At 47.1% G+C, this 57,671-nt stretch carries 55 protein-coding genes (2 of these 55 only partly in view); 16 read left to right on the top strand and 39 right to left on the bottom strand.

Annotated features, from left to right (window positions below; all coding sequences use genetic code 11):
• On the top strand, positions 1-184 hold the end of the coding sequence (locus EML15_RS07565; protein ID WP_185967214.1) for an HNH endonuclease signature motif containing protein. It extends 806 nt beyond the left edge of the window; 184 of the gene's 990 nt are visible here — the last part of the coding sequence; its start codon lies beyond the left edge, outside the window; its stop codon occupies positions 182-184.
• A gap of 34 nt (positions 185-218) precedes the next feature.
• Here the strand turns inward: EML15_RS07565 and EML15_RS07560 are convergent, their stop codons facing one another.
• The 5 genes from EML15_RS07560 to EML15_RS07540 form a co-directional block, all read right to left on the bottom strand.
• The gene (locus EML15_RS07560) at positions 219-689 is read right to left on the bottom strand and encodes a MarR family winged helix-turn-helix transcriptional regulator (protein WP_144274558.1); all 471 of its coding nucleotides are present in this window, start codon (positions 687-689) and stop codon (positions 219-221) included.
• Positions 690-714: 25 nt separating this feature from the next.
• Positions 715-3,351 carry an AAA family ATPase gene (locus EML15_RS07555; RefSeq protein WP_144274556.1) on the bottom strand — a complete coding sequence of 879 codons (2,637 nt, stop codon included), beginning with the start codon at positions 3,349-3,351 and terminating at the stop codon, positions 715-717.
• A gap of 8 nt (positions 3,352-3,359) precedes the next feature.
• The gene (locus EML15_RS07550; RefSeq protein ID WP_144274554.1) at positions 3,360-4,598 is read right to left on the bottom strand and encodes a metallophosphoesterase; all 1,239 of its coding nucleotides are present in this window, start codon (positions 4,596-4,598) and stop codon (positions 3,360-3,362) included.
• 75 nt (positions 4,599-4,673) lie between these two features.
• Positions 4,674-5,453 carry an SWIM zinc finger family protein gene (locus EML15_RS07545; RefSeq protein ID WP_144274553.1) on the bottom strand — a complete coding sequence of 260 codons (780 nt, stop codon included), beginning with the start codon at positions 5,451-5,453 and terminating at the stop codon, positions 4,674-4,676.
• Complete coding sequence (locus EML15_RS07540) at positions 5,446-8,532, bottom strand: DEAD/DEAH box helicase (protein WP_144274551.1); 3,087 nt, start codon at positions 8,530-8,532, stop codon at positions 5,446-5,448. Before EML15_RS07540 ends, EML15_RS07545 begins: the two co-directional genes overlap by 8 nt.
• 115 nt (positions 8,533-8,647) lie before the next feature.
• On the opposite strand from EML15_RS07540, the gene putP reads away from it, so the two are divergent.
• Genes putP through EML15_RS07525 form a run of 3 tightly spaced genes read left to right on the top strand, consistent with a single transcriptional unit; the run spans position 8,648 to position 11,376 of the window.
• Positions 8,648-10,219: a sodium/proline symporter PutP gene (gene putP, locus EML15_RS07535; RefSeq protein ID WP_144274549.1), complete on the top strand. Its 1,572-nt coding sequence runs from the start codon at positions 8,648-8,650 to the stop codon at positions 10,217-10,219.
• 40 nt (positions 10,220-10,259) lie between these two features.
• Positions 10,260-10,886 carry an HNH endonuclease family protein gene (locus EML15_RS07530; RefSeq protein ID WP_144274547.1) on the top strand — a complete coding sequence of 209 codons (627 nt, stop codon included), beginning with the start codon at positions 10,260-10,262 and terminating at the stop codon, positions 10,884-10,886.
• A 28-nt stretch (positions 10,887-10,914) separates the two neighbouring features.
• A complete protein-coding gene (locus EML15_RS07525) occupies positions 10,915-11,376 on the top strand; it encodes a DUF2269 domain-containing protein (RefSeq protein WP_144274545.1) in 462 nt (153 codons plus the stop codon).
• A gap of 44 nt (positions 11,377-11,420) precedes the next feature.
• Here EML15_RS07525 and EML15_RS07520 read toward each other — a convergent pair whose 3' ends face one another.
• A complete protein-coding gene (locus tag EML15_RS07520; RefSeq protein WP_144274543.1) occupies positions 11,421-13,421 on the bottom strand; it encodes a DEAD/DEAH box helicase in 2,001 nt (666 codons plus the stop codon).
• 98 nt (positions 13,422-13,519) lie between these two features.
• A complete protein-coding gene (locus tag EML15_RS07515) occupies positions 13,520-14,431 on the bottom strand; it encodes an aldose 1-epimerase family protein (protein ID WP_144274541.1) in 912 nt (303 codons plus the stop codon).
• A 107-nt stretch (positions 14,432-14,538) separates the two neighbouring features.
• Between EML15_RS07515 and EML15_RS07510 the strand changes: the two genes are divergently transcribed.
• Positions 14,539-15,042: a hypothetical protein gene (locus EML15_RS07510; RefSeq protein ID WP_144274539.1), complete on the top strand. Its 504-nt coding sequence runs from the start codon at positions 14,539-14,541 to the stop codon at positions 15,040-15,042.
• Here EML15_RS07510 and EML15_RS07505 read toward each other — a convergent pair.
• The 7 genes from EML15_RS07505 to EML15_RS07475 form a co-directional block, all read right to left on the bottom strand.
• Entirely contained in the window at positions 15,039-16,205 is a 1,167-nt protein-coding gene (locus EML15_RS07505; protein WP_144274537.1) for an ATP-binding cassette domain-containing protein, read from the bottom strand. The two genes, EML15_RS07510 and EML15_RS07505, sit on opposite strands and share 4 nt — an antisense overlap.
• Before the next feature lie 3 nt (positions 16,206-16,208).
• Positions 16,209-16,910 carry an energy-coupling factor transporter transmembrane component T gene (locus tag EML15_RS07500; protein ID WP_185967213.1) on the bottom strand — a complete coding sequence of 234 codons (702 nt, stop codon included), beginning with the start codon at positions 16,908-16,910 and terminating at the stop codon, positions 16,209-16,211.
• Between the two features lie 20 nt (positions 16,911-16,930).
• Complete coding sequence (locus EML15_RS07495) at positions 16,931-17,701, bottom strand: ECF transporter S component (RefSeq protein WP_144274533.1); 771 nt, start codon at positions 17,699-17,701, stop codon at positions 16,931-16,933.
• 97 nt (positions 17,702-17,798) lie between these two features.
• Positions 17,799-18,794: a nucleoside hydrolase gene (locus tag EML15_RS07490; protein ID WP_255455996.1), complete on the bottom strand. Its 996-nt coding sequence runs from the start codon at positions 18,792-18,794 to the stop codon at positions 17,799-17,801.
• A gap of 6 nt (positions 18,795-18,800) precedes the next feature.
• The gene (locus EML15_RS07485; RefSeq protein ID WP_144274531.1) at positions 18,801-19,628 is read right to left on the bottom strand and encodes a hypothetical protein; all 828 of its coding nucleotides are present in this window, start codon (positions 19,626-19,628) and stop codon (positions 18,801-18,803) included.
• Between the two features lie 102 nt (positions 19,629-19,730).
• Entirely contained in the window at positions 19,731-20,531 is an 801-nt protein-coding gene (locus EML15_RS07480; RefSeq protein WP_185967212.1) for a (2Fe-2S)-binding protein, read from the bottom strand.
• Complete coding sequence (locus EML15_RS07475; protein WP_144274527.1) at positions 20,528-22,087, bottom strand: carboxylesterase/lipase family protein; 1,560 nt, start codon at positions 22,085-22,087, stop codon at positions 20,528-20,530. The genes EML15_RS07480 and EML15_RS07475 overlap by 4 nt, the downstream gene beginning before the upstream one ends.
• A gap of 207 nt (positions 22,088-22,294) precedes the next feature.
• Between EML15_RS07475 and EML15_RS07470 the strand changes: the two genes are divergently transcribed.
• Positions 22,295-23,110: a shikimate 5-dehydrogenase gene (locus EML15_RS07470; protein WP_144274525.1), complete on the top strand. Its 816-nt coding sequence runs from the start codon at positions 22,295-22,297 to the stop codon at positions 23,108-23,110.
• A gap of 7 nt (positions 23,111-23,117) precedes the next feature.
• Positions 23,118-23,921 (top strand): hypothetical protein, encoded by an 804-nt coding sequence (locus EML15_RS07465; protein ID WP_246858198.1) that lies wholly within the window; start codon positions 23,118-23,120, stop codon positions 23,919-23,921.
• Here EML15_RS07465 and EML15_RS07460 read toward each other — a convergent pair.
• Together EML15_RS07460 and EML15_RS07455 are read right to left on the bottom strand one after the other, a co-directional pair.
• The gene (locus EML15_RS07460) at positions 23,910-24,419 is read right to left on the bottom strand and encodes a MarR family transcriptional regulator (protein WP_144274523.1); all 510 of its coding nucleotides are present in this window, start codon (positions 24,417-24,419) and stop codon (positions 23,910-23,912) included. The genes EML15_RS07465 and EML15_RS07460 overlap by 12 nt on opposite strands.
• A gap of 19 nt (positions 24,420-24,438) precedes the next feature.
• On the bottom strand, positions 24,439-24,843 hold the full coding sequence (locus EML15_RS07455) for a hypothetical protein (RefSeq protein WP_246858197.1): 405 nt from the start codon (positions 24,841-24,843) through the stop codon (positions 24,439-24,441).
• Positions 24,844-25,308: 465 nt separating this feature from the next.
• Between EML15_RS07455 and EML15_RS07450 the strand changes: the two genes are divergently transcribed.
• On the top strand, positions 25,309-28,992 hold the full coding sequence (locus EML15_RS07450; RefSeq protein WP_144274521.1) for a multifunctional oxoglutarate decarboxylase/oxoglutarate dehydrogenase thiamine pyrophosphate-binding subunit/dihydrolipoyllysine-residue succinyltransferase subunit: 3,684 nt from the start codon (positions 25,309-25,311) through the stop codon (positions 28,990-28,992).
• A 166-nt stretch (positions 28,993-29,158) separates the two neighbouring features.
• Here EML15_RS07450 and EML15_RS07445 read toward each other — a convergent pair whose 3' ends face one another.
• Both EML15_RS07445 and EML15_RS07440 read right to left on the bottom strand, forming a co-directional pair.
• Complete coding sequence (locus EML15_RS07445) at positions 29,159-29,821, bottom strand: hypothetical protein (RefSeq protein ID WP_144274519.1); 663 nt, start codon at positions 29,819-29,821, stop codon at positions 29,159-29,161.
• Positions 29,822-29,871: 50 nt separating this feature from the next.
• The gene (locus EML15_RS07440; protein WP_144274517.1) at positions 29,872-30,426 is read right to left on the bottom strand and encodes a general stress protein; all 555 of its coding nucleotides are present in this window, start codon (positions 30,424-30,426) and stop codon (positions 29,872-29,874) included.
• Between the two features lie 97 nt (positions 30,427-30,523).
• Here EML15_RS07440 and EML15_RS07435 point away from each other — a divergent pair, with 97 nt between their 5' ends.
• From EML15_RS07435 to EML15_RS07425, 3 genes are read left to right on the top strand one after another with little or no spacing between them, the layout of a single operon-like run.
• Complete coding sequence (locus tag EML15_RS07435) at positions 30,524-31,822, top strand: CBS domain-containing protein (RefSeq protein WP_144274515.1); 1,299 nt, start codon at positions 30,524-30,526, stop codon at positions 31,820-31,822.
• A gap of 9 nt (positions 31,823-31,831) precedes the next feature.
• Positions 31,832-32,440, top strand: a complete 609-nt coding sequence (locus tag EML15_RS07430) for a DUF1003 domain-containing protein (RefSeq protein WP_144274513.1) — start codon at positions 31,832-31,834, stop codon at positions 32,438-32,440.
• Positions 32,441-32,457: 17 nt separating this feature from the next.
• Complete coding sequence (locus tag EML15_RS07425) at positions 32,458-33,597, top strand: Mrp/NBP35 family ATP-binding protein (RefSeq protein ID WP_144274512.1); 1,140 nt, start codon at positions 32,458-32,460, stop codon at positions 33,595-33,597.
• A 6-nt stretch (positions 33,598-33,603) separates the two neighbouring features.
• Here EML15_RS07425 and tatB read toward each other — a convergent pair whose 3' ends face one another.
• From tatB to sigE, 3 genes are all read right to left on the bottom strand, one after another.
• Entirely contained in the window at positions 33,604-34,047 is a 444-nt protein-coding gene (gene tatB / locus EML15_RS07420; RefSeq protein WP_144274510.1) for a twin-arginine translocase subunit TatB, read from the bottom strand.
• Positions 34,048-34,056: 9 nt separating this feature from the next.
• Entirely contained in the window at positions 34,057-34,620 is a 564-nt protein-coding gene (locus tag EML15_RS07415) for a zf-HC2 domain-containing protein (RefSeq protein WP_246858196.1), read from the bottom strand.
• A 143-nt stretch (positions 34,621-34,763) separates the two neighbouring features.
• Complete coding sequence (gene sigE / locus EML15_RS07410; protein ID WP_144274968.1) at positions 34,764-35,396, bottom strand: RNA polymerase sigma factor SigE; 633 nt, start codon at positions 35,394-35,396, stop codon at positions 34,764-34,766.
• A gap of 255 nt (positions 35,397-35,651) precedes the next feature.
• On the opposite strand from sigE, the gene EML15_RS07405 reads away from it, so the two are divergent.
• A complete protein-coding gene (locus EML15_RS07405; protein ID WP_144274508.1) occupies positions 35,652-36,287 on the top strand; it encodes a class I SAM-dependent methyltransferase in 636 nt (211 codons plus the stop codon).
• 58 nt (positions 36,288-36,345) lie between these two features.
• Here the strand turns inward: EML15_RS07405 and glgC are convergent, their stop codons facing one another.
• Entirely contained in the window at positions 36,346-37,575 is a 1,230-nt protein-coding gene (glgC, locus tag EML15_RS07400; RefSeq protein ID WP_144274506.1) for a glucose-1-phosphate adenylyltransferase, read from the bottom strand.
• 127 nt (positions 37,576-37,702) lie between these two features.
• Here glgC and glgA point away from each other — a divergent pair, with 127 nt between their 5' ends.
• Positions 37,703-38,875 carry a glycogen synthase gene (glgA, locus tag EML15_RS07395; RefSeq protein ID WP_144274504.1) on the top strand — a complete coding sequence of 391 codons (1,173 nt, stop codon included), beginning with the start codon at positions 37,703-37,705 and terminating at the stop codon, positions 38,873-38,875.
• Here glgA and EML15_RS07390 read toward each other — a convergent pair.
• The 7 genes from EML15_RS07390 to dapE all read right to left on the bottom strand — a co-directional run bounded on the left by EML15_RS07390 (position 38,872) and on the right by dapE (position 44,241).
• Positions 38,872-39,741 (bottom strand): methyltransferase domain-containing protein, encoded by an 870-nt coding sequence (locus EML15_RS07390; RefSeq protein WP_144274502.1) that lies wholly within the window; start codon positions 39,739-39,741, stop codon positions 38,872-38,874. The two genes, glgA and EML15_RS07390, sit on opposite strands and share 4 nt — an antisense overlap.
• A 64-nt stretch (positions 39,742-39,805) precedes the next feature.
• Positions 39,806-39,973, bottom strand: a complete 168-nt coding sequence (locus EML15_RS07385) for a DUF3117 domain-containing protein (RefSeq protein ID WP_144274500.1) — start codon at positions 39,971-39,973, stop codon at positions 39,806-39,808.
• A gap of 178 nt (positions 39,974-40,151) precedes the next feature.
• Positions 40,152-40,469, bottom strand: coding sequence for a hypothetical protein (locus EML15_RS07380; protein ID WP_144274498.1), 318 nt, complete (start codon positions 40,467-40,469; stop codon positions 40,152-40,154).
• Complete coding sequence (locus EML15_RS07375; RefSeq protein WP_144274496.1) at positions 40,470-41,261, bottom strand: glucosyl-3-phosphoglycerate synthase; 792 nt, start codon at positions 41,259-41,261, stop codon at positions 40,470-40,472.
• The gene (gene folP / locus EML15_RS07370; RefSeq protein ID WP_144274494.1) at positions 41,258-42,115 is read right to left on the bottom strand and encodes a dihydropteroate synthase; all 858 of its coding nucleotides are present in this window, start codon (positions 42,113-42,115) and stop codon (positions 41,258-41,260) included. The genes EML15_RS07375 and folP overlap by 4 nt, the downstream gene beginning before the upstream one ends.
• Before the next feature lies 1 nt (position 42,116).
• Positions 42,117-42,926, bottom strand: a complete 810-nt coding sequence (locus tag EML15_RS07365; protein WP_246858195.1) for a TIGR00730 family Rossman fold protein — start codon at positions 42,924-42,926, stop codon at positions 42,117-42,119.
• 196 nt (positions 42,927-43,122) lie between these two features.
• Positions 43,123-44,241: a succinyl-diaminopimelate desuccinylase gene (gene dapE / locus EML15_RS07360; RefSeq protein ID WP_144274492.1), complete on the bottom strand. Its 1,119-nt coding sequence runs from the start codon at positions 44,239-44,241 to the stop codon at positions 43,123-43,125.
• Between the two features lie 157 nt (positions 44,242-44,398).
• Between dapE and EML15_RS07355 the strand changes: the two genes are divergently transcribed.
• Both EML15_RS07355 and dapD read left to right on the top strand, forming a co-directional pair.
• The gene (locus EML15_RS07355) at positions 44,399-45,829 is read left to right on the top strand and encodes an amino acid permease (RefSeq protein WP_144274490.1); all 1,431 of its coding nucleotides are present in this window, start codon (positions 44,399-44,401) and stop codon (positions 45,827-45,829) included.
• Positions 45,830-45,880: 51 nt separating this feature from the next.
• Positions 45,881-46,864 (top strand): 2,3,4,5-tetrahydropyridine-2,6-dicarboxylate N-succinyltransferase, encoded by a 984-nt coding sequence (gene dapD / locus EML15_RS07350; RefSeq protein WP_144274488.1) that lies wholly within the window; start codon positions 45,881-45,883, stop codon positions 46,862-46,864.
• Between the two features lie 19 nt (positions 46,865-46,883).
• Here the strand turns inward: dapD and EML15_RS07345 are convergent, their stop codons facing one another.
• The 9 genes from EML15_RS07345 to typA form a co-directional block, all read right to left on the bottom strand.
• Positions 46,884-47,291, bottom strand: coding sequence for a low molecular weight phosphatase family protein (locus EML15_RS07345; RefSeq protein ID WP_144274486.1), 408 nt, complete (start codon positions 47,289-47,291; stop codon positions 46,884-46,886).
• 3 nt (positions 47,292-47,294) lie between these two features.
• Positions 47,295-48,374, bottom strand: coding sequence for an ACR3 family arsenite efflux transporter (gene arsB / locus EML15_RS07340; RefSeq protein WP_144274484.1), 1,080 nt, complete (start codon positions 48,372-48,374; stop codon positions 47,295-47,297).
• Between the two features lie 4 nt (positions 48,375-48,378).
• Positions 48,379-48,954 carry a GtrA family protein gene (locus EML15_RS07335; RefSeq protein WP_246858194.1) on the bottom strand — a complete coding sequence of 192 codons (576 nt, stop codon included), beginning with the start codon at positions 48,952-48,954 and terminating at the stop codon, positions 48,379-48,381.
• 99 nt (positions 48,955-49,053) lie between these two features.
• Positions 49,054-50,154: a succinyldiaminopimelate transaminase gene (dapC, locus tag EML15_RS07330; protein WP_144274480.1), complete on the bottom strand. Its 1,101-nt coding sequence runs from the start codon at positions 50,152-50,154 to the stop codon at positions 49,054-49,056.
• A 26-nt stretch (positions 50,155-50,180) separates the two neighbouring features.
• Positions 50,181-50,498 (bottom strand): ferredoxin, encoded by a 318-nt coding sequence (gene fdxA / locus EML15_RS07325; protein ID WP_144274478.1) that lies wholly within the window; start codon positions 50,496-50,498, stop codon positions 50,181-50,183.
• Positions 50,499-50,585: 87 nt separating this feature from the next.
• The gene (locus tag EML15_RS07320; protein WP_144274476.1) at positions 50,586-50,993 is read right to left on the bottom strand and encodes a hypothetical protein; all 408 of its coding nucleotides are present in this window, start codon (positions 50,991-50,993) and stop codon (positions 50,586-50,588) included.
• 1 nt (position 50,994) lies between these two features.
• Positions 50,995-51,873, bottom strand: coding sequence for an N-acetyl-1-D-myo-inositol-2-amino-2-deoxy-alpha-D-glucopyranoside deacetylase (mshB, locus tag EML15_RS07315; protein WP_144274964.1), 879 nt, complete (start codon positions 51,871-51,873; stop codon positions 50,995-50,997).
• Between the two features lie 37 nt (positions 51,874-51,910).
• A complete protein-coding gene (locus EML15_RS07310) occupies positions 51,911-53,644 on the bottom strand; it encodes an ABC transporter family substrate-binding protein (RefSeq protein ID WP_210471999.1) in 1,734 nt (577 codons plus the stop codon).
• A 102-nt stretch (positions 53,645-53,746) separates the two neighbouring features.
• On the bottom strand, positions 53,747-55,660 hold the full coding sequence (gene typA, locus EML15_RS07305) for a translational GTPase TypA (RefSeq protein WP_144274472.1): 1,914 nt from the start codon (positions 55,658-55,660) through the stop codon (positions 53,747-53,749).
• 220 nt (positions 55,661-55,880) lie between these two features.
• On the opposite strand from typA, the gene EML15_RS07300 reads away from it, so the two are divergent.
• A complete protein-coding gene (locus tag EML15_RS07300; RefSeq protein WP_144274962.1) occupies positions 55,881-56,414 on the top strand; it encodes a DUF402 domain-containing protein in 534 nt (177 codons plus the stop codon).
• 69 nt (positions 56,415-56,483) lie between these two features.
• Here the strand turns inward: EML15_RS07300 and EML15_RS07295 are convergent, their stop codons facing one another.
• Positions 56,484-57,671: the 3' portion of an ABC transporter ATP-binding protein gene (locus tag EML15_RS07295; protein WP_144274469.1), read on the bottom strand. Its footprint extends 492 nt past the window's final position; 1,188 of the gene's 1,680 nt are visible here — the last part of the coding sequence; the start codon falls outside the window, past its right edge; the stop codon is at positions 56,484-56,486.

Below are 57,671 nucleotides of genomic sequence, written 5' to 3'. Positions count from 1 at the left end.
CGTGGCATGGAAATACGGTGGCAACACCAACATAGATAACCTTGTGCCGTTATGTCCGTATCACAACGGAATCAACGACGACTATGCAGCGGCTCACAACTCAATTTCCACTAGACGCGGTTGGGTAACCAAACACAAAGGAAAACCGACCTGGAGCCCGCCCCAAACCATAACAAGAAACTGACCTCACAGACTCTGCACAAAACTGCAAGAGTCTCTCACGCATGCACAATTGCGCTGAGAAAATTGCTGATCGCCTCCTGGTCTTTGCGCTCTAAACGGTCAAATACGAGGCGTCGCACAGTTTCGACATGCTCAGGAACAGCACGGATGAGTCTTCTCTTTCCATTTTCTTCCAACACAATGCAAATTCCTCTGGCGTCTTTTTCGCATTTGTGTTTTGAGAGCAAACCTTTGCGCTCCATCCGCGTTACCTGATGAGAAGCACGACTGCGATCCCATCCCAAAATATCGCATAGTTCGCGTAGCCGTAGCGACTCCCCAGGGGCTTCAGATAGGCACACGAGCACAGCATACTCTGCAGAGCTAAGCCCTTCTGATTCCTGAAGTGACGCATCTATCGTGCGCTCGATTTTGTTGTTGGCGGCCAAAAGCAACCGCCAAAACTTTTGCTCGTCGTCGCTTAGCCAACGTGGCTCGAAAGGATAATCAGAAAGGCTCGTATTCACCCTTTTACTGTAGTCCTTGAAAGTTTTAGCACAAAATATCCTCCATCGGATATTCTTTCCGATTCGCTACGCTAGCAAAGCGATCAGGCATACAGGTCAGGATAAAGACTTGGGTGTTCTTTGCGACCTCGGAAATAACCACGCCCATGGCCTTAAGGCGTTGAGCGTCAGAAGCTCCGAGGAGGTCATCCATGAAAATTGGGGTTTCTTCCTCGGCTGCCAGCTGAGCTATGGCAAAACGCATAATAAGCGCTAGCTGTTCTTGCGCACCGCCGGATAGTTCCTTGGAATCAATGACCGTGCCGCCAAGTACGCGCCCTTGTATTTGTAGGCCTTCGTTGATCTCAAAGGACACGTCTTTGCCAAAAATTGGTTTCGCCAACTGCACAAGCTGTTTGAGCAAAGGCTCTTGATATTTCTTCTGCGCCGCTTCGCGATGCGTTTTAAGCGTAGTGTAGAGCAGCCGTATGGCTTCTGCCCGCTGCACCACCGCGTTATAGCTCATCATTGCCCGGTTCTTTTGTGCAAAAGCATCGTTAAGCTTTTCCGAAACGCCTTCAGCAAAAGCAATAATTCCTTTGAGCTCCTTGAGTTTGCTGTCCGCGTCGTTAAGCGATTTTTCTGCATTAGCAACAATGTTCTGCGCGGCCTGCAACTCAAAATTCAAGGACTCGATATCCAACTTTTCAAGCTGTTGCGCTAATTCTTGCAACCGCACAGCATGCTTCTCGACGCTCTCCTCAGCTTTTATTCGACGCTTAGCGAGCTCTTCATCACTCACCGTTTCGCGACTTCGCGCCAACTTTGCGCATTCACGTTCTAACTGCTGTGTCAAAGAATCAATGAGCACTTGCTTGCGGGCAATGTCATTGCCAAGCGCAATGACAGCGTCCTTACTCGATATCTCGCCTTGCAGTTTTTCTTCTCTGCGTAAGCATTCTTCTTCTGCAGCCCTGAGTTGCTCAAGGTCGTCAACTTCAGCCTGAGCTATTTCGTCGGCAGAAAACTGCTGCATTTGGCTTTCTTTTTCTAATTGCCACACACGCTGAGTAAGCTCGTCCACTTTGCGCTTACCAAGCACTTTGTCGCGTTGTTGTGTCAGATCAGTCTTGGTTTTCTCCCATGCAATCGTTGCTTCGCGTATCTGCTCGGCTTCTGCCCAACTATGACATTCAAGTTCCTGCACAACCCTGTGGAGTTTTTGTTGTGCCTGCTCTAGAGCGTCGAGAGCATCTGCTGCTCCAGGTTTCACACTCAACGACACATCAGCAATCGTGAAAGTTTTTTCTTCTTTCAGAGTTATGGTCGTCGGCTGTGCCCCAATTTGCTGCTGCTCATCATCCACCTGAATCAAGGTATCGTGAGCAGCACTGATACTCACCGATGTGGCTTTACTAGCAAAAACAAGCTCTGCCATCTCCACATCGCGACGTGCCTGCTGCACTCGATCAAAATCGGTGGCACTCATTGTGCGTGATGGTTGTTGCTGCTGTAATTGCTCATCCAACTTCGCTATCTGTGCTAGGTCTTGCTGCACCTCAGTCAGCTCACGACCAGCCTGTATTTTACCCACGAGTTGTATGCGTTTCCTGAGCTCATTGCGTTGAGCACGACATGACCCTAGTTCTTCTTTGAGCTGCTCTTGTTCTTGTTGCAGCTGCGCTAACTTAGGCACCAAGGGTTCGATCTCTTGTTTTTCTTTGAGAAGCTGCTGTTGCTTTTCTTCGATTTCTTGTATCTGCTCTCGACGCTTGTCCTCGCGCTCTTTGGCATTGTCAAGCGCTTCCTCTAGGTCGTGATGCTGCTCTTGCACCTGACCATATTCTGCTTGAGCTGTTTCTACCTCTTCCCATTGCTTCTGTAACTGCGTGAGCGACTGTCTTTTTTGTGGTAATTCCTTTTCTATTTCCAGAATACGCTGTTCAATTTTTGCGTACTCTTTCAGTGTATGCTCATATTCCTGGTACTTTTTCTGGGCTTCTTCATAACGAGAAACCGCTTCTTCTTTCGCATGAGTCACTCGATGGAAAGGACTGTTTTTGGACGTGGAGTATTTCCCAAGGGCATTGAAATAGTAGGAATAGTCTTGCTCCACCTGCGTTATGAGGTCACTGCCTAAATCGGTGTCTATGCTGCCGGATACTGTGTCGAGAGCTGACTCTACTGCTTTAATATCGCCAATTCCCAGCTTGGAAAAATCAGTTTTCTGCTTTGCACCAAACTCCGAACTCACAAATAATTCTGCGCCCTGCTCGATAAACAAAGTGCCATATAAGGATTTGTCAAGATTGTCATTGATGATTTCTTCTAGACGAGCGTCAGCATCACGGCCCGTAAGCTGTTCTTTCTTCGGTGCAAGAATATCGAGGTGAGAGGATTTACCTTTCAGCCAACGCTTTCTGACCTTCAACTCATAGCTACCAATGCTGCAGTACAGTTCTACTTCCGGCCCCACGTCTTTAAGCTTTGGTTGTGTTGCTTTGATGTCTTGGGTATTCGCACCATGTTTCAGGTTCAGCACATTGCGGACAGCTTCCATAATGGTTGATTTACCCATCTCATTTTCACCGCTGATGAGAATGACACCCCGCTCAGGTAAATCGTCGAGCTGCGCGTGTTCAATACCACGGTAATTTTTGATCTCAATGCTATGTATTTTCATTGTTTCTCTTAATTCCTCTTATTTTTGTCGCTCATGGCATAACGGTAGAACAGGTTTAAGGCATCGTCGATAGTTTGCGCTTGGTCTAAGTCTTGCGGATTCAACTCAGCAATCTCTTCGTCTTCTGTGCTTTCTTCTTCTACGTCATCTTTTTCTTTCCGAGGAAGTTGTTGACTGCGCTCCACTAATTCTTGAAAACTGGTGTAGACGAAACCACTAAGCCCAAGCGCATCCAAATCAGGTTTCACCACAAGATTCATCAAGCGATCATGCTTCATCAACGCTGCAAAAACCGGTTCAAGCGCGGCAAGTTCCGCCTCAAGATAAGCCTTTGTTTGCGAGTCAGCTACCCCCACCAGCGCATACTTAATCACAGTGTTCTTTTTCTCTGGATACGCCTCCAGCCTAGCGATAAACTCCTGAGCATCTCCTAGCGAGTTAATCTCTGCCCGAAGTTGCTCAAAAAACCATACCCCCACTGGGATAGTCTCCACCTCTATATGCTGCTTATCGACGCTGACCACAAGCACATTGCCGGAATTATTCTCCCCACCATCTGTATCAATTTTGTGGAAATCCGTTGTTTCTGGCGAACCTGAAAACCATACCCTACCTGCTTTATCAAGCTGTTTTGTGGAGTGAGTATCCCCCAAACCTAGATAATCAATCACGCCAGCAGCAATTTTGTTGTTGACATTATCTAAGTCAATAGCATCCAAATCATCATGCCCTTGGTAGCCCGGTGGCTGCCCATGCCCCACCGCAATCCTGACATAATCAACAGGCTCCAAAGGCGCCAAAGCCTCAGCCACTAAATCCCTCGTCGCCTCCTTGGCATATAAAGGTGCACCAATGATCTCTACTTTTTCACCACTCGCAGCTGTGGCTTCTAGTGGTTTCCCTGCTTCGAGAATATAAATGTTGGCACTGTTTTCAGCCAAGTGCGGAAAATAAGAATGCGCATCTAAAGGATCATGGTTACCCGCTAAAAGATAAATCGGGGTGTCCTTGGCTACTCGATAAAGCTCCTCAGCTGCACGGCTAAAGGTTTGTTCGCTCAAAGCATTCCCGTCGAAAATGTCGCCGGCAGCGATAATGAAATCGCAGTCATGTTCTTTTGCCACTTTGCCTAAACGACGAATGGCCTCGACACGATCACCGTCGAATCGCGCTTGGGCTTCGCCTTCTAGAAACCAACGCGTCATACCAATCTGAAAATCTGATGTGTGTAAAAACCTTATACTCATGGTTTAAGGTCTAACACACAACTACGTCCCCAGCTATGCGAGAATAGAAAATATGAGCGAAATGAGCAAAAATACTCAGTCTTCGACGTCGTGCACAAGAAAATCATACATATCTTCGATATCTGCCACGGCACGTAACTCATCGATGCTGGTGTAAGAGAGCATGCGCATTGCTTTATGTAGGAGGCTAAGGTCGGAATCATTCAGTGCAGGTGCACTTTTTGGCTGCGGCAGTTCAGGTAGTTCATGCCCAGACCAAAAGCTGTCATTCACCTCTGGGGTATCAGTTTTCTTCGGTGTGGATTGCTCCACAATAGATACCTCACGGAATTCCAGAAACCGTTTAAGGTCTGTTTCCCATGTTTGGGTAATGGTGTGCAGCACAGCGATAATGTGTTTACAGCAATAACTCTTATCGGGGCAATCGCAACTCAGAGCCATGTTTTCGTCATCACGACACAGCATGAGTTCTAATATCTCGCGAGGCAGACGACTCGTTTTTCGTGGTCTTTCCTGCATAATTTCGCTTATGCGTGCTCTATCTTGCGCATGACGTTGGGGGAAGCGAATGTGCACTGTAAAAGGAATGTTTTGCGATCCTATCACCTGAGCACTAATCGCACCACGCTGTGCTTGCATACTCAGCACACTGCCCTGGCGAGCATATGTGCGTCCACGCGCCACCCTTCGCGAATCTGTCAGTTGTGTGATAAGAGAATTGACAAAACTACCAATGGTTTGTGCGTCTTCCTGGTGCACGCGTGTTGGTTGAGCTGACTCGGGGGTGTCTTTGGGAGCACCAAAGTTCGCATAGATGACATTGCCCACGCTTACTCGCTTGGTTTTCTTAGCCATCGTTCTCCTCTGCTTGTGCACTATCGCGATAACTTATGAGCATTTCTAGTTCCTGAGTAGACAGCTCAGTGAGCCAGCCTTCCCCTTCACCCACGACAGCACCAGCAAGCTGCATTTTGCCTTCAATAATGTCTTGGATTGATTCTTCTAAAGTCCCTACCGTCACCATCTTATAAACCGTGACATTTTTGCGTTGTCCGATCCGAAAGGCACGGTCAGTAGCCTGATTTTCCACCGCTGGATTCCACCAGCGATCCATATGAATTACCATGGACGCAGCGGTTAAGTTTAGCCCCGTGCCACCAGCTTTGAGCGATAGCACCATCACTGGCGGTCCGTCGTCCCGCTGGAAGTTTTCCAACAGCCGATCACGACCTATTTTGCTCACCCCACCGTGTAGAAAAGGAATCGGTTGATCGAAATAATCACTGAGGTAGGAGGCGAGGATGTCGCCAAAAGCACGGTATTGGGTAAAAATCAACACTCGCTGCTGTGTTTCTTGCGCCATCGACACCAAGCGCATAAGCTCAGCAGTCTTTCCAGAACGATGCTGGGCGCGCAGCATAAAACTTGAATTGTCACCCAAAAAATGTGCCGGATGGTTACAAATTTGTTTGATTCTGGTCAAAGCTGACAACACTACCCCGCGACGCGCAATCCCTTCAGACTCCTGTAATAGTTTCTTGATTTGCTCAACATACGAGGTATAGAGTGCAGTTTGCTCAGCGGTCATTTTCACGCTCAGCACAATCTCTGATTTCTCCGGAAGGTCACTAATAATGGCGGTATCTGTTTTTAATCTGCGCAAAATAAACGGTGCCGTCAAGGCTTTTAAGCGTTGCGTCATAACTTCGTCGTGATGGCGTTCAATCGCACGCGCAAAGTGATTGATGAAAAACGACGCTGACCCCAAAATTCCTGGGTTACAGAAATCTAAAATGGATCGTAATTCAGTGAGTTTGTTTTCAATCGGTGTACCCGTTAAAGCTATACGATGTCGTGCTGGTATGGCGCGCACAGCACGTGCTACTTTCGTACTCGAGTTTTTAATCTGCTGCGCCTCATCAACGACCACCCGCTCCCACTCAATCTGCGCAAATTGCGCATAATCTCGAGTAACTGTGCCATAGCTGCTAATCACCAAATCAGCGTTCGACGCCTGATCGATAAACTCCTCATCTCGTTTACGCGAGGCACCATGCTGTACTACCACGCGAAACTCAGGAACGAACTTGTGCACTTCACGCTGCCAATTACCCACTACCGATGTCGGGGCAATAATAAGCGTCGGGCGACGCTCCTGCCTCGCTTTTGCACAACGCTCCACCGCCTCAAGTGCCAATAGCTGCAGTGTTTTTCCCAGCCCCATATCATCAGCCAGAATCGCACCAAGATTATTCGCGCTCATCCAATGCAACCAGTCAACCCCTCGACGCTGATAATCACGCAAATCTGCCTGCACAATGTCAGGGATCGGTACTCTCACCGGCGCGGGGGTATCAAAAGCTGCTACGCCACCAGCAAGTTGCACTGCCCATTGGTCACCACTAAAGGCAATGGGCTGCTCGCTACGCAAAGACACCTCACGCAAATCCGCAATTGTTACTGCCCCAGCGCGCTCATTGGACTGCGCTAATTGTTGTTCGAGTTGAGCAACGACACCAGCCCAATGCTGCTGCTCAGCGCTACCGGGAGCCGCTAGCTCAGCGTGCATCTTTGCTTCTGCTAGATCGGCAAGCAATTTTTTCTTAGAGCTTTGTGCCAATTGCTGCATATATTGGTTGATCTTTTTGACAGTGACAGTATCTGCTACCACCCATTTTCCTTGTAGCTCAATCAAACCCGATTTAGAGTTGATTAATTGGCGCATCTGCATTTCATCGAGGTTGATATCGTCGATGGATATTTTCCAGTCATACTCGATGATCTTGTCCAGCCCAATCTGGGATTGGGCAACATTATCTGCAGTTTTTACTGAAATTGCTGCTTTCGTCTGCCCCATAGACCATGCCTTAGGCAGCAGGACACTAAAACCACGTTTTCGTAGCTGGGCGACGTCGTGAGCAAGGAATTGCCCCATCTGTTCCATGCTGAGGTAGCAATCCCATTGCCCGGCACCGTCCAGGGAGGCTAATTCGTCGCGCATATGTTGAGCAGGTTCAGACAGTGTTGCATCGCTGGCGAGAGTGGGTGCAGCAATGAATAATTCTTGTTTGAGAGCATGAAGCCGCTCCCGAGTGAATCGATCCACAGCGCTTAGATCAATAGGAATGGGTGTATCAGTGCCGGAGCGCACGCGTAGTCGAATAGCCCACACCATATCTTGTGGGTCGCAGTGTTGGAACTGCTCGCTATCTTTGGGCGGTTCTTCGGCTATAACGACTAATTGGGCATCAGAGGCAGTAATGGAATCCCGCCATGCGTTTAAGGCTGATACCACTGACACGGTGCTCAATGATATTGGCTTGGACTCTAACAGGGCTTTGGTAAAATTATGCAGCGGCGTCGCACGTGTTTTTTGTGCAAAAGGCGTCAAAAATGAGTTCACGATCCAATGACTTAGTTCCTGAGCCATCTCGTGAGCTAAATCTGTGCTTGAGTTGCGTAATAGTACACCTGGGGCTGCCGTATTCATTTGGACTAGCCAAGCGTTTTCTTTGAGTCCCGTAGTAAGCTGCCACATGGGAAACCAGCGAGTGTCATGAAACGATAGTCGTAAACTTAGTCGACCTGCACGCACGAATTGACGCGTACCGCGGTAAAGATGAATCATCCACCGCAAATCCGACGCGATACTCGCCCACTGTGGCTCTAATTGGGACAAAATTTCCACAGCTTGCTGCGGCGCATAAGCAATAGTAGGAACGTGTAATTTCACCATTCGCCCTTTGGGGGTCATCAGTTCCATAGGAACCCGATGGTTAAACTTACGCCCCGATAGTGCAGCTGCGAGGACTGGTGATAATACTCCGTCTGGTACATCAGCAGGTGCCACAATGCGATGTCCTTCCACCTGTTCTATCCATAAATGCATACCGCTATCTCTGCGCCATAGCCCATGAATAAGGTGAGAAGTCATTCTTATCACTTTAGCTCAGCGCATACTACGCCGCTACAGCGACAAACTTCACAAGGTCGCACGGTTTTGTTAGGCTCCAAAGAACACTGTTGTTCATTTTTAAGAAGGAGGGCACATGAGCGAACACACCTGGTTCATCGTGGCCATCATCATTTATATGGCGACGATGCTCGCCATAGGTTACTGGAGCTACCGCCAAACTAGTGAATATGATGATTATGTCTTAGCTGGTCGTGGGCTTAACCCATTTGTTGCTGCACTATCAGCAGGTGCTTCTGATATGTCAGGATGGCTCCTCATGGGGCTACCTGGTGCGCTTTTTGTGACCGGTATGTCAGAACTCTGGATTGCTATTGGGTTGCTTATTGGTTGTTGGGCTAACTGGAAGTGGGTTGCGCCACGGTTGCGTGCCTATTCCGAGGTTGCTGACGACTCCATCACTATCCCTAGTTTCTTCGAGAACAGGCTTAAGGACAATTCGCATATTCTGCGTATTGCCAGTTCAGTTATCATTATTGTGTTCTTTACGTTCTATGTTTCCTCTGGCATGGTGTCGGGCGGAAAATATTTTGAGTCCACATTTGGTGCCAATTACATCGACGGTATGCTCATTGTGGCGGTCATTACCGTTGCATATACGTTTATTGGTGGTTTCCTTGCCGTGAGCTATACCGACGCTGTCCAGGGCAGCCTCATGTTCATTTCTTTGGTTATTGTGCCAGTGTTTGCTTTATTCTATCTCGACGACCCCAGCAGCATTTGGACGTGGGCAACGGAACATGACTATGGTCCTTATACCGAAGGCATCGGCAACCCTCAGTATTTTTCCATGATTTCTGGTGTCTCTGCAGCCACAATCATTGGTAATCTTGCTTGGGGTCTGGGCTATTTTGGGCAACCGCATATTATCGTCCGCTTTATGGCTTTGCGCACGCCTGCCGACGCTAAGCAAGGTCGTCTCATCGGCGTGGGTTGGATGCTGCTGTCTATTGTTGGTGCGATTTTCGTCGCAATTGTCGGTACGGCGTTCTTTGGACAAAATGAGCAATTCAGTATCTCTGACCAGACAGCTTTCGAGACAATCTTCCTCGACATGGGCAAAATTTTGTTCCACCCACTTATCGCGGGCTTGATTCTTACTGCGGTGTTGGCAGCAATTATGTCTACTATTTCTTCGCAACTGCTCGTTACTTCAAGCTCATTGATTGAAGATATTTTTAAGTTGTTTAAGAAAGAAAAACTTAAAGAAAATGTCCTGATTAACCTTTCGCGTACTGCGGTTGTTGCGGTCGCTGTGGTAGCGGGTGTTCTTGCCCTCCACCCGTCTGATTCCATCCTGGGTCTTGTGAGTTTCGCCTGGGCAGGTTTTGGTTCTGCTTTTGGACCACTGGTGCTGTTTATGCTCTATTGGCGCCGCCTCAATACCCCAGGTGCTGTAGCAGGTATGCTTACTGGCGCAGTCGTATCGTATGCGTGGGGATCTTCTGCTCTTGCTGATGACCTTTATGCGATGGTTCCTGGTTTCCTTTCCGCTACTGTTGTTACCGTTGCTGTTTCGTTGCTTACGGCTCCTCCACGAAGCGAAGTCACTGATACTTTTGATACTGCAGTACGGGTCAGTACGGTTGCAGCTCAAAACCCACATACGGATATCGCTGATATCACTGAAACAGCACTAAAGTCCTAATCTTGGGAACCGTGTGGCGTCGTGTGGAGTCTAAGAATCCATGCGACGTCTTTTTGTATTTCTTAGCGCGCTTAGCATAGCGCTACTGTGTTATTCATTGCCCAAAGAGCGACCTCACCCAGCATTGTATGAACTAAGCGCTGGAGCTGCTCGCGTAAAAGTTCCAGGTTATAGTCGGGAAGAATTTGGTGGTGGTTGGGCTACTGCAGCTCATAGTTCGTGTTCAATGCGCGTGGTTGTCATCCAGGCAGCACAAAACAAGCGAGATCAGAACTGCAAACTGGCTGATGCTACATTTAGCGATCCTTATTCTGGCCGTCTCATCGGCCCTCGTGGTCATGGTGAACCAATCGAGATTGATCATGTAATCCCGCTGTCGGCTGCTTGGGATTTGGGGGCATATCGGTGGACGGCTGCCCAGCGCAAAGAGTTCGCCAATGATCCGCTTAATCTCATTGCGGTATCGAAGCAGCAGAATCAAGAGAAATCAGATCAATTACCGTCGCAGTGGTTACCGTCGAAAGCGAAAAATCGCTGTTGGTACGTGGGTCGGGTGGCTCAAGTTGCCGTGCGTTACCAGTTGGCGCTGCCCAGGAAAGATATTGCGGTGATGCGTAGACAATGCGCTGGGAAAATTATCATGTGGTGGGATAGGCTTAGAGGTTGAATTATATTTTCTAAGTTGAAAGGTTATTGTGGGTTCTCTCCTCGTTTTGCTCCATGTCATAGCGGCCATTCTTTTCCTCGGCCCAGTCACTTTTGCCGTATCGACGTTCCATGTGCGTGCTTTTGCCGCTCACAATGGTGATGAACTTGCTCGTGGTTCTGCAGCGGTGCTGTATAAAATCACTCGTACGTATGGAATTTTGTCGGTGCTGGTCCCCCTCATCGGGTTCGCCATCATGTTTACGGGTGACTATTGGTCCGAGGGTAAGTTCCATATCTCTATCATGTTGTCAGTTTTTGCCTGGGGTATTCTCTATTTCCTTATCCTGCCCATTCAGCAGCGCATGGCTGATGCGCTCAGCATTAGCGAAGGGGCTGCAGAGTTCGATTCCGCTTCTTTTTCTTGGGAGAAGGCCAAGAATCACTTGTCAATGTTCGGTGGTATTTTCTCTCTGCTCTGGGTTATCATTGCAGTTTTGATGATTCTTTAGCTAAAAAAATGGCATACCCGATGGGGTATGCCATTTGTCATTTCTTAGTCACGCCAACGACGCTCGCGATCACGACGACGCTCCCGACCATAACCACCTCGACGAGGACCAGTATCTTTTTCGATATGAATTAACTGACCAGAGATACGAGTGTCACGTAGTCTCTCAAAAACGGAGTGCGGCAAGTTTTTCGGCAAATCCACCAAGGTGTGATCTGCCCCAATGGTAATGCGACCAAAGTCTCTGTGGCTCAAGCCACCTTCATTGGCTAGGGCACCCACAATAGAACCAGGACGCACGTGTTGGCGCTTACCTACTGCTAGGCGGTATGTTTCCATGTCTTTGTCATTGCGCTCAAAACGAGAGCCACGGTCACGATCACGACGACGCTCTCGACCATAGCCACGATCCTCGCGGTCAAAGCGCTCACGTCGATCGCGTTCGCGTCGATCGCGTCTTTTATCTGCCGGAGGTTCTTTCATGAAGAACTCACCTGCACGCGCTTGGGTGGCAAGTGCCGCAGCAACGTCTTCTAATGGGACGTCGTGTTGTTCTGCATAGGCTTTGACTAAAGAACGGAATACGTCGATTTGCTTGTCTTCTAGCGATTCCGTAATGGAGTCTGCGAACTTTTCTTTGCGAGATTCATTGACCTCATCGACCGTAGGCAAGTCCATTTCTTCGAGACGAGCATTTGTTGCTCGCTCAATAGAGCGCAGCATACGACGTTCGCGAGGAGTGACGAACAAGATCGCTTCACCGCTTCGACCAGCACGACCCGTTCGACCAATGCGGTGCACATAGCTTTCAGTGTCGTTAGGGATGTCGTAGTTGAATACGTGAGTGATGCGATCTACGTCCAAACCACGGGCTGCAACGTCGGTGGCCACCAAAATATCCAAGCGACCATCTTTGAGCTGATCGACGGTGCGTTCACGCTGTGCCTGAGCAATATCACCATTGATCGCTGCAGCGGAAAATCCACGTGCACGCAGCTTCTCAGCAAGCTCTTCAGTTTCATGCTTCGTGCGCACAAACATGATCATTGCCTCAAACTCAGTAACCTCAAGAATACGAGTTAGTGCGTCAAGTTTATTGCGGTGAGCAACGCTCAGGTAGCGTTGGGTGATGTTAGTGTTGGTACGCGTTTGACTCTTTACTTGAATCTCACGCGGATCATTCATGTATTGCTTGGAGATACGTCGAATGCCATTAGGCATGGTCGCAGAGAAGAGCGCAACTTGCTTGTCTTCAGGTGTGTCTTCCAAAATGCGCTCAACATCTTCTTGGAAGCCCATGTTGAGCATTTCATCTGCCTCATCAAGCACCAAGAAACGCAAAGCAGAAATATCCAAAGAGCCTTTTTCCAGGTGGTCAATAACACGACCAGGCGTACCCACAATAATCTGGGCTCCCCGACGCAAACCGGAAAGCTGAATACCATAAGCCTGCCCACCATAGATAGGCAGAATATGGATATCGCCTAAGTGATCCGCAAAAGACTGGAAAGAGTCAGCAACTTGCAGTGCTAGTTCACGAGTCGGTGCCAAGATAAGTGCCTGCGGATGACGCACTTTCTTATCAATGCGCGACAAAATCGGCAGTGCAAAAGCTGCAGTCTTACCTGTTCCTGTTTGTGCTAAGCCAAGAACGTCATGCCCTTCCATGAGTACGGGTATGGTCTGCGCCTGGATAGGCGAAGGAACCTCAAACCCGACTCTCTGCACAGCTTGCAGAACTGCAGGCGCTAACCCAAGATCCTCGAACCCTGTCTGCGCAGTCTTGTTGTCTTTCTGCTCAGATTCAGGATCATGGTGTGTATCATCACTGTCTGAGTCGCGCTTTTGTTGTACTTGTTCATTAGTGTCCGCTTCTTGCGCGGAGCCGGCGTCCTCAGAAGTGTTCGCAACCCTGGCATTTTCTTCTTCTCCCACTATATCTTCCAAAGAATAGGGAGCATCTACCTGCGAATTATCCTGAGATTCCGACAATAAATTCACGTCCAGCTCGTTCTCGCCGCTGGTGGCGTTATCGGTAATACTCATCTCTCTTACAAACCTACGCTATGGGCGCTTGTTTTACCTACTCAAACATTCATTTAGTGACACTTACACACGAGAAAAATATATGTGTAACTTATCACTCAGCTATTTTCTAGTGCCCTGATGAGTATTTTATGCTCCACAGAGTTCTCAGCCATCAGTACCACAAGATCTGTTCCAGTCACGAAAGCATTGGGAGGAGCACTCATTGGCTCGATCGCCACTGCCCGCCCAGTAGGAGACGTTGGAAAATCATGAGGCGTAAAAATCTGCTGCCACCGCAAATTCGGACTGCACAACATCTCCACCCCACAACCATTGTGTTCTAATTGGGCACGAACCCCACCAGAACCAGACCAGTAGAAGCAGTCATCAAAAAATTGACCGCGCAATGCTATCCCTGCTGCCAAGTCGGCTGCTCGTCGTGTAGCTTTTACGATCCCTTGTGGTAGTTTTCTTTGATCACTCAACGCAAGTTGCTTATCGACGCTCACCTGCAGCACACATTGTGCCGGATCTATATCCTGAGCACAAAGGTATGTATGCAAGCCAAAAGCATAAGGTGCTGCTCGATATGGTGTTCGCGCAATAAAATCAGCATGAAGACCATGCCCGTCTAGTACATATCGTGCCCGAATATCTATTTGCCAAGGAAAACCAAGCTCCGGCCCACACGAAATCCCTAATTCCACAGAGTGCGGATGTGCTTGAATAACCTGCCATATTCGATCCAAAACTAAACCATGAATGGCATTAGCACGCTCAGGCTCCGTTATCGGCAACTGGTAACTTTTTCCTTGAAACTGGTAGCGACCATCTTCAATCCGATTGGGCCACGGGGCGAGTACCACACCCGATGCCATAGGCGGAGTCATGGAGTCAGGATATGGTTCAACTAAGTTTTTCCCCTTGTAGGTCAGGGCTTTAATACCGCCACCATAAGTGGAAATTTCCGCCTCGTATTCTTGGTAGCCCAGCTTGATTACTGTATATGCGTTTCCAGAAGGAGTCATAAGGAAAATTTTTCCAGAAAGCAGCGGTTTACACCATAGACAAAATCGAAAATATGTTCTATCCTTTTTTGAGATTATGTCGCCGATGAAAATTAAGGTCTATCACCATGAAAAAAGTAATCAACTTCCCCTCTGCGCAACGTCATCTTCGTCATCGTTCATTATCTGCACATACTATTTCTGCAACCCATCCGGAAACCATTGCGCAGATTCATACCATGCTCAAACATCCACGTTCACTTGCGCGCCCAATGCCACACTGGCGCCCGCTGCGGAAAAAACTTCCTGCCACACCACGGGGCGAGAAACTTGTAGTCGCACTGAGTCGTCACCGAGTTGGTATGCGGATTCAAGCAAGAATGACAGGTTATGGAGCAACAGCTACTCCGGCATATGTCGTGAGCATGAGGATAAGTGATCCGCACAGTGGTTATGTTGCGCAAGATACTGCGTATGCTTGGGTTACTGCAATAGCTGGCGCTGAATATAGCCACTGTATTCATGAGTTTGTGCATGAAAGTACCCCTACTTTTGCCTGGCTCGTGGACAAAGATTTCACACCGATTCCTTCCCCCGCTTCTCTTTTTGAGAACACGAGTCAAGCAGCTTAAGCAACAGGAGAAGGCAAAAAGACCTCATTGACTGTACAGTACTGACGCATTTCTGATATCACGCGTGCATCATGGCAAGTAAGAACCATTGCTTGACCTTGCCGAAGTGCTGCTGCTAGAAGGTGATGAAAATACTGCCGCGAATGTCTATCAAGTCCAACATCAGGCTCATCAAGCAGCACTACTTGGGTTTTTCTCCCCAATACTGCTGCTACTTGCCCAAGACGCAGATGTGCCTGAGGCACATCATAAGGATGCATCTCAGGGTCAATCCCCCACTGTGCCAATAACTCATCATTACCAACAAATTGCGACATAGTCGTGCTAAAAACTTGATCCGTTGCCTGCTGGGTTTGCATCGTAACGGATACATCGAGCCCCTCTGCACCATCAAAACCTACCATGGCACGCATTAAGGAAGTTTTTCCTGCACCGTTAGCTCCGCGCAACCATGTTATTTCGCCTTGGAACAAGGGTAAAGAAATTTCTTCACTCCTAAAAACGCGCTGCTGCGGGGCACGGAATTGCCAAAACTTTCGTTTCTTTACCCCACGCACCGCCTGCACAGTTCCGATGGGAATTTCTCGTCGAATACCATCCGAAGATACTACGCGTTCAGGAATCTCAAATGGTTTTTCCTCAGGTTTTTGGGTGGTTAAAGAATCATCGTATAGGTAGAAGCGATGAAAAGAATCATCTAACAATTCATGATCTTCAGTAAGTAACAAAATCACTGCCCCTGGATAACCCGCAATGAAATCAATAACCGCCTGGATGGACTGTTGATCCAGACCAGCAAAAGGGCTATCAAGAAATAAAACTTTATGCTCGAGAATTGCTACTTCAGCAATAGAAAGTCGTTTTGTTTGTCCACCAGATAATTGCGCCGGGTTTGCTTCACTCAACTGCCATAGCCCCAGCTGGGTCAGAATGTGCCGTGCGCGACGATGCATATCGTCGGAAGCGATACCACGCTGCTCTAAGCCGAATACCACTTCTTCAATAACAGTATCGCGCAAGAAAGTAATGTTGTTGTCAGCTTTCTGACTAGCAATCGCCACATTTTCCGGATCTGCCTCATACGCTTCCTGCGCAAAGCGGCTCAGCCCAGAACCAGAATCACCAATAATAACGCTACGTGTCCCCGCCGAATAATCAATCATCTTCTATCCCCTAAGCAACACTTTAACCGCTACAACAATAACCACAGCAATAATCGGGATCAGCAATCGGGCAATCTGCTGCCCTTTCGTATCTGGAACTGGTCGCAATATAGTACGCGGACCAGGCCTATCCACACCGGCAAGATCAAGTGCTAATGTTCGCTGAGCACCTTGACTGAGCACATAAACAATCACAGGGATTAACATTCCGATGTAAATACTGATTTTCGATTTATAACCAGCAAGAATACGCGCTTCTTTCATAGCTTTAACAGCTTGAGTTGCCTGCGGCAAAAATTGCAATGTTGCCCCGAGAATATAAGACAATTTGTGATTGATATTCGTTGCCTGGATCGCCTTGACTAAAAGCGGCACGCTGCTGAACGTCATTGCAGACAATACTGCTGCCATAAGTGCACAAAAACGCAGACTCAACTGAGCACTGACCAGTAAACCATCACTGGTCACAAACGGGAGGATATGATGCTCGCCATAAGGAGCATGGATGATGAGCACGGAAAAAGCAAAGGGCAGCGATAACATCAAAGAGCTAAACACCACCGAAAAATTACGCGTCGCTGCCACGCCAATGATCCATGCACTCGCTATAACAACAAGTGAGAGCGCAAAATGATTGATACCAAGAATAAGAATCCAAGAAGAAAAACCACATACTAAAGCCGTTAATGGGTTAATAGCTTTCATGGTACCTCCTCGTCGCTCAATCATTCTTTACGTTTCTTAGGAGCTAGAGCAGCCAAAGTACGTTTCGGCAACGATTTAACCGTCACCCATACAATGAGCATGACGATAGCTTTATCAAGCGGATCGGAAATAAACGATTGCAGCGTTACCGAAGCCAGCAAGGAATTGCCCATTTCTCGTAGCGCAGATACTACAGCACCAGTTCCTACTCCAGCAGTACCACCATAAACAAACGCAGCAACCGGTGAAGATAGTGAACCACATACAATCCCCAAGATCGCCCCAGAGATAATCACAGTGAAGATATTTCTGAAGGCTCCTTTTTTAATGAGCCAACCAGAAAACGCACCGATAGATGCGCTTACCGCAGCAAAAGGCAATGCTGCTGGTGTAAGCAATCCCCACACCACAGAGCTTAAGGTTCCCGTCGCTAAGCCAGCAACAGGACCAGCCAAGGCAGCAACAAGCACCGTCCCCACTGAGTCAAGGTATAGCGGCACACCAATAGAACCGATGATTTGCCCAACCACGATGTTGAGCACCAAAGCAACAGGAACTATCGCAATTGTACGTGCAGGCAGTGTCGGCAAGGTACCAGCAAGCAATAGCAACGCCCCAACCACATAACCGAATAATGTGATAAGAGCTGCCGACGACCCACCAACTGATTCCCAGTCAGATGGACGAGTAATAACCAAATAAAGCCATGTGGCAACGATAAGCAGCGTACCGGCAAGTACCAGCCCACGCTGGGTTGGCGTAAAATTAGATTGAGTCTGTGACTGTGACATTATGTCTCTTTCTCTCCAGATAAAATTTGAGCGCAGCAAAAAGAACACTGCTTTTCTATGTCACCTCGAAAAACAGCTTTTCACGTTGGATACTAGCCTATTTGCTTGCTAAGTGTGAAGCCAAAAACTGCATTGCGTTAAAAAAATCGGCATAAGCCTGCTCAAAATCCACGTCAATTACCAGTGCCACCGAGTCACGATGTGAAGCAGCACTATCCCAGTGATTCTTATAATCGGCAACTGTGGTACCACGCATAAGCGTTGACTCTGTTTCTACATCAACAGTCACACGACGTACGTGTGTTTTAACGCGCCCAAGGGCAATCATGCACGTTAATAGATCATGGATCTGTGCTTGATAGCCTTCGCCTTGTTGCTCATGAAACTCGAAATAAAACCGCAAGGCATCGTCGATAAGCTCGGCAAGGATATGATCAGAAAATATCGCACGAAGTCTTGTCACATCTTCTGGAGTGATAAGCATTTTCTCGGTGACAGATAACGAACACAATCTAAGAGGATGCGCAGAATGCGCAGCTTGAAAAACCTTTTGTGCAGCGTGAGGATCCACCCAACAATTCCATTCCGCTGTCGGCGTGGTGTTGCCAGGGTAAAGGAAACTACCCCCCATAATGCTCACATTATGGGGCAGCCCATGAGTCTCCATCCATCGAGCTAGATTAGTGGTCGGCCCGGTAACAATAAGATGAGCCTGTGGTGTAGTGCTAAACACCTGCGTCCATAGCTCCTGCCAATTATTGTGCGGGGTGCTTGTGAGCATTGTTTCCGTCACCTGGACATAGCCCAGACCACTTTCGCCATGTGTCTCAGGAGTAGTCACGAGAGGCACCACCAAAGGATTCATGGATCCCTGAGACACTGGAATAGTTGCCAGCTCGCATAGATCTAGAATATAGCGAGAGTTCCAGGCGCATTGCTGAGCACTAACATTTCCAGCGCTTGTACTCACGCCGGTGAGAATGATGTCGCCTTTGTGGTGCAAAGCAGCAAGATATATCAATGCAATAGCATCATCGATACCAGTATCACAATCTAGTAATACTGGTAATGGTTGCAAGTTGTTCGATATCACGCTGAGTTATTCGTCCGTATCCTCAAAATCTTCAAGGTCATCTGCGTATTCATCCATCTCAGCTATTTCATCTATGTCGTCTATCTCTATCTCGTCGTAATCCGATATATCAAAAACCTCATACTCTGAGTAATCGTCATCATATTCATCAAAAGGCACTAATTGCGATTCCCAATCAGCTCCTTGATCTGCGGCAAGAGATAAGACGTCGAAAAGCTTGTCCCAATCGTCGAAGGTGCCTAGCTCTAACACCTCATTGTCCTCAGGATGCGATGCAATATCGTAGAGGAGTTTTTGCTGCTGTCGCTTGGTTGCACCGTCGATATTATGCAAAGATGCCAGGACTTCATCACGCTCATTGGCATAAGAAGCTAGTTCTTCCCCCAAAGCAATAAATACTACAGACGCTGTCGGGGTTGTTTCTTCGCTTTCCACGCACACACGTATCACAGAGGTATGTGTTACCCCTGCATATACCACACGAGCGTCAAAAGGATCATGGAAAAACTCTAAGTCAGCAATGCGCTCATCAGTACCATCAAGAAGATCTTGAAGTACCGTGACTACTTGGTCGGTTGCGATATGCCCTAATACTGTTTTTACTGCGTCGTCAACAGAAAACACCACAGAAACCAGTGCGGAATCAAATAGTTCTTCTTCATCATCGGCAACAGCATTGGCGATATAAACATTTGCCGCTGGCAAATCTGCATCTATTTCAATGAATTGGATTTCAATGCCAGAAGTAATTGGCACAAACATCACATCATCATTGACCCGCGATTCAATACCAGCGTTATCAAGGCTAGTTGCGATGTCCTCAAAAAAACTCATTGTTGTGGCTCCTCGCCCTCGGCATGAGATGAAACTAGACCATTTTTATGATCCAGGCACCAGCCTAATACTTCTGTGGCTTTCGTGCTGGATATTTTCGTACTAATACTCATAAGCCGCAATAATCCGAGCATATCGCTGCTGTTTTTCTTGATGCGGGCACGAGACGCATTTCGCAATCTCTGGCGAATGATAAATCATGCAGCAGCTAGAGCGATGTGCCACGAGCACATCTGGCGCTGCCGCCACATCATGAGTCTCTGCAAGTTCCACTATGGTGTCGTCGATAAGCTCGGCGAATCGCGGTGTAGGCAATGGCCAGGCACTGTGTCGTTGTATTCCTGCCAAAATTTGCGGGATAGCGCGCAGAGCTTTTGCGGTTTCTAGTTCTTCATTGGCGCTAGCAATCGACGACTGCACCACGGCATCAGCGACGAGTGCCCATAAAGGTGCTGGTCGCATTCCACTGTGCTCGCATATCTTAGCGATAATCGGAGCAAAACTGCGAGCAATCCCCATACCCATATCTTCATAGTCACGAGCTTGAGCCTGTGGCCGTAGCCCAAACCAAAACCCTTGCGCATCTCGACGAAAAAGCAATGCTGCTGAGTGTGCGTCATCGGAAAAGTCTATTGCTGGGATTGTCTCAGAGCGAATCATCACATATAGTGCTGGGCTTAGCACATCATTGAGAAAAGTATAAAGCCACAGATGTAGCTGATGTTTCAACTGCTCAAGGTGGAAAATATCGGCGCATGCTGTGGCGATATCAGCTAAGGCTTCACTGCTGAGCAATTGCTGAGCACTAATTATCTGAGAGGACTCTGATACAACAAGGCAGGGACTAAACCGCGGATAATCCAATACCAGACGATCAAGCTCTTGGGCTAGGTTTTGTGTCATACTTCTGGTCGCCCTATTCCCCATTCGGTCATGTCATAATTTTGCCATGCTTGACGACGATTACGCTGTGGATCATAAATCACATGACTATGACGATCAAAAATTTTCGTTGCTCTACCTGGAAAAATATCATTAGGCGCTACATAGCGAGGCCAGTGATGCCCCGGATTACCATGATGAATAAAGTGAGCCCAGTGGTACTGCATTTGTTCTTTGAGCTCAAGTAAATTATTTTTCCCAGCCAACTTATGCAGTGCAGACACTTTAGAGCCGGTTAAATCACCAAACACTGGGGTCAATTCCATAGCATGCATAGCACCTAAACCAAGTTTTTTAAGTAGAGCAGGAGAAAAATCAAAACGATACATCCACGTATCTGCATGAGTGCAATGAGAATGCGCAGCCTGCATCGCTGGTGCCCAAAAAAGAGCGTCGGCAAGCAAAAAGGCAAAATCTCTGCGCAGTTGCGCTCCACCATAGGTCGCTAATACAGCAGGTGCGCCTTGAGGATCGAAATCTTCAAGCATCCGGGTAGCTGCTTTGATTCTTGACTTTTGCCGAATATAGAAACCTTGAGCTAAAGCTACTTCATCAGAGTTCGTTCCGATCAGCAGAGGAACTTTATGCTGTTTTCCCTGCGAAAAAACATGAAGAGGGTGCGAAGGCAGAGTGGTTTTATCTACAGTTGGCGCATAGCAGGAGTTGAGATAAAACAATTCTCGACTGCGCCACAACATAGATTGCCCAGCACGGATGAGATCTTTTGTAGGTATCTTACGCAGATATGCCAATAGCGAAGACTCAGAATTGGCAGTACGCAACGCATGGTGACCGTAATTTTTCGCTAATCGACGCACCAACTGTTTTGTCCAAAAACGCGACTGTGCAGCAGAATGCACAACAGAAATTGGTGGTGATTGGGCAATAGCTCGGTGAAATAATCCTTGGGTAGCTGGCACGCACATCAGCGTTAATACTGCAGCACCACCCGCAGACTCGCCCATCAAGGTCACATTATGTGGATCGCCACCAAAAGCAGCGATATTTTCTCGGATCCACTGTAATGCCAAAACTTGGTCGAGAACTGCAGGATTAGCAACGCAATCATCACCAAGAGAACGCATATCCAGGTAACCGAGCACCCCTAAGCGAAAATTGATTGATACGTACACCACGTTAAGATCTCGAGCAAAACCGTGTCCACGCAATAACTGTTGGTGCGAGGAACCATAGATAAATGAGCCACCATGAAAATAAACAACCACGGGCAATACGTCGTCAGTATCTGGTCGTACAATATCTAGGTTAAGACAATCCTGTGACCCAATAACAGCGTCGTTAAGACCATATGTTGGTTGGGGTGCAACTTTGCCATAGTCATAAGCAGTCTTAATACCTTGCCAGGGTTGCACTGGAACAGGCGCAAGAAAGCGACGTTTCTTTGCTGTAGTTTGTCCATAGGCAACACCACGCCAGGTACGCACGCGATCAATAATCACTCCCTCAATTTTTCCTTGCCGTAACTGAGCAACGGGACCACGAGAAATAATCTTCATAGATACAAGATCCAGACAAAACCTAGACAAAACTAAAGCAAAAACAACGCTAACGCACCATAGGCACGACGTTTTCATCTTACAAAGTTTTATCTCGCATTGCCGTGTTTATTTTTGGCTTAGCTATCGCCTGATATGTGTTTGCACAATCACAAGACTCACCATGATCTGCACTAGCAATGCTTGCTTACGCTACAGTGGTAAAGCATGATCAATATCATCGACCGCGATACAATTTTGTGCATTTCGCTGGCAGCGAAGCCCTCTCATCACGGAGTACGGTTCCATAATTGGCTCTATGATCGCCTGGGGCTTAATTATGTGTATAAGGCTGTTGCGCCACACGACATTCACGCTGCCGTCGCGGGAATCCGTGGCTTAGGTATCCGTGGTGCCGGGGTATCAATGCCTTATAAACAAGATGTTATTGCTCTGCTTGATGAGTTAGATCCATCAGCGCGTAGAATCCATGCGGTTAACACCATCGTTAATACTGACGGGGTGCTTAAAGGATATAACACCGACTATCTTGCAGTACGGGAACTAGCGCAAGAAAAGAAGTTGGATCCGCAGGCGTCAATTGCTGTACTTGGCTCCGGTGGTATGGCCTACGCGGTTGTCGCAGCACTGAGCGATTATGGTTTTACTGGCGGTACAGTGGTAGCGCGCAATGAACGCACCGGCAGTGAACTCGCTCAGCGTTATCAATGGAATTATTCCAGGGAGGTTCCGCCGCAAACTCAGATTCTAGTTAATGTCACTCCGCTGGGTATGTATGGTGATTATGAGGATGTTCAAGCCTTTAGTGATACTGCCATTAGTAGCGCTGAGGTGGTGTTCGATGTGGTGGCATATCCGGTTGATACACCTTTGATTCAAGCTGCACAGGCACAATCAAAAATAGTTATCACCGGTGGTGAAGTCGTAGCGTTACAAGCTGCACGGCAATTTACTCTCTACACTGGAGTAGAGCTCACATCAGAAGATATTGCCGCAGCAGAACATTATGCACAACAAGTTTAAGGAAATTATGGGTATTTTTAGAAAGAAATCACGCGATGAAGACATTATCGACTTTGAGTCTTCTGATCCACAAAAGCTTCTCGACGAATCGGGTGCCGCAGGTAAAGCATTAGTTTATGTGATAGAAAAGGCTGCAGGTGCGCAAAAAGGAATCGTCGTTAAGTATATCGACTGGTTGCGCAAACAAAATCCTCATGCCACTCCTGCCGAGTTGCAGAAAAAACTTGATAAGCACTTTATCAATATCTCTACAAGCACAGGTGCCGGAGCAGGAGCCACAGCAGCTATTCCTGGTGTCGGGTTTTTTCTCGGTGCTCTAGCAGTTGGGGCAGAATCTTTGGCGTTCCTGGATGCGGCAACAATGTATGTTCTTGCATCCGCATACTTACGGGGCGCTGATATTACTAAGCCGGAACGTCGACAAGCATTAGTTCTTATTGCTGTCACTGGCTCAGCAGGGACAGCCCTTATCGACGCTTCTATTGGGGCGGGTTCTCCAGTTGCTATGCTTTCTCGGCTTTCTGTACGCAATATGGGTGACGTGAATAATCGCCTGATTAAACTTGCGCTTAAACGCATTAATCGAAGTGTCAAAGCAGCGTGGCTCGGAAAAATTATGCCTTTGGGCATTGGTGCAGTTATTGGGCTATTTGCCAATCGCAAAATTGCCACAAAGGTCACTGAGCGTGTACGCAGCTCTCTTGGACCACTACCGGCAACTTTTGCGCAGGCAGAACAAGCTGCAGCAAAGAATGAAGCGATAGCTCAAGCAACTGAATCTGCTGAAACCGAGCAGCAATCAAGTAAATAGGTGCGGGAACCGACGAGATACCGCGCCTTTGAGTTCAGGCTCTGTCAGAAGGCTCACCAATTGTTTTAGGGTATCCCCAGGGTGAGCCTTTGCAGCTGTGGCTAATGCGTCAGCGAGATTGTTCTCAAAGGTAGTACGCTGCTGCAGGATTTTCTTCAGCACCCGACGCCCTTCAGGCGATAAGGCGTGCAGTGTTGCTCTTTTATCCTGTGCAGGCTGTGAGGTTACGGTTAACCCCTTATGCGCCAGAGTGCTCAGAAGTCTACTAGGGCTGCCAGTTTCACAAATGAGATTCTGCCCTACTTCTTTAGTGGTTAGTGGACCGAGTGCACCCACCACCTCAATCGCTTCTGCCTGGGAGTTTGTAAGTTTTAGTTCAGAAAAGACCTTATTCAACTGGCGATTTCCTTGGCGTTGGAGGGCAAGGATCACATAACGAAACTCTTGTGGGTATTCAGCGAGGGATTGAGCTGTTTGGGATGGTAATTCTGAAGACAATCTGCTTTCACTTTCTGCCTTATGTTGCTTGGGTTAGGAATAGTTCAAGTCTATTCAGCCGCTTTGCTGGTACCAGACTAGCCTCACGCTGACCGATAATAGAAGCAAGGCGTCCTTTCTGCTGGACACTATGCTTTACCAAAGTTCCCGCTGAAGTGGCAGACAAGAAAAAATTACTGTACTCAATCAAACCGGGGATGGATATTTCAAGGGTAATAGGATTATCTATTTCTATATAGCGCAGTTTCCCGGATAAGAAATGATGCACCGCGAGAGAATAGACACCTGGCTGCTGCGTTGTCCCCACCCTGCTGAATGCGGGATTCCATTGTGGGAGAGTTTGGGCATCGAGTAGTACCTTTTTAATAGATGACGGCGTGTATTGAAGAAATCGTTGGGCAGAAAAGGAAGATATATATGACACGTAATGCAATATATCAGTTTTTTCGCCTAACATCTATAAATATCACTCTATAAATGGGAAAATACAAGAATAAAACATATACATGATATGCCTTTTATATGGGAAATCATGCTCCAATTCACGTATCACATCACACACATTGAGAAAAATATTTAATAAACTTTCTCAATAATCACAAAGGAATCACACAGTAACAGCCGGAACGCACTACTTACTTTTGGGGGTGCCCACATTGAACAGCAATAAGAAAAACAAAGCAACTCTTTTATAAAAAAGAGCTCTGACTAGGAATTTCTTAATATATTTCCCTTTTCTCACGACGCAACATTCAATGCGACATTCAATACTGAGTTTTTCCATAATAAGACTATGACGCGTTAGCCTATTTAAGGCTATTGTGTATAGAAGAAAAATATACTATTGCGTATCACAAATATCTCACAAAGAAATGAGGCGATCCCTGTAGTGAGTGGCGCTAATACATTCGGACAAAACCAGTGGTTAGTGGACGAGATGTTCCAACAATTCCAAAAGGATCCACAATCTGTTGATCCCGAATGGCGTGAATTGTTTGCTAAGCAGCAACCACAAACCACCACAGCCCCTACCCCTGCTGCTAAAAAACCACAAACCAGCGCTACGGCAGCACCCCAAAAATCTGTTTCAGCCAGTGCAACACCAACTGAAACAAAGAAACCAGCAGCGCAAGAAAAGCAGCCTACCCCTGCACCTGCACCTGCTAAAGCTCTCCCTGAAGCTGGCTCCAAACAGCTAAAAGGTATCTTTAAGGCAATCGCAAAGAATATGGATGAGTCTCTTGAGATTCCTACCGCTACTTCTGTGCGCGATATGCCAGTCAAGCTAATGTTTGAGAATCGTGCGATTATCAATGAACATTTGCAGCGCACCCACGGCGGCAAGGTATCGTTCACGCACATCATTGGTTATGCCTTAGTCAAAGGTGTGATGGCTCATCCTGACATGAACAATAACTATGCAGTTATTGACGGAAAGCCTACTGTTATCACTCCGGAACACATTAACTTGGGTCTTGCTATCGATCTGCCCCAAAAAGATGGTTCGCGTGCTTTGGTTGTTGCCGCAATTAAAGAATGTGAAACACTCGACTTCGCGCAGTTCGTTGAAAAGTATGAAGATATTGTGGCACGTGGTCGCCAAGGCAAGCTCACTATGGACGACTATTCCGGTGTGACCATTTCGCTGACCAACCCAGGTGGCATTGGTACTCGTCACTCTGTCCCTCGTCTTACCAAGGGACAAGGCACAATCATTGGTGTTGGTTCTATGGATTATCCGGCGGAATTTGCTGGTGCTTCCGTCGATCGTCTTGCAGAGCTAGGCGTAGGAAAGCTAGTCACCATCACCTCAACTTATGATCACCGCATTATCCAGGGCGCAGAATCAGGCGAGTTCTTACGTACCATGAGCCGTCTGTTTGTCGATGACGCTTTCTGGGATGATATTTTCACCTCAATGCAGATCCCTTACTCCCCTATGCGCTGGGCACAGGATCTACCTAATACCGGTCTTGATAAGAACACACGTGTTATGCAACTTATCGAGGCATACCGTTCTCGTGGTCATCTTATTGCAGATACTAACCCCCTCAAGTGGGTACAACCAGGTATGCCTATTCCGGATCACCGCGATCTAGACATTGAGACACATGGTTTAACCCTGTGGGATCTAGACCGTAGCTTCCACGTCGGCGGCTTTGCTGGTAAAGAATCCATGACTCTTCGTGAACTTCTTTCCCGTCTTCGCAGTGCTTATACCTTGAAAGTTGGCTCTGAGTACACGCACATCCTTGACCATGATGAGCGCACATGGCTACAGGATCGCCTAGAAGCTGGTATGCCAAAACCAACTCAGGCAGAGCAAAAGTACATCTTGCAAAAGCTCAATGCAGCAGAAGCCTTCGAGAACTTCCTACAGACCAAATATGTTGGACAAAAGCGTTTCTCCTTGGAAGGTAGCGAATCACTCATCCCACTGATGGATTCCGCAATTGATACTGCTGCTGGTCAAGGGCTCGATGAGGTTGTCATTGGTATGCCACACCGTGGTCGCTTGAACGTACTGTTCAATATCGTGGGTAAGCCGCTGGCTACTATCTTTAACGAGTTCGAGGGCAATATCGAGTCAAAAGCAGCAGGTGGTTCTGGTGACGTTAAGTACCACCTCGGTGCTGAAGGCAATCACCTACAAATGTTCGGCGATGGCGAAATCAAAGTGTCGCTCACCGCTAACCCTTCCCACCTTGAGGCAGTAAACCCCGTGATGGAAGGTATTGTTCGCGCAAAACAAGATCTACTAGACAAAGGCGAAGATGGCTATACTGTTATGCCAATTCTTTTGCACGGCGATGCAGCTTTTGCTGGTCTTGGTATTGTACCCGAAACCATTAACTTAGCACAGCTACGTGGGTACACTGTTGGCGGCACTGTGCACATTGTGGTTAACAACCAGATTGGCTTTACTACCACTCCAGATTCAGGTCGCTCTAGCCACTATTCCACCGACCTCGCTAAGGCGTACGGCTGCCCGGTGTTCCACGTCAATGGTGATGATCCAGAAGCTGTTGTGTGGGTAGGTCAGCTTGCTACAGAATACCGTCGTCAGTTCGGTAAAGATGTATTTATTGACCTCATTTCTTATCGCCGCCGTGGGCACAACGAAGCTGATGATCCTTCAATGACTCAGCCAAAGATGTACGAACTTATCGACGGTCGTCCAACGGTTCGTGCGCAATACGCAGAGGATCTACTTGGTCGTGGTGAACTATCACCAGAAGACGCAGAGAAAGTAGCACGTGATTTCCACGATCAGATGGAATCTGTGTTCAACGAGGTCAAAGAGACTGAGAAGAAAGCCTTTAGCCCACAAGAAGGCATCACCAGTTCTCAAGAACTCCCTCATGGTTTGCACACCAATATCACCGCTGAAGAATTGGCAGAAATTGGTCAGGCATACGCTAATAAACCTGAAGGTTTCGAGTTCCACCAGCGTGTTGCACCTGTTGCACAAAAGCGTCTGGAATCGGTACGCGAAGGTGGCATTGACTGGGGTTGGGCTGAGCTCATTGCTTTCTCCTCACTTGCTAATTCCGGTAAGTTGGTTCGTCTTGCGGGTGAAGATTCTCGCCGCGGTACATTCACTCAGCGCCATGCGGTTGTGTATGATCCTCGCACAGGTGCAGAGTTCAATGGTCTTAACCAGCTTGCTGAACAAAAAGGCAATGGCGGTAAGTTCCTCGTCTATAACTCTGCGTTGACCGAATACGCCGGTATGGGATTCGAGTACGGTTATTCTGTCGGAAACCAAGACGCGGTAGTAGCTTGGGAGGCACAGTTCGGTGACTTCGCTAATGGTGCTCAAACCATCATTGACGAATATGTTTCTTCTGGCGAGGCAAAATGGGGTCAAACATCCTCTGTCATCTTGCTTCTGCCACATGGTTATGAAGGTCAAGGTCCTGACCACTCCTCAGCACGTATCGAGCGTTATTTGCAGCTATGTGCTGAAGGAACCATGACTGTTGCTCAGCCTACTACCCCGGCTAACTACTTCCACCTATTGCGTCGCCATGCTCTTGGTAATCTTAAGCGTCCACTCGTTGTGTTCACGCCAAAGTCAATGCTCCGTATGAAAGCTGCGACCTCTGCGGTAGAAGAGTTCACCCAAACTCAGAAGTTCAAGTCGGTTATCAACGATCCACGCTTTGTCGACGGTCAGGGCAATGTCATTGGTGATGTCAATAAGGTAACGACAATCATGCTCGTTTCTGGCAAGCTCTACTATGAACTAGCAAAGCGTGCCCAAAAAGATAAACGTGATGATGTCGCTATTGTCCGGATCGAAATGCTACATCCTATTCCGTTCAACCGTCTCAAAGAGGCATTTGCGCTCTATCCAAATGCAACGGAAATCCGTTACTGCCAGGATGAGCCAGCAAACCAAGGTGCATGGTCATTCCTCAATGAGCACTTACCACAGCTCATTCCAGGTCTGCTGCCAATGAAACGCATTTCACGACGTGCTCAGGCTTCTACTGCAACTGGTCTTTCTAAAGTCCATGCAATTGAACAGCAAGCACTCGTTGATGCCGCTTTTGCTGCTGATGCTTAAATGCCAAGAGCTGGTGTTGGGTGTTTGCCCTCTTAATGGCAAAGAAACACCATAGAACACCAGACAAATAAAGTTCCTTTTCTCGTGCTCGTCTAGTAGCACAGGGAAAAGGAACTTTTTGTTGGGTACCGCTTGCACGCAGTTTAGTGAGTGTGAGTTAGCTTAGCTACAGCGATTTAGAGTCTAAAAATTCAGCAGCAACTACCTCTGCTGGTTCTCCTTTTCGTGCTTTTTCCACAAGCTCAGCTAATTCTTCAGAAGATATCGAGCCACTTACTTCATTGAGCGCTAATCGCCCAGCACGCGCTAACACAGGAGTGCGATAAATAGGAACCAGATTTTCTGGCAGCGCTATTCCCTCACGAGATGCGCATTTAGCATTAGACGGATCAGAAGCCGCAAGCCCCTCGTCCAGGGATCCAACCACACCATAATAGGTATCCTCACGTTGTTCTGCCTGCTCGGTAGGACTCAACTGTTGTTTCTGCCCATATTTTTCTTCTAGTTCTCTCGCTTTCATCGCGTCATAATGACTGAGCAAGGAACCAGCACAACCGATATACACATCACTGTTGTGAGCTAACAGCTCTGCATACGGATCTACTTCTTCTGTGACAACCCTAATATGTGCTTCTCGACCATTGCGGTCAAGTATTTGACGATATAGCTCGCCTAAAATTATTTGCTCAAAAGAATCACCGTTAACCAGAACACGAACTACCTGGGTAGACTCGGGAACAGGATCTGCGTGAGGCTCCATAATTGTGCAGCCTGCCAACCCCAATGCAGCAATAAGTATTGCCGTGCCTACTTGTTTTTTCTTCCCCATAGGCTTTGCCTTTCCGGATTACTTTTGTACCTAGCACCTAACACAGTGTATTAGTTCTGCTCTTGTGGTGACTGTTGCCGTGCAGGAGCAAATCCACGTGCAGTTTCTTGAGTGAACGTCGCAATACGATCACGTGCTTCACGCGCCTTTTGTGGATTACACAATACGTCATAACGACCGGCTACGATCTGTGTTTCAGAGGAAAAATCACGACGCCCACCTTGCATGGCATACGGTACCGTGACCATAACCACACCACAAATAATGCCCAGTCCAATACCTATTGCTAGTGCATTGCCCCAGTTTGCTCCAGTAGCGCCTAACAGAATTGCAAAAAATACCCCCAGCCATGCTCCAGAAAGTACACCACGAATAATCACTTTTGCCCAGGTAAGCCGTCCGGTTACTTTTTCCACTTCCATCAAATCGACACCGACGATGGTAAGTTCTTCCACTGGAAAATTATTATCCGATAGCATATCTACCGCAGCTTGTGCCTGAGCATAAGAATCAAAACTACCTACTGGCCAGCCTTCTGGTCTTTTGCGCTCCATCGAAGAGGATAAACGCTCAGACGTATAATTTGCATTGTGTGGGTTGTCCATAGCTATATCTAATCTTTCCTCAACTCTTTCTATATTTCTCTTATATTTAACGGCTGTGTTTTATGCACTGTTCCCAAGTACCGTAAACTGTCTTTTTATGAGCGAAGTGACACGAGTATATGCTGGTCGCCTATCAGGTATGGTAGTGCGCGGACCAGATACAGACATTATTGGCAGAGTTCGTGATGTCATTGTCAATGTGCGCCCTGCTGGTCATTCTTCGCGTGTGCTTGGACTTGTAGTCGAGATGACGAATAAACGCCGCATCTTTCTACCAATGCTGCGCATTGCAACAATTGAACCCCTAGAAATTACCCTTGTTTCTGGTTCGGTTTCTTTACGTGGTTTTAAGGCACGCAGTGGTGAAGTCGCAGTTCTGGGTGAGCTCATTGGCGCAAAAGTACACGTTGATGATCCAGAATTAGATCATCTTCATTCGCACGCCGTAGAAATTGCTGATATTGAATTAGAGCGTACCCGTACTCGTGACTGGGAAATCAGCAAAGTTGCAGTTATTGGTCAGCGTCCAAAATTTGGTCGGCGCCCTATATTACACACTGTCCGGTGGAATCACGTTCATGGTCTTTATGCCTCGGGCACGGGGATTCCTGACGCTGCCGCAGAGCTTATTGCAGGTTTTGAGGATATGCGCCCTGCAGACGTTGCTTCCGTGCTCCATGATTTGCCAGTAAAACAACGCATTAACGTCGCCAGTGAGCTCGACGACGAACGCCTGGCAGATGTATTGCAGGAAATGCCTGAGGAACGTCAGGCCGAGCTGCTGGAGACATTGGATATTGAGCGTGCTGCCGACGTTCTAGAAGAAATGGATCCTGATGATGCCGCAGACTTGCTGGGTGAATTAGATGATGCCAAAGCAGATGTACTCCTAGAGCTCATGGATCCGGAAGAATCAGCACCAGTGCGGCGTCTGATGAGTTTTAGCCCTGATACTGTTGGTGCCCTCATGACTCCCGAACCGCTTATTCTTGCTCCTCAGACCACTGTTGCCGAAGCACTCGCGTTGGCGCGTAATCCTGATTTACCCACTTCGCTTGCATCATTAGTGTTTGTGGTGCGTCCGCCAACGGCAACGCCTACCGGTAAATATCTGGGCTGCGTGCATTTGCAAAAACTCCTACGAGAACCGCCCTCAGCATTAGTATCAGGCATTCTTGATCCAGATTTGCCACCACTGTATGCCGATGATTTGCAAGAAACAGCAGCACGTTATTTTGCGACCTATAACCTTGTATGTGGTCCAGTTATTGATGATGACGGGCACTTGCTCGGGGCAGTTGCCATCGACGACTTGCTTGACCATTTGTTGCCTGACAACTGGCGTGATACCGGCATTCGTCCTGAAACTCGTACCTCTCGTTCTTCACAGCAATAAGGAGTTTTTATGGCTGACTATAATCGTTCTGAGCTTGACACTCCTTATCTGAAGAAGCGTCGGAAGTTTTTTAAGATTGATGATGATACTGTCGGCGCTTATGCAGAAAAAGTAGCGCGTTTTTTTGGCACAGGTAGTTACCTGATGTGGCAAACAGTCTTTGTGACTGTCTGGATTCTGCTCAACGTCGGCGGCTGGTGGTTTAGTTGGGATGAATATCCATTCATCTTGCTCAACCTTGCTTTTTCCACGCAGGCAGCTTATGCTGCTCCGCTGATTCTGTTAGCGCAAAACCGTCAAGAAGACCGCGACCGTATCTCACTGAACGAAGATCGTCGACGTGCACTAGAAACTAAAGCAGACACCGAGTTTATTACCCGAGAACTTGCTGGTTTGCGCCTCGCTGTGGGAGAGATGGTGTCGCGTGATTACTTACGTCATGAGCTTGAAGACCTGCAAAATATGCTTGAGCGCATTGAAGCAAAGCTTGACGACGAAGCCGCAGCCCGTATCGCCCTCCAACATGAATTGCATGATCGCGGTATCCAAGAGCTCTCTGATCCTATTCAAGGAGATGTTGTGGGCAACGACAGCCCTGATACAAAGAAAAAGAAATGAGCGTATTCTAAACAATAATGAGTAAAGCAGTAATCACAGAATCACGTGTACGCGAAGCCCTCTCTCGCGTTGATGACCCAGAAATCGGCAAGCCGATTACTGAGCTAGGTATGGTCAAAAGCATTGATATAGACGAGCACAATAATGTTGCTGTTGAAATCTATCTCACCATTGCTGGCTGTCCGATGAAATCAACCCTAACCAATAATTCTCGTGCAGTATTAGAGGAGCTTGAGGGGGTTGGTACTGTAACGGTAAGTACCGATGTAATGAACGATCAGCAGCGGCAACAACTGCGCACCCAACTTCGGGGTTCTGCGAGTGAACCAGTCATCCCTTTTGCACAACCACAATCCACAACCCGGGTCTTTGCCATTGCCTCCGGTAAAGGTGGTGTAGGAAAATCCTCTATGACGGTCAACCTTGCCACTACCCTTGCTGCCCGTGGCCTAAAAGTAGGTGTACTTGATGCCGATATTTACGGTCATTCCATTCCTGGCATGCTCGGATCTACTGAAAAGCCCCATGCTGTTGATGACATGATCATGCCGCCTCAGGCGCATGGAGTAAAGCACATTTCCATCGGGCATTTTGTGGAAGACAACGCACCTGTGGTGTGGCGTGGTCCTATGTTGCACCGAGCAGTACAACAATTTCTTGCCGACGTATTCTGGGGAGATCTTGATATTCTCTTGCTAGATTTACCACCAGGAACAGGTGATATTGCTATTTCTGTGGCGCAGCTTGTCCCTAATGCGCAGTTGTTGATTGTGACTACTCCGCAGACTGCCGCTGCTGAGGTGGCAGAACGTGCAGGCTCTATTGCTATGCAAACACGCCAAAAAATTGCTGGTGTGATTGAAAATATGTCTGCACTCACGCTTCCCGACGGCACCACAATGGATGTCTTCGGTTCTGGTGGCGGTCAAGCTGTTGCCTCACGACTGAGCGCCATCACAGGCTCGCCTGTTTCGTTACTCGGTAGCGTTCCTCTTGACCCTGCGCTTAGACAAGGCGGCGATACTGCTCATCCGATTAGCATTGCCCAACCACAGTCGCCTACTGCACGTGCAATCGCAGAAATTGCAGATCAATTAGTAGTGCGTAAAGAATCACTTGCGGGCAAGCCTCTTGGCTTAGGTGTAAAGAAACAATAACCGGGCTTAAAGCACATCATCATTGTTGGTGTGTTTTTTATAAATATCTGCATAACTGAAGCTAGCGGCAGGGTTCTTTGGCGAGGCTGAATCGCTAGCGTGTGCTGGCATATCTGTCCGCGCAGGTTGTGCAGAACTTTCATCTTCCATGAGTTTGCGTGGATTAAAGCTATCCAAAAACTCTTCATCGTCGTCGAAAAGCGCTTTGCTAATCACACCGCGTGGTCCCATGCGCCGCACTGAAGCCAGTTGGCTAATGGGACGTTTAAGCTCCTCAAGCTCCTCAAACTCACCGTTTAATTCTGCTTTTGCATTTCTAATTGCTTTCCGAGCAGCAAAAACTGCTGCGCGCACGTCTTCTACTACCCGAGGCATACGCTCTGGACCGACGATAATAATGCCGATGATGACAATGGCGAAAATTTCCGGCCAACCGATTGAAGAAAACACAGTTTTACTTTAGCCTTTCGACGCCCCATTGTCTTTTTCTTGTGATCGCTTTTCATAATGCGAACGATGGGCATTATGAATGTTGATAATCGTTTTTGATACCTGATCAATTTTTGCAATGAAATTTTGAGAGTATGACGACTTAGTTTCCTCGGAAGGCTCATGCGGTATTTGTTGAGCAATCTGGCATAACCGAGTAATCAGCTCAGAAGGAGCACACATATTCTCGTTATTAGCCAAGCGCAAACGCTCAGATGCTTTTTGCTGCCGTTTGATTTCTTCACGACATTCATCGCAATGCACAAGATGTATCCGGGCGCGATGTGCAGCACTAGGTGTGAGTTCACCATCAACGAAAGCAGCGACAGCCTCGGGATTGAGGTGGTCAACTGAGGCAAAAACGCGAGTGTTGCGTTGATAGCTTTGGCTCATACGACGTACTTGCGCTATTCCTGTTTTAATGGCTTGGCGATCAAAACGAATCCAGTGGGTAACGGTAGCTTCTTCTGATGATTTAGTATGTTCATCTTTTGAGGGCTGGTTTTGGTCTTGAGGGTTATGCTCGGTATCCATCTGACCGCCCTTCTCTTATTGTCTGCTTGGGATAGAAGTTACCTGTCCAATAGAGAAAACGCTTAAGTACAAAATTGAGTTCCCACAAAAAGAAAGCGCCAGGTCATATGGAAATATATGAACCTAGCGTTGGGAATATGTACCTAGTGTTGTATTGGGATGAGCATTTTTGCTTCTGCGTCAGATTCTGCTGCCGCTTCTAGGCTTGCGCGAAGTTGCGAGCGCCCTCGGTGAATGCGAGAACGTACCGTACCCATTTTCACGCCTAAGGTGTCAGCTATCTCGTCATAGCTCATTCCAACAACATCGCATAAAACGACTGCAACGCGAAAATCTGGGCTTAGTGCGTCGAGAGCTTTTTGGAGTGCCGGATCAAGGTGTGCTACCGAATATGCTTGTTCGGGAGTCATATCAGTTCCAGGTACTCGCTCATAATCTTCAGGTAGTGCTTCCATCCGAATTTTGCTGCGATGACGCACCATATCCAAGAATAGGTTGGTGGTGATACGGTGTAGCCACCCCTCAAATGTTCCTGGTTGGTAATTTTTTAGGGAACGGAAAACACGCATAAATGTTTCTTGGGTGAGGTCTTCTGCGTCATGCTGATTACCAGACAATCTATAGGCAAGGCGATAGACGCTATCGGCGTGTTCAGATACAAGTTCACCCCAAGAGGGCATTGCCCCAATACCAGCATCGAAAGCAGCAGTTCCTTGTAGATCATTGCTTTGTTGATCAGGAGTAGTTGCTGCATTCTTAGCTACTGAAGATGTCATGGCACTATTGTGCCTGACTTTGTTCAAGAAAACCAGCCAAGAACCTGGGAAAAGCCTGGCAATAGAAAAAGTTGTCATTTTGTTATAGAAAATGCAGTTCTCCCCTTATTCCCAATTGTCACTTTAGTATCTTTCAGTATTTTCTCAATCATTAGATAACAACTTAAACATGAAGTTCAGTACAGTTTTCCAATATATTTTCACCACAGGCGCGTTAGAAAACACTCGGTACACAAGCGGCATAGAATAATACACGTGAGCAATACTTCAGCATCTCTCAATGACTATATCGAGCACGTTACTGTCTTATCTGAGGCATTGAGTGCTGCACAAGAAGCAGCACATGAATTTGGGCTTATCACTCCTGACGCCGCAACTGGAAAATTACTCAGCACCCTTGCAACTGCAAGCAATGCACAAGCAGCCATTGCGGTAAGTCCTGCAGCAAGTGTCGTGGGATTGTATCTCCTTGAAGGACTCAACGACCATGCGGTACTTAGCTGCATTGATCCTGAACCAGAACACCAAAAACAAGCAAAGACGGCTTTTACTCAGGCTGGATACCCAGCTAGCCGAATACGATTTTTGCCTTCTCGCCCACTCGATGTCATGTCTCGTCTTGCCACCGCATCCTACGACATCATCTATGCAGATATTTCTGCGCTAGAATTCACTGCTTTTATCAAGGCAGGCCTTCCCCTCCTTGCACCAGGCGGCACCCTTATTTTGGCAGATTGCCTCCTCGACGGCACTATCAGCGATGTGTCGCGCAAGGATCGTGAAACTATCAGTGCACGTGAGGCAGAAGAATATATTGCGTCTTTAGACAATGTTCTCGTTACACGCCTACCTCTTGGTTCCGGTATGACTCTTATTAGCAAAAAACGCTAAGCATTGCTTTTATAGATTTTACGAATAGCGTGGGGTTATCTCCACAGTTCTTTGTTGGTTACACAACAGTGTTTTTCCCAACCACAACAACCCCACCAGCGCTAATAGAGAATTTCTGACTATCACGTTCCCGGTCGACGCCAATGAGAGTGCCATCGGTAACAACTACGTTTTTGTCAAGAATAGCGTGGCGTACAACAGCGCCCTTGCCAATGCGTACCCCTGGCATCAGCACTGAACCTTCTACAGTAGCTCCCTCTTCTATCATGACGTCGGTGGATAAGACGGAATTACGCACTGTTGCCGCAGAAATAATAGATCCTTGAGCCACCATGGACGATTGCGCAATACCCCCCTGAACAAACTTTGCTGGCGGTAACTCACCTAAATCAGTGGAGCGAATAGGCCATTTTTGGTTATATAAGTTGAAAATCGGGTGCACAGAAATAAGATCCATATGCGCTTCATAAAAAGCGTCGATTGTTCCTACATCACGCCAATAAGCACGATCACGGTCAGTAGAACCTGGAACGACATTATTATTGAAATCATAAACATGAGCTTTCCCGCGTGCGACGAAATATGGGATAATATCGCCTCCCATATCATGCGCAGAATCTGGATTTTCTTCGTCTTCTTTCAGAGCACGAATAAGCTCTTGTGTACTGAACACATAATTTCCCATCGACGCATAGGACATATTCGGATCATCTGGTGTCCCTGGAGGCTCCGCCGGTTTTTCTAGGAACTCTGTAATAAGCCCATTCTCATCAGCTTGTATGCAGCCAAACGCACTAGCTTCTGCCCGAGGAACCCTAATACCAGCCACCGATACTGCTGCACCTGAATCAATATGTTCTGCAACCATTTGTGCAGGATCCATGCGATATACGTGATCGGCACCAAACACAATGACATAATCTGGGTTTTCATCGTAAATGAGATTCAACGACTGCAAAATCGCATCCGCTGAACCTTGATACCAACGCTTTCCTAAACGCTGCTGTGCTGGCACAGAAGCAATGTATTGATTACGCGTAGGACCGCTCACATTCCATGATTGCGAAATATGACGATCAAGAGAATGAGATTTGTACTGGGTCAGCACGCATATTTTCATATACCCAGCATTAACCAAATTTGATAATACAAAGTCAATTAGACGGTATGTGCCACCAAAAGGCACAGCAGGTTTTGCCCGGTCTTCGGTCAGTGGGAACAGCCGCTTTCCTTCACCGCCAGCGAGTACAATGGCCAGAACATTATGTTGGGTTCTCACAAAACCCAATGGTATATGCTGCCAGCAACTTTTTCTCGGCTTTTATTGTAATTGTTATCGTAATTGACAGATACTTCACTAAAACTAATTCAAGAAGATAATACATAACTCACTCAAAAGCACTACCCTGTGGAGTATGAGAGTAGCAATGCTAACCAAAGAGTATCCACCTGAGATCTACGGTGGCGCAGGTGTTCATGTTACCGAGCTAACCCGTTTCATGCGCAACATAGTGCCAGTCGATGTGCACTGCATGGGACAAGAACGCTCAGAACATGATGTCTATGTGCACAGCGTCGATCCTGCATTAGAAAATGCCAATCCCGCATTGCGCACTCTTTCGACCGGGTTACGTATGGCTCATGCAACACACAATGCAGATATTGTTCATTCGCATACCTGGTACTCCGGACTAGGCGGGCATTTAAGTGCACAACTGCACTCTATTCCGCATGTGGTTACTGCACATTCTCTTGAGCCAGACCGTCCGTGGAAAAAAGAACAATTAGGCGGTGGTTATAATATATCCTCCTGGTCAGAGCGCAATGCAATGGAATATGCTGATGCTATTATCGCCGTCTCTGCCAAGATGAAACAGACAATTTTACATGCCTATCCACGTATTGATGCTGATAAAGTCCATGTCATTCTCAATGGTATCGACACTCAGCTATGGCAACCGCGGCCGACTTTTGATCAAGCACAGCACTCAATTCTTCATTCACTAGGTGTTGATCCACAACGCCCTATTATTGCTTTTGTCGGACGCATTACCAGGCAAAAAGGCGTTGAGTATCTTATCAAAGCAGCGCACCTTTTCTCTCCTGATGCGCAATTGATCCTGTGTGCAGGTGCTCCGGATACTCCAGAAATCGCCAAGCACACAGCGCAATTGGTACACCAACTGCAAGCACAACGTACTGGGGTTATCTGGGTAGAAACAATGTTACCGCAAGCAGATATTCAAGAGATCCTCAGTGCCGCCGATGTCTTTGTCTGTCCATCAATTTATGAGCCACTAGGTATTGTCAATCTGGAAGCGATGGCCTGTGCAACAGCAGTTGTCGCTTCCGACGTTGGTGGTATTCCTGAGGTGGTAGCCGATGGAGTTACTGGCACACTTGTGCATTATGATCCAGCTGATACGAATAGTTTTGTCCAAGATCTAGCTCATGCGGTAAACGCACTCATCAGTGATGCTACGCGAGTAAAAAACTATGGTATCGCTGGTCGGCAACGAGCAATGAATGATTTTTCTTGGGAAGCAATCGCTGCACAAACTGTGGATCTATACCACAAACTTGTTTAAGCAATTTTCCTAAATCGCGTAATTTTTGCCCGTGCAGTGACTGACATAGTATCGGGCAATGTCGCAATGCGCTGTGCCAGAATGTCAGGATGGATATGCCGTGCCGAGGGACTCATGCCAATCTGTGCAGCAATCGAATCCTGATCAAGTTGCATCCGGAACTCCACTGATTCTGACTGTCCATGTGGTACCAGATGCCCAGCAGCTTGAGCAGTCATACGTTCAACTTTACCCTGTTCCACACCAATGATGCCTAGTGGTTCGCGTAATTCATCTAGATGACCGCTATCTGCTGTCAGCACGACCACCTCGCCTTGAGGTTTAAGCACTCGCGCAAACTCGCTAGCATTTCGTGGGGCAAAAACAACCGCAATAACGTCGATAGACTCATCTCGGATGGGAAGTCTTGCCCACGCATCAGCTACAACAGCACCAACACGCGGATGACATTTTGCCAATAATTTTGCAGAAGGAACTGATACGTCCAAACCAATACCGCGCGAGCCATCAATGGAATCTAAAAGATGCGAAAGATAGTAGCCCGTACCTGCACCAACTTCTAATAATGCAGGTTCTGCATCATCAGGGATATGTGCATCGTTGATTGCTTCTATTGCTTTATGCGACACTGCTTCTACAAAAGGCGCATAATGACCACGAGAGAGAAAAGTCTCTCGATCTTGGATCATCTCAGTATTATCACCGGCATAGCGTAGTCCAGCACCACCTGCAAGAGTGACATAACCTTGACGTGCAATATCATAGCTATGACCAGAATCAGAAATGAGTCGAGAAGAATCATCTGCCAGTTCTAGAGGAGTCAAATCTATAGGATCAGCAAGTAGATCTATCACATGGGAAAGCACGACGACACATTCTCCTTGGCTAATAAGAGGCTAATACGGCTAGGGAATAACAACGCGAAGTCTATCACTGCGCAACATCGCTCAATAAGGTACTCAACTGGGTAGCTTCTTCCTTATTGAGCTCAATAACCAACCGCCCACCGCCATCAGTAGGAATACGCATAACGATTTTACGAGACTCAATCACTACTTCCATTGGGCCGTTACCTGTACGAGGCTTCATAGCTGCCACTTGTTTTACCGCTTCCTCAGTTGAAAATTACATTGATAATAAGACATAAGCATCATTATGAAAAATAAAAGATAATGGCTTGTGGCGCAGATACCAACTCTTCTTATCATACATTGCTAGAAAAAATACTGCGATCTATTAGAGAAAGCAAGAATACCTGTTAGTACCACCTAACTCGCTACTCAGTATGCGCGCTTACTTCCCTAGTCTTTCCAGCACCTTGCACTTGTTGTTCCAGATAATCAATACGAGCAAAAAGCGCCTCAACGAGATCATCAACTTGATCTTGTCGATAACCGCGCAACGCTAACTCAAGATGTACGGCATCGACGTCATGGGTAGCAACAGCATTGCGGTTGCCCTGCATAAGCTCAGCCCGAGGATGGAGCTCTCGAGCACTCTGCCGCTCGCCTGAACCAGAGAGTGTTCCCATAATCAGTGCAATGATAAGCGCAAAAAACGCGACGACAACAGTAAGCAACAACCACGATAACACTTATTTTCCCTCTCCTAGATTGGCTTGGCTGCTTATAGCATCAATTGGCATACGTTGGTTGATACCAAGCTCATTTACGATGCCCACACGATCCAAAATAGTTGCAATAACAATATCAGACATTGCACTCAATTCCGTTAAAGTGCGGTTACGATGATACTTATCAACCAGCTGTGCTTGGGCAATAGCAGTGATGCCATAGCGACGATATATATCGATAAGCAATCCTATTTCTACACCATAGCCCTCGACGAAAGCCAAAGAAAGCGCAGTGGAACGTCGAATAGCATATTCCCCTGCAAGAGGCTGGTTAATGGATGCAAGTTCGGGAAAAAACGCACGCAATAACGGCTTAGCAGATAACTGGGTAACTCTGCCACCTCCAGTTGGTTGTCCTTGGAAAGCACGTCGATAGTCTGCTTTAACTAAATGGATCTGTGGATTGCTAAAAGGGGCGGTTAACTTGGAGACAATCATCGGGTCGACAGTCTCTAGATCCGCATCAATAAACATAACTATCTCACCACGAGCAGCATATACGCCTCGCCATAACGATTCCCCTTTGCCAGTTCGCGGTGGAATATGAGGTATGATCTCACGCCAATTGAGCACACAAGCGCCAGTTGCTGCTGCTTCATGATACGTGTTGTCAGTTGAATCAGCGTCGATAACTAATAGTTCAACATCCGATTGTGCAAAAGAACTCGCAGCAATACTCTCTTGAACACAAACTATTACTTGAGCAATAGTTTTTTCTTCATTGAGCGCTGGAATAACAATACTCAACTTCATGCCAACCCCCGAGTAGTAGCACGCGGCGCAATTTTTCCCTGAATTGCTGCGGTCATAGCAATAGTATCAATTGTTTCTTGCACCTGATGAGCTCGAAAACACGCAACACCATGATGCGCTGCCCATGCAGTAGCAGCCAAAGTACCGGCAACACGCTCTTGAACTGGACGATTAAGGGTTTCTCCAACAAAGTCTTTATTAGACAATGCCATTAACACGGGAAAACCAGTAGCAACAATCTGATCAATATGACGCAATAAAGTCAAACCATGAAAAGTATTCTTACCAAAGTCATGCGTTGGATCAATGAGGATTTTTTCCTCAGGCACACCTCGGTTAATAGCGCATTCTGCTTGACGTGTTGTTTCTTCTATAACGCTGGCGACAATATCATCAAAATGCACCCGATACGGGCGTGTGCGCGGTATGACCCCACCAGTATGCGAGCACACATAACCTACTCTGTAATGCCCCGCCACCGCAGAAAGCTCTGGATCATGCCCTGCCCACGTGTCATTGACCAATGTTGCCCCAGCATTAATCGCACACTCAGCGACAGACGAGCGCCATGTATCGACAGAAATGGTTATCTGAGGAAAGCGTTGATGAATTGCACTGATAAGCGGAACCACACGGTCAATCTCTTCTGCCACACTCACTTCTTGCCCTGGTCCTGCTTTTACGCCACCAATATCAACAATACGAGCTCCGGCAGTGATCACAGCGTGCGCACGTTCGAGAGCGGCGTCGAAAGTCTGTGTTGCGCCTTTGTCATAGAAAGAATCTGGTGTGCGATTAATAATCGCCATCACTGAGGCAAGACCATCAGGATCAAGAAAAGCAGAAGAAACCATATTATGCCTGGTCTTCGTGCTCATCAAGCATGGTGCGATGTATGTTTACGATATGTGCTACAGCTTCCTCAGGACTATCAGTACAAAGAAAGAGATCCAAATCAGACTCGTTGATCATACCTTCTGCAACTAAGCGATCACGCAGCCAATCGAGCATTCCAGACCAAAACTCAGTACCAAGGAGCACAATGGGGTAATTAGTAACTTTTTTAGTCTGCACCATGCACAAGACTTCACAAAGCTCATCTAAGGTACCAAAACCACCTGGTAAGCACATAAAAGCCTGGGAATACTTGAGGAACATAGTTTTGCGTGCAAAGAAATAACGGAAATTGAGTCCTACATCAACATATTGGTTAAGTCCTTGCTCATGCGGTATTTCAATACCTAACCCAACAGAAAGCCCCCCTGCCTCATGCGCACCACGGTTACAGGCTTCCATAAGTCCTGGACCACCACCAGTAATCACAGCATAGTCCGCTTCGACGAGTTTCTTACCCAGCTCTTGTCCGAGCTGATAGTATTTGGTGCCTTCCGCCACGCGGGCAGAACCAAACACTGTTACTGCCGTCGGCAACTGCGCAAGGGAATCAAATCCAGTAACAAACTCGCTTTGGATTCTCAGCACACGCCACGGATCTGCATGTAACCAATCATGATCCGCACCTAATTCGAGAAGTCGCTGGTCATAAGTAGATTCATGTGGCTGTGATGATTGTCGAACAAGTAATGGTCCACGAAGCATACGCTTTTGTTCTTGGGGAATCTCTGTCATATCAGTCTTCTTTGTTCTATCGATTCTATCGCTCATAACTTCTTTATTTAATAGCGCACAGATACACGGCTATGCATCACAATGCGCAGTGCACAATCAATTTCTTTCTACTAGGTCAAAGTAAACAGAATATGAAGGCGCATTATTGCTCATACCTACATACCGCATATGCCCATGCACCTTATGCATCTCGTACGATACAGTTCCTAGCGACCACATAACTCAGGAGCTGCTAGGAAGTAAGATATGCGCTCAGTACAGTGGCCACCTCATCAATCATTGCCACCGGGCACTGCTCATCTTTCTTATGGCAAAAAGCTGGATCACCTGGCCCAAAATTGACTGCAGGAATTTTTAGTGCAGAAAAACGTGCCACATCAGTCCAACCGTATTTCGCACGGAAAACACCACCAGTTTGGTTAATGAGCTCTGCCACTACCGGCTGGTCAAGCCCAGGACGCGCACCAGGAACTGCATCATCAATCAGATATTCGACCCCTTGTGGCAGATCTAGCACACTGAGCATATGCTCTAGAGCTTCATCAACACTGCGGTGAGGCGCAAAACGAAAATTAACAAACATCCATGCATGGTCTGGAATAGTATTCGTAGCCACTCCTGATTCCATGTGCACAATGTTAAGCCCCTCATGATAGAGACAACCATCTACTTCTATTTCTTGATCACGTGTCTGCTGATAGTGAGCGATATTACTAATCACTGGTGCCAACACGTGCATTGCATTTGTGCCCAGCCACGAACGTGCAGAATGGGCGCGCTCACCATGAGCAATCACTTTCAGCCGGATCGATCCCTGACAACCAGCCTCAATAACAGAACCGGTCGGTTCTCCCAAGAGTGCAACATCTGCCTCCAACCATTGCGGATGAGCAGCTTCGATGTGCCCTAACCCATTGAACTCACTGGATACTTCCTCACCTTCATAACATACTAAGGTGAGGTCTTTTGTCAGAGTATCGCTATGGGCAAGCTTGGCAAAAGTGTGCAGATACACTGCTAATCCAGACTTCATATCCACACTGCCGCAACCAAAAATAACTTCGCGCCCTTGCTTATCGACGCCAAGAGTAGAAGGTACATTATCCGCAATGGGCACAGTATCAATATGTCCGGCTAAGAGAACACGCTTACTCAAGCCGCGTTGTGTTCTTGCCACAATCGTATTGTCATGCCGATCAACCCGTATGTCATTGATTGACCGCAATGCAGCTTCAATAAGATCAGCAATGTTTTTCTCATGATGCGATGGGCTTTCCACATCCACAAGTTGACGAGTCAAATCAATAGGTGATGAATAAAGATCAAGTGCAGCATTAGAAGAAGTAGACACGTCTATCTAGTGTAGCGGTTTTGAGCACCACTTTAGGCACTACCAGGAATGTTAATGCAGAGTTGCTCGCTTTTACTCACAGTATTTTATAAACATAATGCAGATAAACTACGTAAAAATAGTTTTTTTACCGTATATCGGTTTATTCTCAATAGGTATGAGTAAAAATAACGAAGTGCATGCTGGTAACGCACAGCCAATAAGCACCACACTGACTAATGCCAAAGATAGTTCTGAACTTGGCGCAGGTCTTAAGACTCGTCACCTCACCATGATGGGACTTGGTTCTGCAATCGGTTCTGGATTATTCCTAGGTGCAGGTGTAGGAATTAAAGCAGCAGGTCCGGCAATTCTCATTGCTTATATCCTCGCTGGCATTATCGTGGTATTCGTCATGCAAATGCTTGGTGAACTCACCGCAGCACGTCCTGTATCTGGCTCGTTTTCCGTCTATGCTGAACAGGCCTTTGGACGTTGGGCTGGTTTCTCTGTTGGTTGGCTGTACTGGTTCATGCTCATCATGGTTATCGGTGCAGAAATGACTGGCGCTTCGGCAATTATGTCCACATGGTTCGGATGCGACCCGTGGATACCTGCGCTGGTGTGCGTCGTCTTTTTCACCATAATCAACTTGGCGCGCGTCGGAGGCTTTGGTGAATTTGAGTTCTGGTTTGCTTTTATTAAGGTAGCTGTTCTTATTTTCTTCCTTGTTATTGGTACGCTACTGATTTTTGGGTTACTACCAGGACATGAATTCATTGGTACAAAAAATTTCCTCAGCGCTGGTTTTATGCCGCATGGCATAGCAGGTATTGCTACCGGACTTTTAGCTGTAGCCTTTGCTTTTGGCGGCATTGAGATTATTGCTATTGCTGCTGCAGAATCAGAAAAGCCTAAGGAATCCATTGCCGTTGCTGTACGTTCTATTATCTGGCGCATTTCCTTGTTCTATATGGGTTCCGTGCTCATTATCACTTTCTTGATGCCGTATTCCAGCATCCAAAGCTCCGGTTCGGCAGCGCAATCTCCTTTTGCAGATATTTTGCGTCTTGCCAAAATTCCCGGTGCCGCAGGTGTGATGGAAGTAGTCATTGTTCTTGCTCTGCTATCTGCATTTAATGCCCAGATTTATGCAACCTCACGGTTTGTATTCTCTCTCGCTCAACGCAATAATGCACCAGCATTTTTTGCCAAAACCAATAAAGAGAATGTGCCGACAAATGCGGTGCTCTTGTCGATTTTATTCGCCTTTTTGTCCGTCGGGCTGCAATACTGGAACCCAGAAGGACTATTAACTTTCCTCCTTAATGCAGTAGGCGGTTGTTTGCTTGTTTTATGGTTTTTCATTAGCGCAAGTTACTTAAAACTTCATCCTGAGCTGGAGCGCAATAATGAAATAACTACAGTTCGTATGTGGCTCTACCCTTGGTTATCGATATTCACGTTGGTGGCATTAAGTGCTTTGACATTACTGATGCTTAGCGACGAAGGCGCTCGCCAACAAGTTGTCGCAGTAGCTATTGTATTTGGGACTATTGTGCTGCTTTCACTCCTCAGCAGGAAAAATACATCTGCTAAAGAAGCCTAAAGAATATGTCTATCACGCCGCTTTGGCGTGGTTTTGGCTAAAGTGGTCACTATGACTTCTGCTTATGCACTTGGTATTGCAACTGTTACTCATGACGGCACTGTTTTGGATGCGTGGTATCCACAGCCAGAACTTAACGCATCCGAAGCTACTGCTCACGCAAACACCGAAACGCTCGAAGGCTCAGCCATTCCAGAGCATTTTCGCGAGCTTGTCGGGAAAGATTCCGATCGGTTAGTTACTCGCGTCGCCATTGCTACAACTATTGCCGATCTTGACGCGGCACCTACTGATGCGTACGACGCATACCTACGCCTCCATTTACTATCCCACCGTCTCGTTCGTCCACATGGACAAAACCTTGACGGTATTTTCGGACTACTCGCTAATGTAGTATGGACTAATTTTGGTCCATGCTCTCCGGTAGACTTTGAGCTTACCCGAGCGCGATTATCACGACGCGGCACAGTTACTGTTTATTCAGTAGATAAATTCCCTCGCATGGTTGATTATGTTGTTCCTTCAGGCGTGCGTATTGGTGATGCTGACCGCGTACGTCTTGGCGCTTATCTTGCAGAAGGCACCACTGTTATGCATGAAGGATTCGTCAACTTCAATGCTGGTACTTTGGGTAATTCTATGGTAGAGGGCAGAATTTCTGCTGGGGTCGTCGTCGGCGATGGCTCAGATGTTGGTGGTGGCGCCTCCATTATGGGCACACTTTCTGGTGGCGGAAAACAAGTTATTTCTCTTGGTCAACGCTGTTTATTGGGAGCAAACTCTGGATGTGGTATCCCGCTTGGTGATGACTGTGTCATAGAAGCTGGTACTTATGTTACTGCAGGTGCAAAAGTGGCTGTACGTGGTGCGGTAGCTCACGCTCTAGGCAGCGAAGATGGCGCATATGTCAAGGCGCTTGACTTGGCAGGTTCCAATAATGTGCTATTCCGCCGTAACTCTACTACTGGTGTGGTTGAAGCACTACCTTGGAAATCTCAAGCTGTTGAGCTTAATGCAGCTCTTCACGCAAATTAGTTTTGTATTTTCCTGATTATCAATGCCCTACCTCCGATAGGGCATTGATAAGTTGTTGCACCCTGTGCTCAATATCGTCAAGAATCATATTCATTCTGCGAATCCCCTCAATACCGTCTAAAGATGGTTCCACTGTGTTCCAGCGCTGAACCGGTATATGTGAGGGAACATCATAATGTGCTTCATTGCCTAAAAAGACCACCATATCTGCGTGGTCGAGGAGTTCTGCCCTGAGCGATTTTGGGTGTTCGCCTTCTGTTTCATATCCTCGTTGCCTAAGCACCTGCATTGAGAGTTCATTCAACGCTACGCCAGGTTTAACCCCTGCAGAAACCACCTCTATTTCAGGCGATAAAGTGCGCATAACGGCTGCTGCCATTTGAGATTTTCCAGCATTGCGCTGGCATACAAAGACAATTTTTGACATATTTTATTCCACCTCACTGCCCTGTGCTGCAGTAAACCGAGGTTGCAACCATAAGGCTACATACACTAACGCGACTAACACTGGCACTTCAATAAGCGGTCCCACCACTCCTGCCAATGCTTGACCACTGGCCACACCATATGTACCGATTGCTACGGCAATGGCTAGCTCAAAGTTATTGCCAGCTGCGGTGAAAGCAAGCGTCGTGGTTTTGGCATAACCAAGTTTGAGCAGCCACCCAATAAACATTCCTGCGCAAAAAGTGACAATAAAATAAATCAATAGTGGAATGGCAATGCGGGCAACGTCGAAAGGCCTATCTGTGATGCTACGGCCTTGTAGTGCAAACAAGATGACGATTGTGAACAGCAATCCGTAGAGAGCCCAGGGGCTAAGTCGAGGTAGAAAAATATGCTCGTACCAGTCTTTTCCTTTAGTTTTCTCCCCCATCACTCGTGTAATAAATCCTGCGATGAGCGGCACCCCAAGGAAGAATAATACGGAACTGGTCACTGACCAGAAAGAAAATTGCGCGCTTGTGGTTGGAAGTCCCAGCCATGATGGAAGAATCTGAAGATAAAACCACCCAAGTATTCCAAAAGCAATAACCTGAAAAAGAGAATTAATAAAAACAAGCACCGCTGCAGATTCACGATCACCACAGGCTAGATCATTCCAAATCATCACCATTGCAATGCATCGTGCTAACCCAACGATAATTAACCCGGTGCGATATTCGGGTAAATCGGCAAGGAAAATCCACCCGAGCGCAAACATAAAAGCTGGCGAAACGAACCAATTAAGAATAATGCTGGTGAGCATGAGTTTTTTATCAGCCAATACCTGATGAGCTTTGCCATAGCGAACTTTTGCCAGCACAGGGTACATCATCACTAAAAGTCCCACTGCAATGGGCAAAGAAACTTCGCCAATTTTTATTATCTCAAGCGCATGCGGTAGCCCAGGAATATAATGCCCTAAGAGCAGACCTGCGAGCATGGCTAGGCCAATCCAGAGGGGCAAAAAGCGATCTAATGTGGAAAGTTGCGCTGCTATTGGTTGTGTTTGTGATCGCAAAGACATATTTTTAGATTACCTGAGGGCTTTCTTCTATAGTTTTCTCTACTGCCACCTGGTTTTGTGGTTTTCTAAAAGTCCACAATTTGTTGATGATAAAGTTGACTGGCATGGCAATCATCGTGCCTATGGCATTAGCCCAATATACTTTTGTTCTAAAACCGGTGGAATCATCAAAAATATGATCCGGTAAAGATATTGGCGATTGTGCATTCATCAGTAGCGTCGCCACAGCAGTGCTGACGATAAAAGCGGTAAATCCGGTCAAAAGGAATGGAAAGAAACCACGCCACCAACTACGCAGCGTTCTATCATTGAACGTCCACATTCTGTTGAGTTGATAATTCCATGTATTTGCGATCAAAAAGGCACATGCCATAAAAACGTGATACCAACGGACGTTGAAAGGTGTACCAAAGATATTAAAGAAGGAGTCATATTCAGAAATACCCCAGCCCCATTGCAGTAGTTTTCTGACTACAATCACTACAGCAACATTGACGAATACGCCTGAACCGCCCACAATCCCGAATTGGATGAGCTGTCGAAAATTACGCACAAATCGTGACAGATCCAGATCGGTCAAATGTATCATCCTTCCACACGAATAAAGTAACCCAGGAAACTTTACTCGCTCAAGGCACATTCAAGCCAATCACACGCAATATACACAGGAATTATATGATTAGGAACCTAATCGCTGCACTACCTGAGCAATATCCTCATCAGAACCAGTCAGCGCAATACGAACAAAGTTCTCTGCCTGCTCACCATAAAAAGAACCTGGCGCTACGACGATACCATGCTGTGCAAACCACCGTACGGTATCCCAGCAGTTCTCGTCACGAGTTGCCCACAAATATAGCCCCGCTTCAGAATGCTCAATCCGAAAACCTGCTTGAGTCAACGCCTCAAGCAGGGCTTCACGACGCTTCTGATAACGCATTTTCTGCAGTTGTTCCTGCAAGTCATCGTCGAGAGCTGCTGCCATTGCTGCTTGGTTAGGACCAGGCATCATCAACCCAGCATGCTTGCGTACTTCTGTTAGCTCAGCGATAAGTTGCTCGTCGCCAGCGAAGAAACCAGCACGATAAGCAGCAAGATTAGATGTTTTAGAAAGGGAATGAATTGCAAGAATGTTATCGTGATTACCTGCGCATACTCGCTCATCTAAAACAGAGAATGCTTCTCCTTCCCAGACAAGACCAAGATAGCATTCATCAGAGGCAATGATGGCGTTATGCTCACGTGCCCAAGCAATAAGCTGTTGCAATTTGTTAAGCGCAATTATCTCACCCGTAGGATTGGCCGGTGAGTTAATGAAAATCAAATCTACATCGCGTGCAATATCTTCCGGCAACTCGCTAGGATCATCGCAACGGACTGGGGTTGCCCCAGCCATGAGCACTGCGACCTCATAGGTAGGATATGCAATGCGGGGAATGAGAACGTGCCCACGTATTCCCAGCAAAGTAGGTAATAACGCGATTGCTTCTTTGGTACCAATGACCGGCAGAACCCCTTTTACTTGTGGGCAATGAAATCGTCGTTCCAATGCTTTAATAATGGACTGGCGTAATTGAGGGGTGCCAATCGTTTGCGGATAGCCTGGTGCTGCAGCAGCTTGACTCAAGGCAAGTTGAATACCTGGCGCAACCTCATCTATGGGAGAACCAACTGAAAGGTTAATAAGCCCATCTGGATGTGCTTGTGCTTGCGCCTTTATTGGTTCTAAGGAGTTCCAGGGGAAATCTGGAAGAAGAGAACCAAGTTGTGTGCGTGCCATGCTGCCTTGCCTTTTCTTTAGGTGTTTTACGCTTGCGGCGGTAACTGCGCTACCAATGGTGGGTCAAAATCTTGTGGACCTAGTTTTGCCGCACCACCCGGTGATCCTAGATCGTCGAAAAACGCTGCATTCGCATCATTGTAATCAAGCCATTCATCTGGAACATCATCTTCATAGAAAATGGCTTCTGTAGGACACGCTGGCTCACACGCCCCGCAGTCGACACATTCATCTGGGTGAATATAGAGGGAACGTTTTCCTTCATAAATGCAATCGACAGGGCATTCTTCTACGCAGGCCTTATCCATAACATCAACACAGGGCTGTGCGATTGTGTACGTCATTGGCTATTAAATCTCCAGTTCACACTGCTAAGGGATAATTATCATCACTAATATAGCAAATCTAGTTTTTACGCTACATCCATTATGTCATCTCTTGTACGTCAGCGGCGAACTACCACCAAGAACACCACATAAAAGCAGCACGACGCTACGTAAGCTAGAAGCAACAAGTTGATCACCGCTGACTTCTCCGCAGATACTCAACACACAAAATGCCGCTACCCACACATATAGTGGTAATAGAGCTAGCGCTTTAGTTTTCGTCCATAACAACGCTGTCCGAGTCAATACTGCATTAAAAAAATAAGCAACAAGAATCATAAATGGTGCTGGAATCCCAGCGATATGCACACCGAGATACACTATTTCTAATAATGCAGAAAGCAATGAACCAAGGCATAGCCACAATAGGCCCATCACCTGTTCCCCGCGGCTAAAACCACTATAGGTATGCTTTTCAGTTACTTTTATGCTTTCCGACGCTTGCTCAGCCATTCTACAATCCTGCCATAACATCAGTGCATGGATAATCATTTATTTGCGCCCCAATTTGGTATTCCTCTGTACGCATAATTGGCCGCGCCAGACGATTTGTGAGCGCAAAAACTTCAGCTACAAGTGCGCGATCATGAATTCTTGCTTGATAAGCAGCATCATGAACATCATTGCTCTTACCATCTGCGATGGCTAATTGTGTGGCGTGAGAACGCATTGCAGCGATTTTCTTTGCCACATCGCTATGCGTCAGTGCAACAGAAATATCATACTGCGATACACTTGCTAATTCTTCTATATCAGGTTTATGCCAACCATCAGGAGCGTCGAAAGCTCTCAAAGCTAAGTCCAGTTCAGTTCTACCAGTTACTGCCCACAAGATACGAGGAATGGTTACTACTTGAGCCGCCTCATGCGTAATGTGGTGAGCACGAATATGATCGGGGTGTCCATAGCCGCCATCAGGACCATATGTGACAACCAAATCTGGCTGTTCATACTGGAAAATCTCACACAATTGTTGCACAGCATCCGCCCCAGAATTGATAAAAGCACGTGGATGGTCATTAGCTGGATCACCCTGCATACCCGAATCACGCCACTGCCCCGGGGCACCTAAAAATTGACCACGTACCCCCAGGATTTCCAGAGAACGATGGAGCTCATGAATGCGAAAACCGCCTAATTGGTCAGCATACTCTGCTACTAACTGACCATATTTTTCCCCAAAAACTTCCCCTTGTTCGCCAAGAGTACAAGTAACCACCAAGACATCAGCACCACGCCGCACTAATTGCGCTAATAAGCCGCCTGTCCAGATCGCCTCATCATCAGGGTGCGCATGTACTGCTACTACTTTCTTTCCGTCAAGATCCCCCATCATCACTCCTGTTCTTTTTGCACCATTATTTATAGATCTAATGCACATTCGCTAAAATTGTGTCCAGAGTTTGACTATTGCGCTGCCACAACTCGGTATCGGGTGCTGCATCTGTATGCGCAGCCACAAACTCTTGTTCACGAGCACTTACCCGTGTATCGCGCATAATACTTATCGACAATGCTTGTTCTTGTTCTACTTGATGCGTCCATTGCGTTATTTCTTCTGCACTACGCTCACCGGCTATCGCGTTCGTAATGAACTCTTGAGCACTAGAATCGCAAAAATTACTAAAATTTGTCCCCAAAATTGCATCAGTTTGCGCTGAGTCTTCAACTACTGATTCTTTTTGTTCCTCTTCCTTAGAGTTGTACTCAGGAAAAAGTTGTGATGGCTGCGCCTGAAAAGCACACTGATACCTGCTCAACATATCAAAGTTCCGCCAACCGACAACGAGATCTACTTTATGCTGTGGGATATAGTCTTCTAGGAGTGTTGCTGTATCTGTGGTTATCACCGTGGCAGTATATCCTCGAGCAAGATACATATTCTTGAGAGTATTAGCGCTACGCTCCGCTACAGGATCTTCTGGATCGACCCCAATGCGAATACCAGAGGCCAATTCAGCTAATTCTGGAGCCAGTTGTGTTTGTTGTACCTCGTCGGCATAATCATTGCTGCTTATGTCCAGATAATCGGTTCTACCTGCGGCAATTTTTGCTAATAGCTCAACGTCGATAAGCGAAAAAAGTTCTCTGCGCGTTTGAGCTGTCAAAGCAGCATTTGCGCTAATGCTAAGCTCTAAGTCAGTAGTGTATGTATTAAGCTGTGCCCCAGGAACTAACGCCAAGGAATCCGCCAAAGTTTGCGTAGGTGTTACATTGAGATAAGCGATTTGCTTTGACTGCACAAGTTCAGTGGCCTGATTCTCTAAGCGAATCTCACGGAAAATTAGTTTTTCTACCTGCGCTGGGTTTTCTCCCCAAAAGCGATCATTACGGTTGAGAATAATCACGCCACGCTGCCTATCGACGTCACGGATCAGGTACCGACCTGCCGAAACAGGAATCGTACTCGCAAGTGCTTCACTAAAAGTCTTGCCTCGTAAAATATGCGAAGGCAATAGTTGAGCAAAAAGACGCTGCCAATTCTCGACCCGATGATGAAAACTCACAATGACCGTCTTACCCCCATCAGCAGAACGAATATCTGCGATTTCTCGATATAACGCCGAATCAAGGGCGGACGGTGCATTGGTGATACGACGTGCCAGATATTGAAAATCAGAAACTGTAATGGGAGTACCATCACTCCACTGTGCCTCTGGTTGTATCCGGTACTGCACTGTCATGGCAAAAGGATTACCTTGATCGTCTTGTTGAGGCGCAATGACATCAGCTGAGCGCACAACATCGCGATTCATTACTCCATCTTGAAAAACACTAGGTAATACTAAAGAACCCAAAAGGCGAGTGAAATAACTATCATCGGCAGCCAAATGCGGATTGAATCCATGAAAAACTGGATCAATTCCGATAGTAAGTTCCGTGCTCTGTTCTTTATCTGGTTTGCTGCGCGCAGCCTGAGCAGTGCTCGTCGCATTGCTGGTGCTTGGCAGCTGACTTGTTGCAGTATCATCACCACCAGGTCCATTAGGTTCAATGGGTGCCGCACCAGGATTAGCTGCACAAGATACCAGCAGCATAGCACTAAGACATAATGCCACAATCGACGATAGCGAAGAAGATACAGCCTGAGCACCAGCAGTCATACTGACCATAGTAACCCATCACAGAAAAAACTAGCTTGCTGCCAATACTATTTGTATTGCATCAAGCTAGTTTTGTTTCAGTTTTGTGCTTACTGCTTACTGTTACTTATTGCGAGCTTTTTCACGTGAGCGAGCACGAGCACGATCTGTAGCATTGAGAATAACTTTACGCACGCGCAATGCATCTGGCGTAACCTCAACGCACTCATCTTGACCACAGAATTCCATTGCCTCATCCAAAGACAAAACGTGCGCCTTGGCCAAGGTCACAGTGGCATCTGCAGTAGCAGAACGCATATTAGTGAGCTTCTTTTCTTTCGTAATGTTAATATCCATGTCTTCATCACGGTTATTAGCACCCACGACCATACCTTCATAGGCTTCCATACCTGGTTCAACGAAGAAGTTACCTCGATCAGCCAATTGCTGTAGCGCATACGCCGTGATTTGACCAGAACGATCCGCCACCAATGAACCAGATGCACGGTCTTTGATCTCGCCAGCCCATGGACGAGCCTCAATGGAATAGGAGTTTGCAATACCAGCACCACGAGTTTCAGTTAGGAATGTTGTTCTAAACCCAATCAAACCACGAGCAGGAACATCAAATTCCATGCGTACCCAGTCACCAGAAAGATTAGCCATCGCGGTCATTTGACCTTTACGCGCAGCAAGTAACTGAGTAACTGCTCCCTGGAACTCACTCGGAGTATCAATCACCAAGTGCTCATAAGGCTCATGTACTTTACCATCTACTTCATGTGTCACTACCTGTGGCTTACCTACAGTAAGCTCAAAGCCTTCACGACGCATTGTCTCTACCAAAACAGACAATGCCATTTCACCACGACCTTGGACCTCCCAAGCATCTGGGCGTTCAGTAGGCAATACTCGAATCGACACATTACCAATGAGCTCTTGATCCAATCGCGCTTTCACCATACGTGCGGTAAGTTTATCCCCACCGCCACGTCCGGCTAAAGGTGAAGTATTCACACCAATAGTCATCGAAATTGCTGGTTCATCAACACTAATACGTGGCAATGCAACAGGATGCTCAATATCAGCAAGAGTATCGCCAATCATAATGTCTTCGATACCAGAAATAGCCGCAATATCACCTGCGATCATGGCATCATTAGTTGACTCGCGTTCAACGCCCACAGTGCGCAGCAACTCAGCGATTTTTACATTCTTAACCTGTTGGTTACCTTCTTCATCATAGTGAATCCATGCAACTTGCTGGCCTTTTTTCAACTGCCCCGCGTGGATACGCACAAGCGCAATACGACCAAGGAAAGAGGAGGAATCCAAGTTCGTTACATGCGCCTGCAGTGGAGCATCTACCGTTGCAGATGGCTCAGGAAGAACATCATAAATCACCTCAAATAGCGGCTGCAGGTCTGGGGAATCTGGCACATTTCCATTACCCGGATTAGTTGTTGACGCTTTACCCTCACGACCAGATGCATAAAGAACTGGCAGGTCAAGGAGCTGCTCTGCAGCTTCTGCCGCTTCTGGATCTTCAAGCGAGGAAGCAAGTTCTAACAAGAGATCTTGAGCTTCTTCAACAACCTCATCAATGCGTGCATCAGGACGATCAGTCTTATTAACCACAATAATCACTGGCATCTTCGCAGCAAGTGCTTTACCGAGTACGAAACGGGTTTGTGGTAGTGGACCTTCAGAAGCGTCGATAAGCAATACCACGCCATCAACCATGGATAGACCACGTTCTACCTCACCACCGAAATCAGCGTGACCTGGGGTATCAATGACGTTAATAATGAGGTCATTACCGTCTTTACCAGCGCCTTTTCTTCTGATGGCAGTATTTTTCGCAAGAATGGTAATTCCTTTTTCCTTTTCCAAGTCTCCGGAATCCATCACACGATCTGTGATTTCACCGTGCTCACCAAAGGCACCAGATTGTTCAAGCATTGCATTAACTAATGTGGTTTTTCCGTGATCTACGTGTGCAACGATTGCCACATTACGAAACTCTGGAAGAGTCAAAGGTATCTCCTGATTCTCAGCGCGGTACAAACCGCAATTTTTTGATAATAGATAAAGCTCTACAGCGTTTTAACGATACTCTACGCAATAGGGTTTGTGCACATTGAAAAGCAATAAAGCCCAGAGTGCACCCCCTTGACACGCTCATATATACCCCTATTGTTAAACGAGAACTCTTATGTATCCAGAAGAAAACTCAGAAGAAAAAGATGTGGCACCAATGACTGACCTGCACCCTATTAAAAAAGAAATTTTTGACACTACTACACTCATCAATATCGACCCTAAAGGCATCGAACGCCAAGTTGATATTTTCCGCAACACAAACGACGGACTCTATATGGCACGCGGGGCAAATCATCCGCAATTCGGCTACTTAGAGAGTTGGTTATTGCCACGCGTTGGCTTACGAGCCAATATCTTTCACTATCGACCAAACATTATCCGACGTGAAGACCTATATTTTGACTTAGTGAGCATAACTGAGCATGAGGGAATCTGGCAGACCCGCGATCTTTACCTCGATCTGTTATGGACTCGTGGTAATCCTGTGCGCATTGACGATGTTGATGAACTCATGGCAGCAATAGCAGCCGGGTTCATCGATGCCGTTGAAGCAGAGAAGGCAATCAATAATGCCTTGAGTGCCGTCGACGGCATAGCCAGAAATGATGATGATCCTTTGCGCTGGCTGAGTGCCATAGGTTTTAATGTGAGCTGGGCACAAGATGTCACACTCATGCCTGCTCAATAAAAGTATGACCGTCACGAGAACGCGACGATCATAATCTCCATATATGCGCAATGATTTACGGCTCTAGGGTCAAGAGTTCTCAACCATACCGGTACCTAATTCAATGCCTAAACCGGGGACTGAATTAATCAAATCACGCGTGTAGTCTTGTCGCGGCGCGCTAAAGAGCTCATCCGCACTCGCCTGCTCTACGACAGCACCTTTTTGCATGACGACCACATGGTCAGCAGTCTGACGCACAACCGCCAGATCATGCGTAATAAAGAGGTAGCTCAATCCTAGTTCGCTTTGTAAATCAGCAAGTAACTGCAGAATCTGGTTCTGCACCAATACGTCCAATGCTGATACTGCCTCATCAAGCACAACTACTTCTGGTTTTAGGGCCAAAGCACGCGCAATAGCGATACGCTGGCGTTGTCCGCCGGAAAGCTCATTCGGGAATCGGCGCATCGTCGAACGTGGCATGGCAACCATATCTAAAAGTTCAGCAACCCGCTTTTCTCGTTCCTTGCGCGAGCCAACTTTGTGTACCACAAGTGGTTCCTCGATACAGCGATAAATCGAATACATCGGATCAAGGGAACCATAAGGATTTTGGAATACCACTTGTAACTTACGACGCATATCAAAGAGTTCTTTTTTGCCTAAGGTAGACAAATCAGTTCCATGATAAAAAACTTTACCCGAGGTGGGATCGATAAGGTTGAGCACCATATTCGCTACTGTTGATTTACCAGAGCCCGACTCACCAACCAATGCCAAAGTGCTAGATTTATGCAATGAAAAACTGACGTTGTCGACAGCTTTGAGTTCTGCCTTATCACCGCGTTGACCACGCACGTGGAAAGTTTTGCTGAGGTTTTCCACGCGGATAACTTCCTCGGTTTCTTCTGTGCTATCGCTACGCAAAAGCTCTGTGGTTTGCACACCTTGCGTCTGTGCTGCTTGGATACGAGCAGAAGCCAAGGAAGGGGCAGCTTGTACCAAACGCTGAGTATATGGATGTTGTGGATTGCGCAGAATTTCTAGACTTGGCCCCGACTCCACTATTCGTCCGCGGTGCATTACCACAAGATGTTCTGCACGTTCTGCTGCCAAACCAAGATCATGAGTAATAAACAGCACTGCTGTACCCATTTCTTTGGTCAAAGTATCCAAGTGGTCGAGGATACGACGCTGCACTGTCACATCAAGTGCTGATGTCGGTTCGTCGGCAATGAGCAGCTTGGGATGAGCTGCAAGTCCCATGGCTATGAG

It is taken from the genome of Corynebacterium sp. sy017, assembly GCF_017918135.1.
Classification (GTDB): domain Bacteria; phylum Actinomycetota; class Actinomycetes; order Mycobacteriales; family Mycobacteriaceae; genus Corynebacterium.
Note: the sequence above shows the minus strand (reverse complement) of the source record. Positions and strands in the feature narration are given on the sequence as shown.

Excerpts from the sequence above, each read along its gene's own strand:
- EML15_RS07555 (WP_144274556.1), bottom strand. The coding sequence starts at position 3,351 with ATGAAAATACATAGCATTGAGATCAAAAATTACCGTGGTATTGAACAC.
- EML15_RS07550 (WP_144274554.1), bottom strand. The coding sequence starts at position 4,598 with ATGAGTATAAGGTTTTTACACACATCAGATTTTCAGATTGGTATGACG.
- EML15_RS07545 (WP_144274553.1), bottom strand. The coding sequence starts at position 5,453 with ATGGCTAAGAAAACCAAGCGAGTAAGCGTGGGCAATGTCATCTATGCG.
- EML15_RS07540 (WP_144274551.1), bottom strand. The coding sequence starts at position 8,532 with ATGACTTCTCACCTTATTCATGGGCTATGGCGCAGAGATAGCGGTATG.
- putP (WP_144274549.1), top strand. The coding sequence starts at position 8,648 with ATGAGCGAACACACCTGGTTCATCGTGGCCATCATCATTTATATGGCG.
- EML15_RS07530 (WP_144274547.1), top strand. The coding sequence starts at position 10,260 with ATGCGACGTCTTTTTGTATTTCTTAGCGCGCTTAGCATAGCGCTACTG.
- EML15_RS07520 (WP_144274543.1), bottom strand. The coding sequence starts at position 13,421 with ATGAGTATTACCGATAACGCCACCAGCGGCGAGAACGAGCTGGACGTG.
- EML15_RS07515 (WP_144274541.1), bottom strand. The coding sequence starts at position 14,431 with ATGACTCCTTCTGGAAACGCATATACAGTAATCAAGCTGGGCTACCAA.
- EML15_RS07510 (WP_144274539.1), top strand. The coding sequence starts at position 14,539 with ATGAAAAAAGTAATCAACTTCCCCTCTGCGCAACGTCATCTTCGTCAT.
- EML15_RS07505 (WP_144274537.1), bottom strand. The coding sequence starts at position 16,205 with ATGATTGATTATTCGGCGGGGACACGTAGCGTTATTATTGGTGATTCT.
- EML15_RS07500 (WP_185967213.1), bottom strand. The coding sequence starts at position 16,910 with ATGAAAGCTATTAACCCATTAACGGCTTTAGTATGTGGTTTTTCTTCT.
- EML15_RS07495 (WP_144274533.1), bottom strand. The coding sequence starts at position 17,701 with ATGTCACAGTCACAGACTCAATCTAATTTTACGCCAACCCAGCGTGGG.
- EML15_RS07485 (WP_144274531.1), bottom strand. The coding sequence starts at position 19,628 with ATGAGTTTTTTTGAGGACATCGCAACTAGCCTTGATAACGCTGGTATT.
- EML15_RS07480 (WP_185967212.1), bottom strand. The coding sequence starts at position 20,531 with ATGACACAAAACCTAGCCCAAGAGCTTGATCGTCTGGTATTGGATTAT.
- EML15_RS07475 (WP_144274527.1), bottom strand. The coding sequence starts at position 22,087 with ATGAAGATTATTTCTCGTGGTCCCGTTGCTCAGTTACGGCAAGGAAAA.
- EML15_RS07470 (WP_144274525.1), top strand. The coding sequence starts at position 22,295 with ATGATCAATATCATCGACCGCGATACAATTTTGTGCATTTCGCTGGCA.
- EML15_RS07465 (WP_246858198.1), top strand. The coding sequence starts at position 23,118 with ATGGGTATTTTTAGAAAGAAATCACGCGATGAAGACATTATCGACTTT.
- EML15_RS07445 (WP_144274519.1), bottom strand. The coding sequence starts at position 29,821 with ATGGGGAAGAAAAAACAAGTAGGCACGGCAATACTTATTGCTGCATTG.
- EML15_RS07440 (WP_144274517.1), bottom strand. The coding sequence starts at position 30,426 with ATGGACAACCCACACAATGCAAATTATACGTCTGAGCGTTTATCCTCT.
- EML15_RS07435 (WP_144274515.1), top strand. The coding sequence starts at position 30,524 with ATGAGCGAAGTGACACGAGTATATGCTGGTCGCCTATCAGGTATGGTA.
- EML15_RS07430 (WP_144274513.1), top strand. The coding sequence starts at position 31,832 with ATGGCTGACTATAATCGTTCTGAGCTTGACACTCCTTATCTGAAGAAG.
- EML15_RS07425 (WP_144274512.1), top strand. The coding sequence starts at position 32,458 with ATGAGTAAAGCAGTAATCACAGAATCACGTGTACGCGAAGCCCTCTCT.
- EML15_RS07415 (WP_246858196.1), bottom strand. The coding sequence starts at position 34,620 with ATGGATACCGAGCATAACCCTCAAGACCAAAACCAGCCCTCAAAAGAT.
- sigE (WP_144274968.1), bottom strand. The coding sequence starts at position 35,396 with ATGACATCTTCAGTAGCTAAGAATGCAGCAACTACTCCTGATCAACAA.
- glgA (WP_144274504.1), top strand. The coding sequence starts at position 37,703 with ATGAGAGTAGCAATGCTAACCAAAGAGTATCCACCTGAGATCTACGGT.
- EML15_RS07375 (WP_144274496.1), bottom strand. The coding sequence starts at position 41,261 with ATGAAGTTGAGTATTGTTATTCCAGCGCTCAATGAAGAAAAAACTATT.
- folP (WP_144274494.1), bottom strand. The coding sequence starts at position 42,115 with ATGGTTTCTTCTGCTTTTCTTGATCCTGATGGTCTTGCCTCAGTGATG.
- EML15_RS07365 (WP_246858195.1), bottom strand. The coding sequence starts at position 42,926 with ATGAGCGATAGAATCGATAGAACAAAGAAGACTGATATGACAGAGATT.
- EML15_RS07355 (WP_144274490.1), top strand. The coding sequence starts at position 44,399 with ATGAGTAAAAATAACGAAGTGCATGCTGGTAACGCACAGCCAATAAGC.
- dapD (WP_144274488.1), top strand. The coding sequence starts at position 45,881 with ATGACTTCTGCTTATGCACTTGGTATTGCAACTGTTACTCATGACGGC.
- EML15_RS07345 (WP_144274486.1), bottom strand. The coding sequence starts at position 47,291 with ATGTCAAAAATTGTCTTTGTATGCCAGCGCAATGCTGGAAAATCTCAA.
- arsB (WP_144274484.1), bottom strand. The coding sequence starts at position 48,374 with ATGTCTTTGCGATCACAAACACAACCAATAGCAGCGCAACTTTCCACA.
- dapC (WP_144274480.1), bottom strand. The coding sequence starts at position 50,154 with ATGGCACGCACACAACTTGGTTCTCTTCTTCCAGATTTCCCCTGGAAC.
- fdxA (WP_144274478.1), bottom strand. The coding sequence starts at position 50,498 with ATGACGTACACAATCGCACAGCCCTGTGTTGATGTTATGGATAAGGCC.
- EML15_RS07320 (WP_144274476.1), bottom strand. The coding sequence starts at position 50,993 with ATGGCTGAGCAAGCGTCGGAAAGCATAAAAGTAACTGAAAAGCATACC.
- mshB (WP_144274964.1), bottom strand. The coding sequence starts at position 51,873 with ATGGGGGATCTTGACGGAAAGAAAGTAGTAGCAGTACATGCGCACCCT.
- EML15_RS07310 (WP_210471999.1), bottom strand. The coding sequence starts at position 53,644 with ATGACTGCTGGTGCTCAGGCTGTATCTTCTTCGCTATCGTCGATTGTG.
- EML15_RS07300 (WP_144274962.1), top strand. The coding sequence starts at position 55,881 with ATGACTGACCTGCACCCTATTAAAAAAGAAATTTTTGACACTACTACA.